The following is a 56,941-nucleotide window of genomic DNA, read 5'->3' on the forward strand; positions in this document are numbered from 1 at the left end:
ATCCTATGGCCTGTTGATCGACCAGATCGGCGAAGTGCTGCGGCTCGCCGAGGACGGCATGGAAGAAAACCCCGTCAATCTCGACCCCCGCATGGCCAAACTCGCCGGCGGTGTCCACCGTCTCGACGGCCAGCTCATGGTCGTCCTCGACGTCGATCGCGTCCTCGAGCTCAAGACCGAAGTGCAAATGGCTGCGTGAGCCCCAAAAACATCGAAGCCGGAGAACCAAAATGAAGACGTGTTTGGTGGTCGATGATTCCAGCGTCGTGCGCAAGATCGCACGCCGGATCCTAGAAGGCCTGGAATTCGAAGTCACGGAAGCCGAGGACGGCTCCAAGGCGCTTGAAGTCTGTCAGCGCAAGCTGCCCGACGCTGTGCTGCTGGACTGGAACATGCCGGTGATGGACGGCTTCGAGTTCATGGGCCACATGCGCCGACTGCCCGGCGGCGACCAGCCCAAGGTCGTGTTCTGCACCACCGAAAACAACGTGGCTCATATCGCTCAGGCGCTCAGCGGCGGCGCCAACGAGTACATCATGAAGCCCTTCGACAAAGACATCATCGCCGACAAATTCGCTGAAGTCGGCTTGATCCCGGTCGGACAAGCCATGGTCTGAGTTATCTGGCGGAGTGTTCCGGCCAGAGTGTTCCAGTACAGCTTCCGAGAGGCCTATCAGTGACCCCGACCGAGTATGAGTATCTGCGTAAGTTCCTGAGGGATCATTCCGGGCTCGATCTGTCCGCAGACAAGCAATATCTGATTGAAAGCCGGCTGTTGCCGCTGGCGCGCAAGGCCGGGATCTCCGGCATCGGCGAGCTCGTGCAGAAGCTGCAAGGCGCTGGCTCGGGCGCGCTCGTCACCAGCGTGGTCGAGGCGATGACCACCAACGAGACCTTCTTCTTTCGCGACAAGGTCCCGTTCGACCATTTCCGCGACACCATCATGCCGGAGATCATCAAGGCGCGCGCCGGCCGCCGCAGCGTGCGCATCTGGTGCGCCGCCGGCTCGACCGGGCAGGAGCCCTATTCGCTCGCGATGAGCCTGAAGGAGATGGGGGCGGCCCTGACCGGCTGGCGCCTCGAGATCATCGCGACCGACCTGTCGCAGGAGGTGCTCGAGAAGGCCAAGGCCGGCATCTACAGCCAGTTCGAAGTGCAGCGTGGCTTGCCGATCCAGATGCTGATGAAATATTTCAAGCAGACCGGCGAGACCTGGCAGATCAATCCCGAACTGCGGGCGATGATCCAGCACCGGCAGCTCAATCTGCTGCACGATTTCGCTCAGCTCGGCACCTTCGACGTCATCTTCTGCCGCAACGTGCTGATCTATTTCGACCAGGACACCAAGATCAACATCTTCAACCGCCTGGCTCGCCAGATCGAGGGAGACGGCTTCCTGGTGCTGGGCGCGGCCGAAACGGTGGTCGGACTGACCGATACGTTCAAGCCGATTCCGGAGAAGCGCGGTCTCTACAAGCCGAACGACCCCCGTGCCGCGGCCGCCAAGCCGGCTCTTGCCGGCGCCGCGCCGCGCGTAGCGGTCATGGCAGGACGATAGGCATGGCCGAGGATGGCAAGGGCGCGGAACGCGTGACGTTCAGTCGGGGCTATGATGTCTGCATCATGGCCATCGACGGCACTTGGCGCCGCGACTGCAAGCTCAACGCGATCTCCGACACCGACGCCGTCCTGACGGTGGAAGGCTCGATTCAGGGCCTGAACCTGAAAGAGTTCTTCCTGCTGCTGTCGTCCACCGGCCTTGCCTACCGCCGCTGCGAACTGGTGCGCGTCAACGGCGTCGAAATGGACATCCAATTCCTGCGTGGCAAGAACCGGAAGAAGCGGGCCGCCGGTGGCCGTGACGAAGCGGCGTGATCTTCACCTGGTCTCGTCGCCGTTTGCCGCGAGCTTGGTTCACATTTGCTGAAACAACCGACTGAATTTGCCGTCGCGGCTTTACGTGGCCTAAGCGCGAACCGTGTATCCATTGCCGGTCTCTATCTCAGGATACCGCAATGCCCAGAAGCTCTTTCTCACCTCTCCCGTCAAACCTGCCCGACGGCGCCGAGCGGCGTGCGCTTCAGCTTCTGGTGGTCGATGACGACGCCACGCAGCGCAGCCTGATCACGGTCGCGGCCAAGCAGGCCGGCCACGAAGTCAGCGTGGCGCCGTCCGTGGCCGAAGCGATCGAAAAGCTCCGCACCGCGCGCTTCGACTGCGTGACACTCGATCTCGTGCTGGAGGATGGCGACGGCATCGACGTGCTGGGCGAGATGGCGAAGGCGAAATTTGGCGGCGCCGTGATCGTCATCAGCGGCATGGACGGCAAGCGCCGCAGCGCCGCCCGCAGCTTCGCCCGTTCCGTCGGGATCGAGCTCCAGAGCCTGCCCAAGCCGCTGGATCTCGCCGCGTTGCGCATCAGCCTCGCCAACCTTGGCAAGACCGCGATGGGCCTGCCGGCGATCCACACCTGGGGTGGTGTCGCCACCGACGCGATCGTGGAGCGGCACCGCGCCTGAGCCGCGTGCCTGCCATGCAGTGAAATGCGGTCGTCGCGCCGCAGCAACCGCGATCTATACCGTGCTGCCGGTTTCCGACAGGCAGTTAACGGCATGGCCAAGGCCGGCCCGGCAGGCGTCGAGAGCGGCGATCGCCGTGGATACCGCGGTGTGACATCGTCGAGCACGAAGACGTCGGCGGAACCTTCCGGATCGCTCCCGTGTTCTTGATCCATGGCTGTGGCGGTCCGGCGCATGGTGGTCTCGATCTGCGAGATCAGCATGCGAAGGTCAGCCGCAATCAGCTCACGGCTCTCGACCTCGGGCATTGCCACGAGAGGCGGCATAGCGGCCAAATTAGCATGGATATTCTCCGTCCCCTGCAATTAGGCGCCTCGCCGCTACTTGTGCGTTAAGTCCATGTCCCGTACAAATACGGTGGGCCGAATCCGCGCCGAACGCCATAACGGTTGGGGCGGACGCGAGTCCTTCATGCCAACCGGATGTGTGGCACATGGCCGAACAAAGCTCTCGCGGTGAAATCTTCGTGGTCGACGACGACGCTGCCGTTCGCGACACCTTGTCGATGGTGTTGAAGGCGGCTGGCTATGAGGTGATCTGTTTTGCGGACGGCGCAGCATTGCTCTCCGTCGCGCGAAGCCGCACACCTGCAGCGGTCCTGCTCGACGTGCACATTCCCGGCAAGTCGGGCCTCGATATTCTCAATGAGCTGCACGGGGAAGACTATCCGGCACCGATCTTCATGATCTCCGGACAGGGCGATATCGCGATGGCGGTGGGAGCCATCAAGAGCGGCGCGCTCGACTTCATCGAGAAGCCGTTCCGCGGCAGCGAGATCGTCGGCCGGCTCGACGAGGCGATCGGTGCTTATGCACGCAGGCAGTCAGAGAACGCGGCGCCGAAGTTCGGCTCGCTGCATTTCCCCGGGCGCGAGCCGTTGACGCGCAGGGAGCGGGAGGTGCTCGAGCAGTTTGCCGCCGGCGCCTCCAACAAGGAGGCCGGCCGCACGCTCGGCATCAGCCCGCGCACCATCGAGGACCATCGCGCCAACATCATGAAGAAGCTCGGTGCGCGCAATGCCGCCGATCTGATCCGCATCGTGATGACCGCGGCCCAGCGCGCGTCGTAAATTCCGGAGGTGACATGTCGTAGCCCGGATGAGCGAAGCGACATCCGGGACTTGGCTCGGAGTGTTTCCGGGTATCGCTTCCCTCAGCCGGGCTACGGGCTCTCACCCAGCCCGACGCTATCAACTGCTCAACGCCTTGCGGATGGCCCGCGCCAGATCCGATTTGCGATAGGGCTTCGCCAGCAGCAGAACGCCCGAATCCAGCCGGCCGTGATGGATGATCGCGTTCTCGGTATACCCGGACGTGTAGAGCACCCTGAGATCGGGGCGCGTTCTCCGCAGTTCGTCGGCGAGCTGCCGTCCGTTCATCTTGCCGGGCATAATGACGTCGGTGAACAGGAGGTCGAACGGCTTTTTGGCGGCGACGATTGCGAGCGCCTCCGCGGCGTTCGCAGCCTGCAAGGTGACATAGCCGAGCGAATGCAGCTGCGCCAGCACGTAGTCACGCACCAGCCGGTCGTCCTCGACCACCAGGATCGTCTCGTGTCCGCCTTCGATGGTCGCCGGCGTCACGACCTCGCCGACCAACGTCGGCGTCTTGCCGGGCGGCAGATACATCTTGATCGTGGTGCCGTGGTCTTCCTCGCTGTAGATCTTGATGTGGCCCGCGGACTGCTTGATGAAGCCGTAGACCATCGAAAGCCCGAGTCCGGTGCCCTTGCCGGGTCCCTTCGAGGTGAAGAAGGGGTCGAACACCCTGGCCAGCATGTTGGCGGGAATTCCGCTGCCGGTGTCGCTCACGGCGATCATCACGTAGTGGCCCGGCGGGACGTCGTTGACGCTGGCATAGACCTCGTCGAGATAGGCCGCCCCCGTCTCCACGATCAGCTTGCCGCCGCCTGGCATGGCATCGCGGGCATTGAGCGCGAGGTTGAGGATTGCGGTGGTGAGCTGGCTGGGATCGACGATCGCGACGCAGTTCTCGTCCTCGAACACCGATTCGATATGGATCTGCTCGCCCAGCGTCGGCCGCAACAGTTTCGCGGTGTCGATGATCAACGCGTTGACGTCGATTTCGCGCGGCTGAAGCGGCTGCTTGCGCGCAAACGCCAGCAGGTGCTGCGTCAGCTCGGCGCCACGCCCGGCGGCCTCGTCGATCATCTTCGTGATCGCGGCGAGCTCCGGCTCCTTGGCCACCGCGTCGGCCAGGATCTCGATCGTGCCGGTGATGACGGTGAGGATGTTGTTGAAGTCGTGCGCCACGCCGCCGGTGAGTTGGCCGACCGCCTCCATCTTCTCGGCCTGGCGGATGCGCTCGTCGGCCGCGATCTTGTCGGTCAGGTCGCGGTAGAACGAATTGAAAAGAACGCCTTCGCGTCGCCGGAGCGCCGTGACACTGAGTTCGGCCCTGAATTCCTTGCCGTCGCGCCGCCGCACCAAAAGTTCGCGCCGTGGATTGGCCAGCGATTGTTGCTCGGATTCGAGAAAGAGCTTCAGTCTGGCCCTGACGCTTTCGCGCTCACTGGGGGCGACGAAAAGCTCAATCGCATTCTCGCCGATCGCCTCCTCACGCGTCCATCCGAAGAGCTTCTCGGCCTGCGAGTTCCAACTCAGGATGGCGCCGGTGTGGTCTGTCTGGGTGAAAGCATCGAGCGAGGTCTCGACGATGTTGCGCGCAAGCTGTTCGCTGTCCCGCAAGGACTCCTGTGCAAGCCTCGCCTCCGTCATGTCGCGCCCGACAAAGAAGTAGCGCTGGGCATGGTCGGACCAGCTGCCGAGCCAAGACAGCCAGACCTCGCGACCGTCCTTGTGGAAGCAGCGGGTGTCGGCGAGCTTCAGCCGCTCGCCGCGCCTGAGCGCGCGCATCTCGTCGCGCGACTGGTCGAGATGGCCGGGATGAATGAAATCGGCGCCGCTGCGGCCGATCATCTGCTCCGGCCGGTAGCCGATAATGGCCTCGCTGCTCGGACTGATCTGCGCGATGTGCCCGCGCGCGTCCATCACCATGATCAGATCCTGCGAGGTCTCGAAGATCTGACGCCGTTCCTCGAGCTGCTGCTGCAGCGCCCGCTCGGCCCGCCGCGCCTCGGTGAGGCTGCGCGCGGTGCCGGAGGCGCCCACGATCTCGCCTGACGGGCCCCTGATCGGCGACAGGCTGAGTGAGATTTCGACCGGCGTGCCTTCCTTGCGCAGGCGCACGGTCTCGAACCGTTCGATCGGTTCTCCTCCGGCGATCCGCCGCAAATAGTCCTTGCCTTGCTCGCGTCGGTCGGGTGGGACGATGATCGAGGTGGATTGCCCGATCGCCTCATTCGCCGAATAGCCGTAGAGACGCTCGGCGGCGGCATTCCAGCCGGTGATGATGGCGTCGAGCGATTGCATCACGATCGCGTCGTCGGAGGATTCGACGGCGGCGCTGAACAAGCGCTCGCGCGCTTCATGATGGCTTCGCGCGGCCTCGGTGCGGCGATGCTCCTCGATCTCGCGTTCGAGAGCGGCCGTCTTCGCTCTGGTTTCTTCGACCATTTGGGCGAATGCCCTCGCCAGCACGCCTGTCTCTCCGCTCGCATCGACGGGAATATCGGCGCGCCGCCCGCTGCCGATCGCCTCCACCGCCGCGGTCAAACGCCCGATCGGCCGCGTTAATGAGCGCGCCAGCAGCACCGCAAGCAAAGCTGCGGCAAGGACAGCAAGCAGGCCGACCAGCGAGGAGGTTTTTTGAATGGCCGCCGGAACGCGGCTGAACACGGATGCGGGGGCCGTCTCGATGATAGCCAACCACTCCTTGCCAGCCAGCAGCGCCGGTGCGATCGCCGCTCCACTCGGCCGGCCAGACCGGTCGCTCGTGAGCTGCGTGGATCCTTGCGGCTGGCCGGCCCGGGCTGCAAAGAAAGGAAAGTCCCGGCGCCAATCGTTGGCGTTGCCAAGCAATGCACCGAATTCCCGCGCGCGATCGGGGTGGACAAGATAGTCGCCACGCGAATTCACGACATAGATTTCTCCTCCTGCGCTCGCGGTTGAACGAACGCGGTCGAGCGCGGGACGCATGTCGATGTTGGCGATGATGATGCCGAACGGCTTGCTATCAGGCGTGAACAGCGGCGTCGCGACGCGCAACGTCGGAATGTGAGGATCCGTGGTTCCTCCCTGCCGGGTGGCGAGATCGATGGGCGAAACATAGATGTCGCCCGGCGCCAGTCGAATCGTCTCTTGGAAGTAGGTTCGTTCGCTCTTGCGTTCGAGTTCGCCGTTGGGAACAATCCGTGCTGCTCCGTTCTGGCCGGCGCGATCGACGCGGACCAGTTCGCGTTGATCGTCGTCAAGGCCGATGATTCGAAATTGCCCGTAGCTTGGTTTCGCGTCGATCTCGGCTGCGAACCGCGCTGCGATGCGCTCGCGCCAGGTTTGCTCCGAAACGCCGTCGACTGCGTCGATGCCTCCACCGACATGGGCGCGGATCAGGCCATTGATGGCAGCGGCGGAGCGATAACCGAGCAGATCGCCACGGGCGCCGGCAACGTAGGATTCAAGATGGGTGGCCAGCAGGCTCGACTGGGCTTCAATCCGTTCCAGGACACGCGGAATGACGGCCTGGGTGATGTTGCGATAGCCGAGCCAGCCGACTGCGGCCACGGTGACCGCCACCAGCAGGATCATCGCGATGGCGAGCCGCGTAGCGAGGGTCATGGGGAAATTTACACCGCTTCCTGAATTGCCGTGCCCGGGCTCGGTTGGAATAGAATGAAGGTTCTTGTCATCGGCGGCCGGTGCTGACATCCGGATTCCTCACCGATGCCGTCCGCGCCGCGTCCAGGCAGCCGGCGACCGCGGCGAGCAGCGCGTCGGCCCGGAACGGCTTCTGCAAGCTCGCCACCGCGCCGAGCTTGGTCGCCATCTTGAGGAAGTCCGGCTCCGCATGGGCGTCCGGCGTGAACGAACGGCCGGAAATGACGACGATCGGAATCGCTGGCTGCAGCGCCCGGATGTGGCGCATCGTCTCCAGGCCGTCCATGCCGGGCATGAAGATGTCGAGAAACAGCAGGTCGAACTGGCTGGCCTCGAACAGCGCAAGTCCCTTGCGGCCGTCTCCGGCGACGGTGATGTGATGACCAGCCCTCTCCAGGAGCAGCCGAATCGTCATCTGCACGGCCGCGTCGTCATCCACGATCAGGATGTTGGCCACGTCTGGTATCCTCCGGGCCGGATGGGATTTCCCAGCGACCGCAAATCAAACCATCAACTCTGAAATTGTTGCGCGGATTGCATTCGGCCTGCAAGCACTTCGCCATCGATCCGACGATTGCTCGCGAAAGGCGAATCGGTTGCGTCAACTTATGCACGGTGACGTGCACAACTGCTAGCGACGCGCCATAGGCTTAGTCGGTCAAATATTCCGGATAGTGGCTCCGGATCGTATCGAGTTCGCTCAGCGTGCCCGACAGGTGCTTGCGCAGATGCTGTTGCGCAGCATCGGCGTCGCCGGCCTCGACCGCGCGCGTGATCAGCTTGTGGTGGCGGACGATGTTCTGGGCCTTGCCCGGTGAGGGCAGATGCAGCCGGCGCAGCCGGTCGATATGTCCGCTGCGGCTGCGCACCAGCGTCCAGAGTTCCTGCTTGCCGGCCGCGGCATAAAGCTGCGCGTGAAAATCATTGTCGCCGGCGATGAAGCTCTCGAAGTCTCCGGCCTTGGCGAATTGCTGCTGGAGCGCGATCGTGTGGTCGAGGCGTATGACCAAAGCGTCGTCATGTTGCTCCGCGAGCAGCCGGACGATTTCGAGTTCCAGTGCCTGGCGCAGGAAATGGGCCTGCTCGGCCCGACCGACGTCGACTCGGCTGACGACGGTGGCGTGCTGCGGAAACACGTCGACCAGACCTTCTTCCTCCAGCCGCATCAAGGCGTCGCGGATCGGCGTCGAGCTGACGCCGAATTGTGCGGCGAGATCCGTGCGCGACAGCGGCGAGCCGGGCGGCAGTTCGAGCGCGAGAATGGCGTTGCGCAGGCGCTCGAACACTTGCGGTGCGGCCTGCCGGGCCCGGTCGAGCCGCGCGCCGGGGCGGACGGCCGCGCGGGATGCGGGTTGGGCTGTTTCCATGCGAAGGGCTCCGGCCGGCCTTGCCTTTGAGGCACTAATGCATTAGTGCATCAGTAAGATCGCTCGTCAATGGCGGCCGGAGGAAACGAACAACAATGATCAAGCAATTGCAGTGTGGCCTCACGGCCGTCGCCCTGATCGCCGCCACGGCGCTGACGGTTTCGTCCGCGTCAGCGCAGCAAAAATCCGAGATCTCGCTATCGCGCCAGCCCGGCATTTTCTACATGCCGAGCCACATCATGGAAAAGCAGAAGCTGATCGAGAAGCACGCAGCTCAGCTCGGGGTGGCCGGTGTCACCACCAAATGGGTCACCTTCTCCGGCGGCGGTGCGCAGACCGATGCGCTGCTCGCGGGCGGCGTCGATATTCTCAACACCGGCACCGGCAATCTCTTGTTGCTGTGGGATCGCACGCGCGGCGGTGTGAAGGGCATCGTCGCGACCTCGGCGCAGCCGATGACGCTGATCAGCCGCGACGCCAACATCAAGTCGATCAGGGATTTCGGCCCCAGCGACAAGATCGCCGTGCCGACGGTGAAAGTCTCGACCCAGGCGATCGTGCTCCAGATCGCCGCCGCCGAGGCTTTTGGTGCCGACCAATGGTCGAAGCTGGACGTCAACACGGTGCAGCTCGGCCACCCCGACGCCTATGCGGCACTGTCCAACGCCAAGCACGAGGTGCACACCCATTTCTCGATCCCGCCGTTCACCTTCCTCGAGCTGAAGAACGTGCCGGGCGCGCATGTCGTGCTGTCGTCGCCGGACGTAATGGGCGGCCCTCTCAGCCAGGCGCAGTTCTTCACCACCACGAAGTTCGCCGATGCCAACCCGAAAATCATCCAGGCCGTGCGTGATGCGACCAAGGAAGCGCAGGATCTGATCCGCAGCGACACCAGGCAGGCGGTCGAGATCTACAGGGAGATCACCGGTGACAAGACCTCGTTGGAAGAGCTGCTCGACCTCCTGAAGGAGCCCGGCATGATGGAGTGGAATCTCGAGCCGCAGGGCACGATGAAATTCGCCGCGCATCTGTTCAAGACCGGTACGCTAAAGACTCAACCCAAGGCCTGGACCGATTACTATCTCCCCGTCGCCCACGATCTGAAGGGCAACTGATGGCGCTGCTCGACGTCAGCTCCGTGACGCTGCGTTACAAGACCTCCAGCGCCGTCGTCACCGCCACGGAAAGGGTGAGCTTCACCGTCGACAGGTCCGATCGCTTCGTGCTGCTCGGGCCGTCCGGCTGCGGCAAATCGACCCTGCTCAAGGCCGTCGGCGGCTACATGGCGCCGAGCGAAGGTCGCATGACCATCAACGACCGCGAGATCCACGGTCCAGGCGCCGATCGCATGATGATCTTCCAGGAGTTCGACCAGCTGCTGCCCTGGAAGAGCGTGCTGGCCAACGTGATGTTTCCGCTCCTGACCGCGCGAAAATTGTCGCGCAAGGACGCCGAAGCGCGGGCGCGAGCCTATATCGAGAAGGTCGGCCTGACCCGTGTGGTCGATGCCTATCCGCACACGCTCTCCGGCGGCATGAAGCAGCGCGTCGCGATCGCGCGCGGCATGGCGATGGAGCCCGACATCCTGCTGATGGACGAGCCGTTCGCCGCGCTCGACGCGCTGACGCGCCGGACCTGCCAGGACGAGCTGCTCCAGCTCTGGAGTGAGACCAAATTCACCGTGCTGTTCGTGACCCACTCGATCGCGGAAGCGATCCGCATCGGCAACCGCATCCTGCTGCTGTCGCCGCATCCCGGCCGCGTCAAGGCCGAGGTGGTCGACGTCGACAAGGTTTCCAATGAGGACGGCAGTGCCGGCCGGCTCGAGAAGGAGATCCACGATCTCCTGTTCGCCTCCGAAGCAACGGCGCATTGAGGGAGCCTCTCATGGGCGAAGCCAGGATCCTGCTACGTGAGGCGCCGGTCGCCGGCAGCGCAGCCGAAGTCGAGCGCAAGCTGAGCGTGCCCGAGCTGTTGTGGAACGATGGTTTTGTCCGCAAGACCGTCATCATCCTGTTTCTCGCGGCGGTCTGGGAGGCCTACGGCCTCACGCTCGACAATCCCCTGCTGTTTCCGACGCTGCACGACACCGTCATCACGATGTTCGAGCGTGTGAAGGACGGCACCATCCCGATGCGCGCCTGGGCCTCGCTGAAGGTCCTTTTCATGGGCTATTCGGCCGGCATCGCGCTCGCCGCGATCTTCACCGTGCTCGCGATCTCGACCCGCATCGGCACCGATTTCCTCGAGACTGTCACGGCGATGTTCAATCCGCTGCCGGCGATCGCGCTGTTGCCGCTCGCCTTGATCTGGTTCGGTCTCGGCAACGGCAGTCTGGTGTTTGTGCTGATCCATTCGGTGCTGTGGCCCGTCGCACTCAACACCCATTCCGGCTTCAAGAGCGTGTCCAACACGCTGCGCATGGTCGGTCGCAATTACGGCCTGCGCGGGCTGCCTTACGTGGCGAAAATCCTCATCCCCGCGGCGTTCGGCTCGATCCTGACCGGCCTCAAGATCGGCTGGGCCTTTGCCTGGCGCACGCTGATCGCCGCCGAGCTGGTGTTCGGCGTGTCCTCGGGGCAGGGCGGGCTCGGCTGGTTCATCTTCGAAAACCGCAACCTGCTCGACATACCTGCGGTCTTCGCCGGCCTCTTGACGGTGATCATCATCGGGCTTTTTGTCGAGAACCTGATCTTCCGCGCCATCGAGCGGAACACCGTGCAGAAATGGGGCACCCAATCATGACCAAGAAGAAACTAACGCCCGACCAGCTCCGCAGCGCGCGCTGGTTCGCACCCGACGATCTCCGCTCATTCGGCCACCGCTCCCGCACCATGCAGATGGGCTACGCGCCGGAGGAGTGGAAGGACCGCCCGATGATCGCGATCCTCAACACCTGGTCGGACGCGCAGCCCTGCCACATGCACTTCAAGTCGCGCGTCGACGACGTCAAGCGCGGCATCCTGATGGCCGGCGGCCTGCCGCTGGAGCTGCCGGCGCTGTCGCTGTCGGAATCGCTGCTCAAGCCGACCACGATGCTCTATCGCAATCTGCTGGCGATGGACGCCGAGGAGTTGCTGCGCAGCCATCCCGTCGACGGCGTGGTGCTGATGGGCGGCTGCGACAAGACCACGCCGGCGCTGCTGCTGGGCGCCACTTCGATGAACATTCCGGCGATCTATCTGCCGGCAGGTCCGATGCTGCGCGGCAATTGGAAGGGCAAGACGCTCGGCTCGGGCTCGGACGGCTGGAAATACTGGGACGAGCGCCGCGCCGGCAAGATCTCCGACAAGGACTGGCTCGACATCGAAGCCGGCATTGCCCGCAGCTATGGCACCTGCATGACCATGGGCACGGCTTCCACCATGACGGCGATTGCCGAGGCGATCGGCATGACGCTGCCTGGCGCATCCTCGATTCCCGCCGCCGATGCCAACCATATCCGCATGGCCTCCGAATGCGGCCGCCGCATCGTCGAGATGGTCTGGGAAGATCTGACGCCGAAGACGATCCAGACCCGCAAGGCGTTCGAGAACGCGATCGCAGTGGCGATGGCGATGGGCTGTTCGACAAATGCGATCATCCATCTGATCGCGCAGGCTCGCCGCGCCGGTCTCGACATTGGCCTCGACGATTTCGAGATTGCGAGCCGCAAGGTGCCCGTCATCGCCAATGTGCGGCCGAGCGGGGATGCCTATCTGATGGAGGATTTCTTCTATGCCGGCGGCTTGCCGGCATTGATGGGCCAGATCAAGCCGCATCTGCATCTCGACTGCATCACCGTCACCGGCAAGACCGTGGGCGAGAACATCGATGGCGCCGAGGTTCACAATGACGACGTGATCCGTTCGATCGACAATCCCATCTACAAGGAAGGCGCGCTCGCCGTGCTCAAGGGCAATCTCGCGCCCGACGGCTGCGTCATCAAGCCGAGCGCCTGCGCGCCGCGCTTCCTCAAGCACACCGGGCCTGCGCTGGTGTTCGACGATTATCCGTCGATGAAAAAGGCGGTCGATGATCCCGATCTCGATGTCACCGAAGACCACATTCTCATCTTGCGCAATGCGGGGCCGCAGGGCGGACCGGGCATGCCGGAATGGGGCATGCTCCCGATCCCCACCAAGCTCGTGAAGCAGGGCGTGCGCGACATGGTGCGGATCTCCGATGCGCGCATGAGCGGCACCAGCTACGGCGCCTGCATTCTGCACGTAGCCCCGGAATCCTATGTCGGCGGACCGCTGGCGCTGGTGCGGAACGGCGACCGCATCACGCTCGATGTCGCTGCCCGCACCATCAATCTCGATGTGTCGGAGGCCGAGCTCGACAAGCGCCGCGCCGCCTGGAAGCAGCCCGAACGCCGCTTCGAGCGCGGCTATGGCTGGATGTTCACCAAGCACATCAAGCAGGCCAATGACGGCTGCGACTTCGACTTCCTCGAGACCGATTTCGGCGCGCCGATCGGCGAGCCCTCGATTTACTAGAGAGCGTGACATGACCAAACTTACCGAAGCCACCCGCAACAAGCTCAAATCCGTCTCCACCGCCACCGTCGCCACCGCGTTGTTCAAGCGCGGCCTGCGCATCCAGATGATCCAGGATGTGCACCCGCTCAGTGCCGACCAGCCGAGCATGGTCGGTGAAGCCTTCACGCTGCGCTATATGCCGGCCCGCGAGGATCTCAACACCATCGAGGTCTTCAAGGACCGTTCCCATCCGCAGCGCAAGGCGGTCGAGGATTGCCCGCCAGGCAGCGTGCTGGTGATGGACAGCCGCAAGGATGCACGGGCCGCTTCCGCCGGTGCGATCCTGGTCACGCGCTTGATGAAGCGCGGCGTCGCCGGCGTCGTCACCGACGGCGGTTTTCGCGACTCGGCCGAGATCGCCAAGCTGGGTATCCCCGCCTACCACCACCGTCCGAGCGCGCCGACCAATTTGACGCTGCATCACGCCATCGAGATCAACGTTCCCATTGGCTGCGGTGATGCGCCGGTGTTTCCCGGCGACGTCATTCTCGGCGACAGCGACGGCGTGATCGTGATCCCCGCGCATCTCGCTGAAGAGATCGCCAACGAGACCTTCGAGATGACCGCGTTCGAGGACTTCGTCACCGAGGAAGTCAACAAGGGCCGCGGCATTTTCGGTCTCTATCCGGCGACGGACCCGCAGACGCTGACCGACTTCGGCGCATGGCGGAAGGCGAACGGAAGGTAAGGGCCACGCGCCGGCACCAGATCTTTTCAAGAAACAGGCCGGCCGCAGCAAGCGCCGGCCTTAAATCAGCCGGGGAGGATTCCATGAATTTCACACGACGCAATCTCTTGGCTGGCGCTGGCGCGGCGGCGGCTTCCACGCTTTTCGCCCGCGCCGCCGGTGCCCAGTCGTTTCCGTTCACGCCGAACCAGCGCTATCCCGATCCCGCCATCCAGATCCTCGATCCCGGCTTTGGAAAATACCGACTCTATTCCTCGACGGTCGAGCAGGTCGCAACGGGCATGCGCTGGGCCGAAGGCCCCGCCTATTTTCCCGAGGGCGGCTATCTGCTGTTCTCGGACATTCCCAACAACCGGATCATGAAGTTCGACGAGAAGACCGGGCAGACCAGCGTGTTCCGCGCTAATGCGAACTACGCCAACGGCAATGCGCGCGACCGCCAGGGCCGCCTCGTCAGCTGCGAGCACTCCGTGACCCGCCGCATCACCCGCACCGAGAAGGACGGCAAGATCACCGTGCTGGCCGACAAGTTCGAGGGCAAGCGGCTGAATTCGCCGAACGACATCGTGGTGAAATCCGACGACAGCATCTGGTTCACCGATCCCCTGTTCGGCATCAACGGCGAGTGGGAGGGCAAGAAGGAGAAGGCCGAGCAGGCCACCACCAACGTCTACCGCATCGCCAAGGACGGCAAGATCAGCGCTGTGCTCACCGACCTCGTCAATCCAAACGGCCTCGCCTTCTCGCCGGACGAGAAGAAGCTCTACGTCGTCGAGTGGAAGGGGACCCCGAACCGCAGCATCTGGAGCTACAATGTCGGCGACGACGGTTCGCTCAGCGGCAAGACCAAGCTGATTGACGCCACCGACCAGGCCTCGCTGGACGGTTTTCGCGTCGACCGCGACGGCAATCTCTGGTGCGGCTGGGGCTCCAACGGTGCGCTGCAATCCGAGCCGGCCGACATCGCCGGGCGCAAGGTGTTTCAGCTCAAGGGCAAGTCGGAGGATCTCGATGGCGTGATGGTGTTCAACGCGGACGCCAAGCCGCTAGCCTTTATCAAGCTGCCCGAACGCTGCGCCAATCTCTGCTTCGGCGGACCGAAGAACAATCGCTTGTATATGGCCAGCAGCCACTCGGTGTATGCGCTGTATGTGGAAGCGCACGGGGCGGTATGACGGAAATTGTGGGACGGTAACTCGTCCCACAAACTCCGCTCTCGTCCTGACGAAAGCCAGGACCCTACACCCCGGCCTCCGCCATCCCCGCCGCCCACAGCGCGAACGCATAGACGATCGCGACTTCATCGAGCCGATTGAAGCGTCCCGAGGCGCCGCCATGGCCGGCGCCCATGTTGGTGCGGAGCAGGACCGGGCCGCCGCCGTTCATGGTCGCGCGCAGGCGCGCGATCCATTTGGCGGGCTCCCAATAGGTGACACGCGGATCGGTCAACCCGCCCATCGCCAGGATCGCCGGATAGTCTTTCGCCGCGACATTGTCGTAGGGCGAATAGGACAGGATGGTGCGGAAATCCTTTTCGCTCTCGATCGGGTTGCCCCATTCCGGCCATTCCGGCGGCGTCAGCGGCAGCGTGTCGTCGAGCATGGTGTTGAGCACGTCGACGAACGGCACTTCGGCGACGATGCCGGCGAACAATTCGCCGGCGCGGTTCGCCACCGCGCCCATCAGCATGCCGCCGGCCGAGCCGCCGTGGCCGATGATGCGCTTTGCGCTGGTGTACTTCGTATCGATCAGTGCGCGGGCGCTGGCAGAGAAGTCGTCGAACGAATTCGTCTTCTTCTCGCGCTTGCCGTCGAGGTACCAGCCCCAGCCCTTGTCGGCGCCGCCGCGGATATGGGCGATGGCATAGACGAAACCGCGGTCGACCAGCGACAGCCGGTTGGCGCTGAACGAGGCCGGCATCGCCATGCCGTAGGAGCCGTAGCCGTAGAGCAGCAGCGGCGCCGCGCCGTCGAGCGTGAGCCCGCGGCGATGGAGGATCGAGACCGGCACCTCGGCGCCGTCCTGCGCCTTCGCCATGATGCGCGTCGTGACGTAGTCGGCCGCATTGTGGCCGGACGGAATCTCCTGCCGCTTGCGCAGGGTGCGCGTGCGTTTGACCATGTCGTAATCGTAGACTTCCGACGGCGTCGTCATCGACGAATAGGCAAAGCGCAAATTCGTCGTCTCGAATTCGTAGGAGCCCATCGTATCCAGCGAATAGGCCGCCTCGTCGAACGCAATGGCGTGCTCCTCCTTGGTCGCGAGGTCGCGGATCACGATCGACGGCAACGCATTGGCGCGCTCCAGCCGCACCATGTGGCCGGCATAGAGATCGAGGTCGATGATGTAGATGCCCGGGCGATACGGGATCAGATCGCGCCAGCTCTTGCGCTCGGGTGATGCGAGCGGCGCGGTGACGATCTTGAAGTCGATGGCGTCGTCGGCGTTGGTGAGGATCAAGAGTTCGTCGCCCCGGTCGGCGAGCGAGTATTGCACGCCTTCCTCGCGAGCCGCGACGAGGCGCGGCGGTGCGTCGGGATGGGCGAGGTCGATCAGCCGCTGCTCGGAGGTCTCGTGGTCGCCGCCCGCGATCACGCAGAAGCGGCCGCTGGTGCTCTCTTGCAGATGGGTGAACCAGCCTGAATCCTGCTCTTCGTAGACCAGCGTGTCGTCGGCCTGCCGAGTGCCGAGCTTATGCCGCCACACCTGCATCGGCCGATGATTGTCGTCGAGCTTCACGTAGAAGAACGACGTCGCGTCCTTGCTCCAGACCACGCCGCCGTCGGTCTCCTCGACGACGTCGTCGAGGTCCTTGCCGGTCGCCCAGTCGCGCACGCGGATGGAGAAATATTCCGAGCCCTTGGTGTCGGCGCTCCAGGCCTGCAGCTTGTGATCGTTCGAGTGCCGGCTGCCGCCGAATTTGAAATAGGTGTGGTCCTTGGCGAGCGCATCGCCGTCGAGCACGATGTGGCCCTCGCCGCCATCGCGCGGCATGCGGCCGAACAGCTCGTGCTGGCCGCCTTCGCGGAACTTGCGGAAATAGGCGAAGGGACCATCCGGCGACGGCACGCTGGAATCGTCCTCCTTGATCCGCCCCCGCATCTCGCGCACCAGCGTCTTCTGGAGGGCTGCGGTATGGCCGAGCAGGCTCTCGGTGTAGCTATTTTCTGCGTCGAGATATTTGCGGATGTCGGGATCGAGCACCGCGGGGTCACGCAGCACCTCCTGCCATTTCTCGTCCTTCAGCCAGGCATAGTCGTCGGTCACGGTGATCCCGTGCCGCGTGAAGGAATGCGGCCGGCGCGGGGCGACGGGGGGCTGGGAAGGTGTTTTGGCCTGTGTCACTCGATCCTCACTCAGATGCGTGTTTCACCTTATATCGCCCCGATTCCTCGAATTGCCAGCGCCACTGCGGCAAGGACTGCGCCAGTCGCCGGGTTGTTGATCGGTCCCTTCTATGCTTTAGGCTTCCTAATCCCCGCCGCCGGTCCAGCCTGATGCTGTTCAATTCCTACCCGTTCATCCTGCTGTTCCTGCCGGCCGCGCTGGCTGGCTATTTCTGGCTCGGGCGGCGCAGCAATCTGGCCCCGGTGATCTGGCTGGCGGTGGCCTCGCTCACCTTCTACGCCATCGGCAATTGGCAGTTCGTGGCCCTGTTGTTGATATCGATCGCCTTCAACTATGGCATAGGCCACCTCCTCATCGTGGCGAAGCTTGCTCCGTCGCAACGAAAGGCGGCACTTGCTCTCGGCGTCGCCGGCGATCTCCTGGTGCTCGGCATCTTCAAATACGCCGGCTTCGTCGCCGAGAACATCAATGTACTGACCGGCACGCACTTCGCGGCCCATATCCTGCTGCCGGTCGGCATCTCCTTCTACACGTTCACCCAGATCGCGTTCCTGGTCGATGCCTGGCGCGGACAGGTCGCGGCCTACGCACTGCCGCATTACGCGCTGTTCGTGACCTACTTTCCGCATCTGATCGCGGGACCGATCCTTCACCACAAGGACATGATCCCGCAATTCGAACGGGAGGAAACCAAGCAGCCGCACGCGCATCTGATCCTGTGCGGAATCATCATCTTCGCAATCGGCCTGTTCAAGAAAACGTGCCTCGCCGACGGCATCCAGCCGCTGGTCGCGCTCGCCTTCGATGCGCGCGCGCCGAGTTTCGACCAGGCCTGGCTCGGTGCACTCGCCTACACGTTCCAGCTCTATTTCGACTTTTCCGGCTATTCCGACATGGCGATCGGAATATCGCTGATGTTCGGCATCTTCCTGCCGGTTAATTTCAACTCGCCCTACAAGGCCACCAGCATCGTTGGGTTCTGGCGGCGCTGGCACATGACGCTGTCGCACTTCCTGCGCGACTATCTCTACATCCCGCTCGGCGGCAACCGTCGCGGCCGCGTGCTGCGCTACGTCAACTTGCTGCTCACGATGTTGCTCGGCGGGCTCTGGCATGGCGCGGCCTGGACGTTTGTCATTTGGGGCGCGCTGCATGGCGCCTATCTCTGCGTCAATCACGCTTTCAATGCGCTGGTGCCGAATGTTCCAAAACTGCTCGCGCGCCCAGCTCGCGCCGCCGGAGCCGTGCTGACATTTCTCGCCGTCGTTGTCGCCTGGGTATTCTTCCGCGCCGAACGGGTCGATTGGGCCATGCGGATTCTGAATGCGATGGCCGATCCCTCGAATATCTCCTTCGGGCGCGAGGAGATTGCGGCGTCGGTGATGGTCGCAATTTATGCCACGCTGGTGTGGCTGGCACCGAATACGCAAGGAATCATGGGGTACGACCACGCCAATCGCAGGGTCGGCGAGGGCCTGATGGCCGGACGGATGCGGCCGCTGGTCCTCTATGGTGCGTCGCTGGTGCTTGCGTTCGGGATTTTGGGCATCCAGAGCCACAGCGAATTCATCTATTTCCGGTTCTGATGCAAGGCGCGTTCACACATCCAGGGCGTCTTCTCCTCGCGAGCATCGGGTGCGTGCTGGGCGCGGCTGCGCTCACCTATGTCATCGATCCGCTGCAACTGTTTCGCCCCTCGCGCCTCGTCGCACCGTTCTATTCCGACGACACGCGGGTGCAGAATGCCGGGCTGATCCGCAGCCAGTCGTTCGACACCGCCTTCATGGGCACCTCGCTCGCGATCCATTTCCGCCAGAGCGATATCGACCATGCGCTGGGCGTGCACTCGCTCAAGCTGGCGATGACCGGCTCCAATTCGCGCCAGCAGGGGTTTGTGCTCGAGCAGGCCATCGACCGCGGCGCAAAGCGCGTGATCTGGGCGATGGACGATTTCATCTTTGTCGATGCGGCCGACATCGAGACCGATCCTTATCTCTCTGCTGATCTCTATCGCGGGACGCCTAAAGGCATCGCGTCCTATCTGTTCAGCGCGGCGATGGCGAAGGAATCCCTGTTCGCATTGTTGCGGTCGGTTCCGCCGCTGCGAGAGCCGCTGACCCGGGCCGCGCCTTATCTGCCCGTCAAGTTTGCGCTTGAAAACGTCGACGATATCTATGCATTGCCGCGCGATATCGACATCGCGCGCGCCTACAATGCGAAAAGGACGCTCGCGGCCTTCACCTATATCACCGATCCCGTACGCAGCCGTTTTCTCGGCGAAGGCTATCGTTACGACGCGATGGTCCGGCATTTCGAGCGTGACGCCGTCGGCCTGATCGCGCGCCATCCGGACGTGACCTTCGACATCTACTTCCCGCCCTATTCGATCCTGCAATTCGTCGCGATGCGTGATGCTTCGCCTGCGACGCTGAAGATCGTCACCGACCTCACCGCCGTCATGGCGCAGCGCCTGACGCAGCTTCCCAATGTGCGCCTATACGATTTCCGGGCGATCAAGGACGTGACGCACGATTTCGACCATTACGGCGACGTTATCCACCATTCGCCGGTCGTCGATGCGAAGGTGCTGTCGTGGCTGGCGCGTAGGGAATATCGGGTCGATCCGGACGCGCCGCTTGCGTCGCTGGAGGCGTTGAAGGCGCAGGTCGAGGCGTATCGCTTGCCGCGGTGAAGCGTTGGCCTCTGCCAATATGAGGCCACAGCGTAGCCAAACAGTCCGCCGTCGTCCCGGCGAAGGCCGGGACCCATAACCCCAGGGAGGAGTTTGGCGAAGATTCGCAGTTAAAGCTCTTTCCGCGGTACGGACACCGTGCATCACGGATGGATCACGCGGTATGGGTCCCGGCCTTCGCCGGGACGACAGCGGAGTTTCCGGCTTGCGCCTACACCGCCACCTCTTCGCCGAGATACGCAACCGCTGCCTCAAGCCCGCCTTTGCCGTGCGGGATCTTCAGCGCGTTCAGCCCGACCTCGATCACCCCCAACGTGCCGAGCAGCATCGGGGCGTTGACGTGGCCCATATGGGCGATGCGGAAGGCTTGTCCCGAGAGATCGCCGATGCCGGTGCCGAGCACCACGCCGCACTTCTCCTTGCAATAGCGTTGCAGGATTGCCGGATCGTGGCCATTGCTCATGGTCACCGTGGTCACGGTGTTGGAGCGTTCGCTGGCTTCCGCGACGTTGAAGCCGAGCACCTGGCCTTCGGACCACGCGCCAACCGCGCGTCGTGCGGCCTCGCCGAGCAGGCTGTGGCGGCGGAAGGCGTTCTCCAGTCCCTCCTCGTGCAGCAGGTCGATCGCCTGGCGCAGCGCGAACAGCAGATGGACCGGCGCGGTGCCGGCATATTTGCGATAATGCTCGCTGCCCTCGCGCTCGCTCCAGCTCCAATAGGGCGTGCTCATGTTGGCGGTCTTCTGGACCTCGAGCGCACGCGCGTTGGCCGCGACGAAGCCGAGGCCGGGCGGCGTCATCAGGCCCTTCTGCGAGCCCGACATCGCAACGTCGATGCCCCATTTGTCCATTTCGAACGGCATGCAGCCGAGCGAGGCGACAGTGTCGACCATGTACAGCGCCGGATGGCCGCTCGCCTTGATCGCCTTGCCGATCGCCTCGATGTCGTTCTGCACGCCGGACGCCGTGTCGACCTGGACGACGACGACGGCCTTGATGGTGTGATCCTTGTCGCGGCGCAGGCGCTCCTCGACTTCGTGCGGCCGCACCGCGCGGCGCCAGTCGCCCTTGAGCACCTCGACCTCGGCACCCATCAGCGCGGCGGCATGGCCCCAGCCGATTGCAAACCGTCCGCTTTCGAGCACCAGCACCTTGTCGCCGCGCGACAGCACGTTGCTCAATGCTGCTTCCCAGGCGCCGTGACCGTTGGCGATGTAGATGTAGGACTTGCCCTTGGTCGCAAACAGTTTCGAGATGTCGCTGAGCAGGCTCTCGGTCAGATCGGTCATCTGTTTGGAGTAGATGTCGATCGCCGGACGATGCATCGCCCGCAGCACCTCGTCGGGCATATTGGTGGGCCCGGGGATGGCCAGAAATTCCCGGCCCGCGCGAACGGTCATTGCTGTTGGTCCTTGTTGCCTGAGAACAGGATGGTGGGTCGCTGATTCACACTTTTACGCGGCGCTGCGGTGCAAGAAAAGGCCGGAAAACGCAGGTCTGACGTGGGTTATCTCTTAGTCTCGCGGCAGCCCGCATCTTCGGCTTCCTCCACCGAGCAGAACCAGCGCGTGCCCTTGCTGATCTTCATCTTGATCTGCGCATACCAGCGACTGGTCGGCCGGTGATAGATGCATTCGCCGGCGGAGTTGACATTGCCCTTGATGGTGCAGTCCGGCGAGGGCGCGACCGGGCCCGAGGCCGAAGCGAGCAGGATCGCATGCGCGCCGTCGGGCGGCTTGGTGGCGCCGAGGATGGTGGTCTTCTTGTTGCGCTCGCGCCAGTCCCAGGGCGCGATGAAGGCGCCCTGCCACATACCGGCCTTGGCCTCCCGCGCGGCCTTCTCGTCCGCCTCATAGTCGTGCGACATGCGGGTGTAGGCCAGCGCCCAGCCTGCGCGCACCAGCCATTTCTGGATATCCTCGCCGCCGACATCGCAGCGCGCCACGGTGCGGCCGCGCCGGTCGATCGACCTCGCATGGCAGACCCAGTTCTTGCCGTCGGCGTATTTGGCGAGCTCGTCGCGGGCCGCGATGCCGCAGGTCCAGCGCTCGCCCTTGTTGTTGAGGCAGAGCTGGTCGACCGCGGGCGCGTCGATGCCGCCGAGCCTGATCCGCGTGTTGCCGATCATCACGGCGTCGCCGGCGCGAACCTTAGCGGTGCCGGTGATGTCGGCGGCCTCAGCCGGCGACGGCAAGCCAGGCAAGGAGAAGCCAAGCAATGACAGCGCAATCAGGAATTTTCGCAACATGCCGGCCCGCGTGTGATGAAAATTGCGATAGACCTCGCAATTGTGGTCGGCTTTTGTCCGCCCGGCCAGCATATGCCTGGCAGTTGGGCTTTCAACTTACTGTCATCGGGCGAAGTTTGTAGGGTGGGTTAGCCGAAGGCGTAACCCACCTCTTTCATCTCCACGGCGGCGGAAGTGGTGGGTTACGCTTCGCTAACCACCCTACGAAACCTATCCCCGCGCCATCGCCCGCTTGGCCACCGCCAGCCCCATCAGCACGAACGCCGACGTGACCTCAGGCCCGCCGACCAAAATCCGCGTCGGCGTCTTCATCTTATTCCATTCATAAGCGCGGAACGGGCCGCGGCGACCGCCTTCGCCGAGGCTCGCGACGATCACGTTCAGCGCCGGCGCAAAGGCGCGCGGGTCGGCGCCGAGATGGCCGAGCGCGATCAGGGCGAGCGCTGCGTCGAACACGTTCATCTCGGCGGCCATCAGCTCGCCCTTGACGTAGGAGAGCACGCGGTGGCGGATGAAATCGAAATCGCCGTCGGGATCGATGATCGCCTGCGCCGCCAGCGGCAGCGCCAGGAAGGCGGCGTAGCAGCGGCCGAAATAGGCGCTGTAGAGCTCCGGTAAATAATAGATGTGCGAGCGCGGATTGGCGAAGGCGCCGCTCGCCGCCAGCCGCTTCTGGAAGCCGATGATGCGATGAACGGTGGCAAGCCGCGCCGGCGTTTCCAATACTTTCCAGCGCGCGAGATTGCGGAAGCTGACCTCGAGAATGTCGAGATTGAGCGTCGGATCGAGATCATTGCCATAGGGCCGCTCGCCCTTGAGATTGTCGATCCAGGTCGCAACCCCGCCCTCATAGTCGATATTGTCGTTGATCGGCACGGTCACGCGCGGCTCGTTGACGCCCGCCTGTACCTGATAGCCCGCGTAGAAATCCAGCAGCGGCTGATCGAGGATCGGATCGGTGCAGCCGGCTTGCGTCGCCGCGGAGATCGAGCACGCCGTGGTGTCGCAATCCGGCACGTAGACGCCGAAACCGAGGTCCTGCTTGATCTGGGCGAAGTAGCGCGAGAAGCGCGGATGCGGCGCGGGCGCGAGCGCGGTGATGACGTTGAACCGCGCGCCGTCGATGCCCTCGACCTCTTCGCGGCTGATGTTGACGCAGAAATCGACCATGTCGGCGACCGCGCGCTCCGCCGACATCTTGTCGGCGGACGAGGCCAGACCGGTCTCGACGTAGCTCAACAGCGCCTCGATGAAGAACGCGTCGTAATAGGCCGAGCGGTGGCGGATCTGCACCGGCTCCCACATCGGTTCGGCAACCCCTCGCCAGGGCGGATTGACGACTGCGCGCGCCGGCGATCGCGCGATGAAGACGCGGGCGAGGTTGAACAGCAGCGAGGAGTTCTTGTAGCCACGCGCGTTGAGGCCCGTGAGCGCCATGGTCAGCTCGCGCCCGCGGAAATCGGGATCGCCGATCAGGTTGAACGCGGCGTAGGTCGGCAGAAAGCCATTTTTGCGGTACGAGCCCAGCAGATGCTGCGCGCAATCGCGGATCACGCTGTCGATCTGCGATGGTTGCGGCATGGCGCCGGTGAACATGGCCGGCGGCGGCTTGGGATGATCCAGCGCGATGCTGTCGACGAGATCGGCAACGGGCTGGCCGACCGCCGCCCAATCCGGCTCGGCCTCGTCGCGGGCGCGCACCAGCGCCTCGCGCAGCCGGGCCAGTTTGCTTTCGTCGCGCAGCTCGGGCAGTCCGGCCCGGCGGAGCAATACCCGCAATGCGGGATTGCCGAGCGCGGTCTTGTAGAACCTGGCCAGATGCGGATCGCCGCTGGCCGCAACAGACAGTACGGGATCGCAAACGTCGTAAAGCGAGGGGCCATCCTTCCGCGCCGTCAGCGCCCGGCAGGCGGCGCCGGCAAAATATTGAAAGCTCATGAAATAACCTGGTCGCGGGAATTGGCCGGGGGGCCGGCCGGCACGCTCCCAGCCGCGTGCCACCCCCTGCAAGTCGTTGAAAAAGCTACCCGGATTCGCAGGAAATACAAATGTGATGACAGTCACAGAAAAAGCCGGCACGGAGTCTGCATAATCAGGCTCCGGAAGGCTACGGGGACGCAAAAAAATCACATATTGGGCGATGAAAATTAACACACGTTTCCAGAGACTTAGGTCAAATTTTCGGCGATCTATTGCGGGGGAGGCGATATCCGGTTAAGGCTTTGTTTGGTGCGGCGCCGCAAATTGCGCGCAATTCGGGGGCACACCCCCGGCCAATCCCTCAAACCCAAAGACGCTATCGCGCTACTCAAACAGTGTGCGCGTGCTTGGCTGGTCTTTGGCACTGACAGGAATGACGCGAGATGAATGTAACGCAGCTCGACATTTCCCGACGAACGATCGCGGTGGCCGCAGCCCTCATCGGCACGGTCTCGCTCGTGATCGGCGCCCATGCTGCCCTCAACATGCGGGCGCTCGATGCCGCCAAGGCCGTTTCGACCGACCAGGTCACCGGCTCGATCGGCCAGGCCTCGCGTCTCGCCCTCGTCATCGGCAATGGGCACTACCCCGACGCCAACGCGCCGCTGACGCAGTCGATCAACGACGCCCGCGCGCTGTCCTCGTCGCTGCGCAAGAACGGTTTTGACGTCGACATGGTGGAAGACGCGACCAAGGACGACATGGTCCGCGCCGTCAATCGCCTGAAGTCCCGGATCAAGCGCGACACCGTCGTCATGCTGTTCTTCGGCGGCTACGGCGTGCAGGCCGGCCGCGAGAGCTACATGCTGCCGGTCGATGCCGTGATCTGGAAGGAAAGCGATGTCCGCCGTCACGGCGTCTCCATCGAGGGCGTGCTCGACATGATGAAGGAGCAGGGCGCCAAGGCCAAGCTCGTCGTGGTCGACGCCTCCCGCCGCAATCCCTATGAGCGCCGCTTCCGCTCCTACAGCCACGGCCTCGCGCCGATCAGCGCGACCGACAATGCGCTGATCCTCTCCTCGGCTTCGCCCGGCAAGGTCGTCGACGACGGCAAGGGCGAGCACAGCGTGCTGGTCAGCGAGTTCCTCAACAACCTCAATGCGCAGGGCAGCGCCGAGAGCGTCTTCAACAAGACCCGCCTTGCGATCTCCCGCGCCAGCGAAGGCGACCAGGTCCCGACCGTCTCCTCCTCGCTGCTCGAGGACGTCCATTTCGGCGAAGCCGGCGGCTAGTTTTCTTAGGTCTTGTAGGGTGGGCAAAGGCGCAACGCGCCGTGCCCACCATCTTTCCAACATTTCGATAGAAGACGCGGGCGATAGAAGACGTGGGCACGCTTCGCTTTGCCCACCCTACGATGTGCGTGTTTAACGTACATCTGCCTCTCCACCGTCATTGCGAGCGCAGCGAAGCAATCCAGAATCTTTCCGCGGAAAGATTCTGGATTGCTTCGTCGCTTTGCTCTTCGCAATGACGATCGCGGGGACTACTTCGCCGCTTCCGCGGCCATCACCGTGCGCACCGGATCGCCTTCGCGCAGCAGCGCGCCGGCGCGGGCGACGACGATATCGCCTTCGTTGAGGCCGTCGCGAATCTCGATATTGCCGCCCGACATCAGTCCGACCTCGACGCGCTTGGTCTCGACGCGGTTGCGGCGGATCACCTGCACGACGGTGCCGGCGGAGGAATACTGCACCGAGGTCAGCGGCACCGCGACGTTGCAGCTCTGGCCCGACTTGATCAGCGCGCGACCGCTCGCATTCAGCAACAGCCGCTTTTGCGCGGAGATGCCGATATAGACCATGCCCTGCTGGATGTTCGGCTCGACCGTCGGGCCGATGCGGCGGACCTTGCCGTCGATGTCGCCTGCGCCCGCGATGCGCACCGTCGCCACCTGGTTGACCGCGAGCTTGCGCATATCGCTCGTCGCGACGAGGGCGACGAGATCGTACTCGCTGCGCGCCACGATCGTGAACAGCGCCTCGCCCTTGGCGGAGGCGAGATTACCGATCTGCGCGGTCGACGTCGCGATCACGCCTGCGACGGGGGCGGTGACCTGAAGCGTGCCGCCCTCGGGCAGTGCGAGCCGCGCCAGCACCTGGCCTGCGGTGGTGGTGTCGCCGGCTTCCGCCAGCACCTCCGTCACCTTCAGGCCGGGCCGCTCCGGCCGCACCGAGCTTGCCTCGCGCGCGATGATGGTGCCGGTGCCCTCGACGATGTCGGAGAAACAGGATTTTGCGACCTTCAGCACCGTGACCGCCGGCCCCTTGGGCGCGTCGTCATCGGCGGCGGCAGCGGGCCGGGCCGACAGCAACAGCAGTCCGGTGAGCGCAACGAGATATCTGGAAACAGAACGCGCAGGCAATGAACGCATGGGTCATTCCGGTTGGGGCCTTGACGGCCTCATCGTTAGCAGAAGCGATCGCTGCGAGCCAATGGCACATCAGGGCCGGCCGGATGAGAATGCCGCCGCAGCACGGGCGGCGCGATGCCGCCCGTTGATTTAGTCTTCGGGACCGGCGCCAAGGTTCGCTGTCTTCCACCGTCCCGGCGGCCATCCTTCGAGACGCCCGCCTGCGGCGGGCCCTCAGGATGAGGTCATGTTTCGCGGCGGGATGTCAGGCCCTCATGGTGAGGAGAGCCCGCCAAAGCGGGCGTCTCGAACCATGCAGGCCGAACTCATCTCGCAGCGGAGCCCCCTCACGGCAGGCTCAAGAACTCCACCCAGTTCGGCTTCTTGCCGGTGGCGTAGGATTTCAGCTTGGCGAGTGCCCCGCTGCTCTGGTCGATGGCATAGACCGTCATGCTGTCGGAGAGCTCGCCCACTGCGGCAAGGTAGCGCCCGCCGGGATCGATGTGGAAGCCGCGCGGCTGCTTCTCGGTTGGCACGCTGCCGATCGTGGTCAGCTTGCCATTCGTCGCATCGACCTTGTAGGCGGTGAGCGTGCTGGTGGTGCGCTCGGAGGCGTAGAGGAAGCGGCCGTCGGGGGTGACGTGGATGTCGGCGGCCCAGGGCTTTCCGGTAAATCCTTCTGGCAGCGCACTGGTGCGCTGGATCTCGTCCCATGCGCCGCCCTTGGCCTCATAGGCGAACGCCGCGACGTCGCCGTTCAGCTCGTGGAGGAGATAGACGAACTTGCCGTTGGGGTGGAATACGAAATGCCGCGGCCCCGATTTCTCCGGTACCTTGTGAGCCGGCGGATCGCTCGGCGTGAGCGTGCCGGTCGTGGCGTCGAATGTGAAGGCCAGGATCTGGTCGGAGCCGAGATTGGTCGCGAACGCGAAGCGGTTGTCGGGCGAGGGCAGGAAGGCATGCGCGTTCAGCCCGGTCGGGATCACCTGCTTTGGCTCGCCTGCGACGCCGTTGGCGAGCAGCGGATTCAGCGCGACCTTGTTGCCGCCATAGGAGGCGCTGAACAGGAATTTGCCGCTACGGTCGATGGCGATATTGGCCATGCTGTCGGCGAGCGGGCCGTTGCCGAGATGGCTGAGCTGGCCCGTCTTGGGATCGATCGCAAAGCTCACCGCAACGAACGGTTGGGAGCGGACACCGGCGATCAGCACGCGATGATCGGGCGTGATCGCGAGCGGCGTCGAGGAGCCGGGCTTTTCGACGCCGGTGAAGGCGGCCGTCTGCACGGGCGTCATCTCGCCGTTCTCGGCCATCTTGAACACGCTGATGTCGTTGCTGTCGGCATTGCCGACATAGGCGAAGGTCTCGGCCATGCCAGCGCGGACTCCAGAAATGAGAGTGAGGAAAGCGAGCGTGGTGGCGATCGCGGCACGGGGTACGCCGGATCTGATGCGTCGGGTCGATCTCACCATGGGGGTCCTCCTGGATGCCGGTGCGGCATTTGTCGTTTTGCCGGCGAGGATAGCGGCAGCCGCCCCGCCGCACCAAACTCCAATTGGGATCGATCGATGCCGAAATGGTATCGGTGGGAGATCTACCGTATCGCCGCTGTGCGGGAGGGCAGATGGGGCCCGGGCGGGACGTGGGGCGGCCCGAGCACGGTCCACACGGTGACCGCGAGCAGCGCGCAGGTCAGGATCGTCCAGGCGACGAGTGGCTTCCGCATCAGGCCGTATCCGTCAGTCATATGAATGAGAATGCTCCCGGGGGCGGGCCTGGCTATCGTGCACTGCAAATCGCGGCGATCCTATGAACTCGTTCACAGCCGAACCGAACCAATGCCGCGCGAGCGCATTGAACCGGCATGCCCCGTGAAAACGATCTCGAAGGTAAGCCCGACATGGGCGGCAAGCATGGCGGTCAGGCCGGCCAGCCCAAGCTGCCGCCGCGCCCGCGTCAGGGCGAGCGCGACGAGGACGTCGTGGCAAAGCGCCACACCGCCCAAACCGATCCCAACTCCGCGCCGACCAAACCAAAATAGCACCTCGCCCGCGCCGCCCGCGCACTGGGAACGGCAGCCTCGCCTTGCCGTTACCCTGATCCCGCGGGCGGAGCAGATCGAAACGGAGGCTGGCACGTGTTTTGGATTTATTGGGACACCGCCTGGTCGCTCATCATCAGCGGCATCATGTTCGCGACCATCGTCGCGCATCCCGATGCCGAGTTCGTCGAGATCCACGCGGCCAAGCAGGTCAAGTGAGCCCGCGCCGGCCGGTTCAGCGGCGCATCATCGTATGCTGGGCCGAGCCGGGACATCAGAACTCAAAATCTCAAGTCATGCTGCCCGGCATGAAGCAGCGGATCTTGGCGCGGCCGTTGACGTAATACGGCCAGACCATGGTGCGGCCGGCGCGGTTCGGCTCGGTGATCACGGTGTCGTCGGGCACCTCGATCCAGTCGCCCAGGAGTCGCACGCGATAATGTCCGTTGCTCGTGTCCCAGTCGACATCGTCCAGCGCGGTGCCGTCGGCGTCGGCGCAGCAGGGACCGCCGCCCTTGCTGTGCAGGCTCTCGAACCAGCCCTTGAGGGGAGAGTTCGCGTAGCGACCGTCGTCGCGGGCCTGCACGGATGGGCCGACCATGGCAGTAACCGCTACGAGAGTGACCATCCTGAATGCCGCGATCGCCATATCGCCTCGCTCGATTCGCGCGCGCACGAGCGCAGACGAGGAGCCGCCTGCGCGGCACGTGACGCAATGCTGGCTGGCGCCGCCGACCGGTTCCAGCCGTCTCAGCGGGGCGATAACCGCGAGGGTCGATGTTTGATCCTATTTTCAAGGGCGCGGACCTATCGAGTCCGCGCCCTGCTTCGGCTCTAACCCGGCAAGCGGTCAGTAGTCCCAGAACACCGGCACCCAACGGAACGCGTCGCCGTCGGCAGCCACCCGACCCACGGACGGGAACGGCAGGTGCGTGGCCACCAGCATTTCGCCGGTCTCGGCAAGCTGTCGCAACAGACGAACGCGAACGCGCGCGGCCTCCTCGGGGTCGTGCTCGAAACCGTTGTGCCAGTCGGGTTGCTCGAACCCGACGGCAAACACGGCGTCGCCGGCGAATGTCAGCGCGTCGTCGCCGGCCGCCATGCGAACCACGCTGTGTCCGGGGGTGTGACCGCCGGTGCGACGGGCGACGACGCCAGGCGCAATCTCTTGCACGTCATCGAACAGCCGCAGCTGACTGCCGTACTCCTTCAGGAACCGCTTGGCGGTCGATCGCAGCGCGTCCGGGAACCCTTCCGGCATGGCAGTGCGGGAGAAATCAGGCGCTTCCCAGAACTTGACCTCTGCGGCCGCGACGTGAATCCGCAGGTCCTTGCGCAGCTGCTGCTTCACGCCGTCGACCAGCAGCCCGCCAATGTGGTCCATGTGCAGATGGGTGAGCACCAGATCGGTTACCGCCGAAAGATCGATGCCCGCGGCCGCCAGTCGCCTGATCAACTGCCCGGCGCGCGGCAAGTTCAGGTTCGGGTCCGAGCCCAGCCCGGCGTCGATGAGGATGGTCTTGCCGCCGCTGCGGACCATGACGGCGTTCAGCGCCCAGTCGAAAGCATCCTGCGGCAGGAACATGTCGTGCAGCCAGGTCGCCCGCACCGCCGGGTCGGCGTTGTGCGCGAGCATCGTGGTCGGCAGCGGCAGCACGCCGTCGCTCACCACCAGCACGTCGATCTCGCCGATCTTCAGCGCGTAGCGCGACGGAACGAGCTCTTCGGGTCCCGATGACACGGGATACGAGGTGTTGTGCAGATTCATGTTGGTCTCCTGTTCCAAAGATAGGGGCTTCCGGCTGGTGGTTGAGCAGGCAGCGCCGCCGGGGGAGTGCGCAGCCGTGATCGCTTGGTGCGCTAGAGGCTGGTCACCCGTTCCGGATCGGCCGACGCGAGCGCCAGGGCGCGCTCCGCCTTCGGCGGATAGATCCAGACGGTGTTGATCTCACGCTTGGTCTTCTTGGCGACGTCGCCGACCAGCTCGACCTTGCGCTCCCATCCGCGTGTGAACAGCGCGCCGGCTTCGCCGAGCTCCAGGCAGGTGACGTAGGCCTTCTGGTGGTAGGGCCTGGTCGGAACGCCAAGCAATTCGGCGGCGGCATTGTTGCCGGCAAAGGCGCCCATTCGCGTGGCGTGCTGGCACGACATCAGTGCGTAATTGCCCTCGTCGTCGCAGGCGGCGCGTGCTGCGTCGCCGGCCGCGAAGACACCCTGAACGCCTGGCACCTGCAAGCAGCGATCGACCAGCAACCGTCCGAAATTGTCGCGCTCGGCGGGAATCTGCCCGGTCAGCGGCGCTGCACGCATGCCCGCCGCCCAGATCACCGTCTCGGTTTCGATGTGCTCACCGCTGGACAAGGTGACGCCGGTCTCGTCGAGCGAGGCGACGCCGGCACCGAGCCGTGTCTCGACGCCAATCTTGCGCAAGGCTTCCTCGATGACGGGGCGGGCGCTTGCACCCATGTCGGGTGCGATCGCAGTGTTGCGATCGACGATGACGACGCGCGTCCTGGCATTGGGGCCCAGGATTTCGCGCAGCCGCGCCGGTATTTCGGTGGCCGCCTCGATCCCGGTGAAGCCGCCGCCGGCGACGACGACCGTGTCGCGTCCGTTTACGGCAGGCCGCTCCGCGAGGCCATGCAGATGCTTGTCGAGCGCAACGGCATCGTTGAGCGAATCGACGCTGAAGCCGTGCTCGGCGAGGCCCGGAATGTTCGGACGGAATAGCCGGCTGCCGGTGGTCACGACCAGGCGATCGTAAGACAAGGTCTTTCGCGCGCCCTTTGCGGGCGTGATCTGCACCGTTCGGGCCTCGGTGTTGATCGTCTCGGCGCTGCCCTGGATGTAGTCGACGTCGATCGCCTCGAGGACCTCGAGCAGCGGGGCCGTCAGGGTTTCCGGCTTCGGCTCGTAGAGCCGCGGACGGACCACCAGCGTCGGCTCCGGTGAGACGAGCGCGATCTGCAGATCTTGCGGCGAGACGCCCCGGATGTCGCGCAGTCGCGCTGCGGAAAGGGCGGCGTACATACCGGCGAAGCCGGCGCCGATGATGACGAGTCGCATGGATTTTCTCCTTGGTTGCTGTTCGAAAGACCGCGCGCGACCGCGCTGCTGCGTTGAGGGCAGCGTCCGGCGTCGGCGCGTGGGTGGGTTGGGTCGCTGGCTTAGGGCCCGATGCAGCGTGCCATCACCGATCTCGGCGGCTGGCCGTAGCCCAAGACGACGGGCTGAAGCTCACCTCGACTCCAGTCCTGATAGGGAAGCCCGGGGCCATTTCGGATGATGATGGAAACGGGCGGCTGTGCCGGGTGCATGTTGTAAGCCGGAATTTCCACTTCCTCGCCCGTCGCCGACGTGAAGCGAACGGCCAGCGAGAGTCCGTACAAGGTCGCGGTTGCGAGGCTCCGGCGGCGTGATGAGATCAACCGTCGACTGACGAAGTTTTTCCAGGTCATCTTTGGTCTCCCTCGATTGGTCTGGACATGGAGATGATGTAGCCGACCCGATTTGCCGTTGCCCCAGCGCGATTGCCGTCGCTGTCGAGAGATTGCTGCTAACGCACGCGCCTGCGCCAATCGCTCGGCGTCTCGCCCGTCAGCTTCTTGAATGCCGCGGCGAAGGCGGTCTGCGAGGAATAACCAAGCGCCGCGGCGACCGAGACGATCGATTCGTCGCTCTCCCGCAGCATGTTCATGGCCTGCTCGAGCCGGTGCTGGCGAAGCCAGGCATGCGGCGACAGCCCGGTGCTCTCCTTGAAGGACCGGCAGAAATGAAAGCGCGACAAACCTGCATCGGACGCCAGCGCATCGAGCGAGACGTCCGCTTCGCTGTCGGAGCGCAATCGTTCGATCGCACGGAGCAGGACCTTCGGCGCCAGTCCGCCCATGGTCGGCTGGAACGTGGTTGGCGACCCTGCATGCGCAGCCAAAAGGCGCGTGGCCAGAAGATCCGTGAGCTGATGCCGGAATAGCGTATCAAGGACGCCATGGCTCTCTAGCGAATCCGCCGCGCTCAGGAGCAGTCGGGACGTGATCGTGTCGGGATGCGCCGTTCGCTCAATCAATTCGGCGGGCCCGGCGGTCCCGGCCTCGCCGGCGATGCGCTGCAGCGTTGCGTCGGCAAGGTAAAGCTGCACCACGTCGACGGGCTTCGGAATGTCCCATCGGGAGCTCGACCCTTCCGGAACGATGTTCACGACCCCCGGACGAAACGTGCCGATCGCGATCGATCTTCCCGAGCGCCGCTCCATGCGCTGCATCACGCCTTTATGCGCCATGATCACGTGGTGGCGCATGGGCTCGACGACGTCGTGCAGCGGATCATGCTTCCAGTGCGCGATACCGGCACCGGAGGAGTCCAGCGCCATGCGAAACGGCTGGGTCCTGAGCACGCGCGCCATCTCCCCGTCGGCGGCGCGCCGCTCGGACGTCGAGCGGTCGTCAGGCTGTGCGTCGGGTGCGGGCGGCAAGCCCTTGTGCGAGGGATTGCGCATGAGTGCAGTGTTCCCGGTCATGGTGTGGCTCCTGCTGATCAGCTCGGGCTTTCGATCAGTCGTCCGTATTTGTACGGAACGGCGCGTGTTCTATGCGCCGCGGTTGCGGTGCGTATTTCCTGAACCCGCCATGCTTTGCCCGATCCTGCTCCAAGCCGGCCCGCGCTTTCGCGAACGCACGGTGAGCGGCCGGGGAGGAGAAGTGCTTGTGAGAAAAGGGCGCAGGCCGCCACACGGCCGCCACATCGATGTCGCGATCGGGCACGCTCGTGGCGTGGAACGGTTGGATTTCAAGACGGACAAGCCTTGCCCGGCTCGGCGACAAATCCTCCAAACGGAGGCGACGGCGATGACCGGGGCGCGCTAGGCCGCGGCCGCCTGTGCCGACAACAGCTGCTTCAGTTTCGCCGCCGGCACGGCCGGGCTGAACAGCCAGCCCTGCATCTGGCTGCATCCGAGCTGGAGCAGCACCGCGCGCTGCGCTTCCGTCTCGACGCCTTCGGCGGTCGTCGCCATGTGGCGGGCGGCGGCCATGTGCACCACTGCCTGCACGATCGGCGAGGAATCTTCAGACTGGCCGATGTCGCAGATGAAGCTGCGGTCGATCTTGATCTTGTCGAACGGGAAGCGATGCAAATAGCTCAGCGACGAATAGCCGGTGCCGAAATCGTCGAGCGCAATGCGCACGCCGAGCTCGCGCAGCTGCTGCAGGATCGTCAGCGCCTCCTGGTCGTCGCGGATCAGGACCGTCTCGGTGATCTCGAGCTCGAGCCGTCCGGGTGCGAGACCGGACTCGGCGAGCGCGGCTGCGACCTTCAGCGCCAGCGTCCGCGAGCGGAACTGCACCGGTGAAACATTGACCGCGATGTGGATGTCGCCGGGCCAGGAGGCGGCTTCGGTGCAGGCCTGCCTCAGCACCCATTCGCCGATCTCGCCGATCAATCCGGTTTCTTCCGCAACCGGGATGAAGTCGGCGGGCGAGACCATGCCGCGCTCCGGATGGTGCCAGCGCAGCAGCGCTTCGCAGCCGGTGACCACGTTGGCCGCAAGATCGACCAGCGGTTGGTAGTGCACCTCGAACTCGCCGCGGGCCAGCGCCTGGCGCAGATCGAACTCGAGCTGGCGGCGCAGCCGCGCCTTGGCGTCGTATGCGGGCGCGAAAACGCGGAAGGTGCGGCGGCCCTCGGATTTCGCCGCATACATCGCGAGATCCGCGCGCTTGAGCAAATCGTCGAGATTGTCGCCGTGGTCGGGCGCGATCGCGATGCCGATGCTGGCATCGGTTGGGATTTCCTGGCCATTGTAGTTTACGGGCGCGCGCAGCGCCTTCAGTATCTGCTCGGCCAGCGCCGTCAGCTCGGCCACGTCGCGGGTGCCGGCCTTGACGATCGCGAATTCGTCGCCACCCAACCGTGCCACCATGTCGTTGCCGCTGATGCAGGCGCGCAGGCGGTTCGCGACCTGGCGCAGCAGCTCGTCGCCGACCTCGTGTCCCAGCGAATCGTTGACGCCCTTGAACTCGTCGACGTCGATATAGAGGATCGCGAACGGCTTGCCCTGGGCAAGCTCCGCGACACGCCGCTCCAGATGGCCGCGCATCAGCACGCGGTTGGGCAGGTCGGTCAGCGCGTCGTAATGCGCCATATGCGCGATGCGCTCGTCGGCGCGAATGCGCTCGGTGACGTCGTCATGGGTCGCGAGCCAGCCGCCGGCGGCGCCGGGCTGGTTCTTGATCTCGATCAGGCGGCCATCGGAGGTCTCGACGATCGTGCTCTGCGTCTGCCCGGCATTGCCCAAAATGCCGTCGCAATAGGAATCGACGTCGCCGTGGAACGAACCCGTGTCGTGGCGGTGCTGGATCACCTGGCGGAAATACGCGCCGGGCTTCACCACGTCGGCCGATAGGCCATACAGCTCGATGTAGCGCCGGTTGCAGACGATCAGCCGCTCGTCCTGGTCAAACATCAGGAGACCCTGCGTCATCGTGTTCATCGCGGTGTCGAGCTGGTGCTTCTCCACGGCGAGCCGGCGGGTCATCTGGCGGAAGATGAAATAGAGCGTGAGCACGAGTAGGCCGATCGACAGCACGGCTACGGCCACGAAGAATTTGGTTTGCGTGTGCCATGTCGCCAGCGTCGCATCCAGCGACCTGGTCGCAACCACGACCAGCGGCTCGCCGGTCAGGAGGCGTGCGGCGACGATGCGATCCTTGCCGTCGATCGGACTTGCGAGCTGGGTCGTGACGAAGGTGCGCTCGAACACCGCCATCTGCTCGGACGTTCCATTGCGGAAATTCTGCCCGATCATCGCGTCCACATGCGGAACGCGCGCGAGCAACTGGCCGTTCTGGTGGTGCATCGCGATCGAGGATTCCTCGCCGAGCCCGCTCGAGGCGAAGAAGGATTCGAGTTGGTCCGGCGCGATCGCGCGCGACACCAGCCCAAGGAATTCGCCGTGAGGACCGGAGACGCGGCGCGCGAACACGATCGCCGGTCCGCTGCCCAACCGTCCGGGCACGACCTCGACCTCCTCCTGCGAAGCCGGGTCGTTCTTGAGGCGATTGAAATAGCCGCGGTCGGCGACCGAGACATCGGCGACCGGCCAGCGCCGCGACGAGTTGATCAGTACGCCCTTGGCGTCGAACAAATTGGCGCCGGCAACGTCCGACCAGCCGCTGGCTCTGGCGCGCAGCACTTCGTGCACGGCGAGCGTGCCCATCTCGCTGCGGAAGACGTCGGCGGATTCGATGCCGTGGCTTTCGAGCTCGGAGATGATGCTCTTCTGCAGCACCGCGAAGTCCTCGAACTCGCGGTCGAAATGGCGGGCGAGCAAGCGGACCGCGCTCTCAAGGCTGTCGCGGCCGCTTTCGATTGCATTCTGCCGGAAGCGGTCGACGGTAAGCGCGGTGCCGATCGCCATTGCGGCCATCAGCACGAAGCCGCCTGCGATCAGCCATGTCAGCGGCGCGCCGCGCCAACGGCGCAGCAACGCGCGCATGCGCGCGCTCCATCGGATCGATGTGCCCATGCAGCCCTCCCGTGGGATGCAAGATGCGGCAAAACCGACAAGACCGCGTTACCAGTAAGGGTTAGGAAAACATGAATCGGAGCGTAATCAGAGGGTTGGTTCCATCGCTGTCTGAAGGCGCGGTGGGCCATGGTTCCCTCAGCGTCGGATTTCCCATCGCAACGCTTCCGCATTGGTCCTGGCGAACATCGCCGGCACGTCGAAGGTCCCGGTCTTGAGATCATAGCGGCAGCGCCAGTCGGCCAACCCCTTCACGGCGACGTTCTTCGGGTGCTTGTCCATTTCACCCGACAGCGAGATGACGAGGTAACGGTTGTCCGGCCAGTGCACGCCGAGGCCGCGATAAGCCTCTTCGGTGCCTTTCACGAGATTGGCCGAAATGTGGTAGTCGAGCTTCATCTTCCCGGTGTCCGGGCGGCTGTGGAAATAGGCCCAGGCCAAGTCGCTGAACGGCGTCTTCGTCGCGCTGACGAAGGCGCCTTTCTCGACATGGTAGAGATAGAGGTCCTGCTCGCCGGAGCCGGTCTTCTGTATCCGCACCAGCCATTGCGAGTCGGGCGTGAAGCGGAATCCGGCGCCGTAACCCTGCTCGGGCTTGAGCTCCGTCATCTGTTCGCCACGCCTCGCCCAGGCCTGCCATTTGACGTCGAAATCCCCGCTGTCCTTCATGTACTGCTCGATCCCGGTGGCGCCGTCGGGCGAGGTGAAGGCGAGATCGGCATTGCCGGTGAGGATGTAATCCGGCGGCGGGCCGGAAGCGGCGAGCCCCGGAGTTGCGGCCAGCGTCGGGACAAGCGCGAGCCCTACCACCAGCCCAAGTACCGGCAATTGTGCGGGACGGCAAAATGCGTTCACGGTGAAAATTCCTCGAGAAAAATACCGCGATGCGGCCTCGATCATTTGACGCCGGCGGGGGTGCGCCGGTTCATCCCCGGCGCCGGCTCATCATCCTATCGACCGTCTTGCTGCCGTGGCCAAAACGGCGCAACTTGCCGGCTCGATTGATTTGCAAGGTTCTTCCTGATCAAGGTTCGTTTCCGATGGTGACCGCATCCAAGGCCTTCATTGCATTCTGTCTGCTCGCGGTGGGCGGCACCGTGCTGGTGATCGGCCCCACCGAGCTGCGTCGCCTGCTGCCGATAGGGGCGAAGACCGACATCGCCGCCAGGCCGGAACCCAAGGTCGAGCCCAAGGTCGAATCCAAGCCGGAACTCAAGCCGGAAGAGCCCAAGCTCGCCGCGGTCGCGCCGCCGGCACCAGCTGCATCTCCGGCGCCGGCCCCCGAGCCGAAGGCGGGTGCGCTGGCCGAGACGCAAAAGCAGGTCACGGCCGCGCTTGCCGATCTTGCACCGGTCAAGCCGCCTCCGGCGGTTGCCGATAGCGGCCCCCGTTTCGATGTCGCGCGCGTCGATGATCACGGCGAGGCGGCGGTGATCGCGGGCCAGGCGACGCCGGGCGCCAAGGTCGAGCTGCTGCGCGACGGCAAGCCGCTCGACACGGTGGTGGCGGATGCGTCGGGCCAATTCGTGATGACGCCGCCGCAGCTTCCCGCCGGTTCCTATGAGCTCACCCTGCGGGCGAAATCGCCTGACGGCACCGTCACGCAATCCGGCCGCAGCATGCCGGTGGTGATCGCCGAAGCCGCGCCGCCGCCCGCGCGCCCTGCACCGGCCGCGAGGCAAGAGACGAAGCAGGAAGCGAAGGCCGAGAAGTCCGACGACAAGTCGGATGTGGTGGCATCTTTATCGGACAGGCCTGCGGCCCGGCCGAGATTGATGGGCGCACCGAAACCAAAGGGCGGGTCGGGGGTCATGGCGCGGGCGCCCGCGGCAACGACCGTCGCATCGGCCTCGCCGGCGGAAAACGTCAGCGGTGCACCGGCGGAAACAGGCGGCAGCCGGGTGATCTCCCGCGGCGACAGCCTGTGGGCGCTCAGCCGGCTCGCTTACGGCGACGGCGCCCGCTTTGCGGTGATCTACAACGCCAACCGCGCCAAGATCCACAATCCCAATCTGATCTATCCCGGCCAGACTTTCGTACTGCCGCAGAAGGCGGAGTAACACCGCATCGGCTCTGCCGCTGCGCGTTGCGACGCTTTGCCCTGTACGCTTCCGGAACATTTGGTTCCCTCGCGCGTCGTTGTGATGCGACGCGATGCGCGCTTGGCGCCGGAGGAGGGCCAAGGTGGACAGGTCAGTGGTCATGTCGAGATCACGCTTGGCGCTCAGGCCAAGGCTGGGGCTGGCGCTATCAGGCGCAACCCTCGTGATTCTGGCGGTGCTGTTGCCAAGTCGCGCCGAGGCGCAGTTCGGCTTCCGCGGCGGCCCGCTCGGTGTAGCGCGCTTTGCCGTCGGCCACATGATCGGCATGTCTCGCTTGCGCCATGCCCGCATGGCGGTGCGGGGCAGCCGATACCGCTCCGCAGCGTTGAGGTCGCAAGATCCTCGCGGCGCAGAGCGCGGCCAGCCTGCGAATCCTTACGTCCTCCGTGCCGCAATGACGGCGCAAGCCGCGCTGTCGGGCTGGCACGGCGGCCGCCGTCCGCAAGGCTGGTGGCGCCACCCCGACGGCAGCTACGGCTGGGTCGGCCCGGTGTTCTGGCCGTTCGCGCATGACGACCTCACCACCGCGATCATCCTCGGCGATGCGACCAGCCTCTCGCTCTATGGCTATGGCGACATCTATGCCGCGATCTTCGCACCCTATGCGGCCACCGAGCTTGCCGCCTACACCGCGCCGCAAGGACGGCGCGGACGGCGAGTCCCGACCGCGGAGACTGTCTGCGATGCCAGCGACACCGGCGGCCTGCCGGTCGATCGCATTGCCGCTATCGTGCAGCCGAATGAATTGCAGCGCACTGCGCTCGACGAACTCGCCACCGCGTGGACATCCGCGCGCGACACCATCCGCGCCGCCTGTCCGACGCAGGTCCCCACGACGGCCATCGAGCGCCTCGGCCTGATGCGCGAGCGCCTCGAGGCCATGATCAAGGCAACGGACGCGGTCGCACCTTCGCTGGCAAAATTCGTCGATCTCCTCGACGACGACCAGAGAGCCAAGCTCGACGGCCTGGCCAAGGACCGCCGCGCCGCGCTTGCAGCGATGCAGCAAAAGAATCCCCAGGCGGCATCGGCCTGCCAGGCGGACAGCGATCCCCGCTACGACGAGAAGCTGCAGCGCCAATACGAGCAGTTCATTCAGCAGCAATGGCCCGCGGCCGAGATCGCCTCCACGCTCAAGCTCGACAACACTGCCCGCGCCCGCCTCGACGTGCTCCAGGACACCACGCTGCGCACCATGGAAACGCTGAGCGCCTGTCTGTCACAGGCCGCACCGACACCACAGGCCCGCCTCACCGCCGCGAAGGCGCGGCTGGAGACGATGCTGCAGGCGGTGAACGGCGTTAGTGACGCGCTCGACGATTTCGAGGCCGACTTAAGCGACGAGCAGAAGGCGGGGTTCGAGGCGATCGGGCCGAAGCGCGGCGTGTGATCACCCGCAGGCCCACTCGAACTTCATGTCCTTGAAGTCGAGCTGCGCGTTGCCGCTGCCGAAATTGTAGCCGCCGAAATATTCCTCGAACTCGATGTAGAACGGGCTCATCTCAGGCACCGCCTGGCAGGGCCGCATGGTGCCGCCGAGATGGTTGTGGGCGTGGTCCTTGCCCCAGTCGTGCGACCGGAAATTCTCGGTGGTCGGGACGCCGTCGATAAAGTAGTAGTAGGACTGATAGTCGCTCGGCGGATTGCGCGGGAGGTGCGGGTCCTGCGGGGCCTTGCCGGCATTGGGATCGGTCGCGCGCGGCATCAAGGCGATCGCGAGGTTCTCCGCCAGGTCACCCCGCGGAGGGCCGGCGAACATCTTCTGCGCGAAGGGCGGGGCGGATTCGAAGAAAGCGCTGGCGCCGCCGACATCGAGCCAGCGCGGCCGCTCCGCCGTCGCAAGCGGAAGCGGCGCGGGCGGCGTCGCGAACGGGCCCTCGTACTCATGCTTCGTCAGCAGCAGCGCGGCATATTCGTAATCAAGGATGTCGGTCATGCGCGAAAGCCGCGGATGCGCTGGTCGCGCCAGCACGGCCTCGCGAATCTCGGGATCGTCGGGTGCCCCGCCGTCATTGTGATCTGGTGCGGTAGCGAAGAACGACACCGCGACGATATCCTCGCCGTGTACGCGATAATCCTTCGGCAGCAGAAGTGTAAAACCATGCATCAGCGGAAACCCGGTGACTGGGTCGAGCGGCCATTGCTCGCTCGTGATGCCCGGCGGCAGGCCGTAGACCCAGCCATGATCACGCGCGCGATCGGCGGGCCGGTCCAGCATCTGCAAATCATACGCACGCGACGGCAAGGCAAGCGCCACAGGTCGGCTCCATCCGAACTTTCGCCTCGACGCGGAGGCGATCGTTAGTCGCGAGGACGAGAGATGTGGTTCGTGGGGATGATGCCATCCTGCCGGTGTTTTGCCCGACGAGTCAAACGGCTTCCGGCCAATTCCGTGCCCGCGTAACCCATTGATCTTGCAGGCCCCGGCTACTGTGCATGGGGTTGTTTTCGCAGTTTTTTGTTTGGGCTACCCGCGCCGCCTTGCTGCGGCGGCATCCACCACGTTCTCGACCTCCTCGCGCCACGACAGGATCTCCATCGCAAGCACCGGGTGGTTGAAGCCCTTGAGCACGAGATCGTCGAGTGCGCGGGCTTCGACCCAGGGCTCGACCATGCCGTAGACGCGGCGGCTGACGACGACCTGGCCGGCCTTGGCTTCGTCGCAGAGGCGGGAGGAGAGATTGGTGACGCTGCCGATCGCGGCATATTCGAGCCGCTGCTCGAAGCCGATCTGGCCGAGCGTGGCGTAACCCATGGCGACGCCGACGCCGAAGCCGAGCGAGTGGCCGCGGTTCTTCCACTTCTCGGTCAAATGGCCAATCACATCACGCATCTCGACCGCCATCTTCACCGCGCGCTTGGTATGGTCGGCAAATTGAATCGGCGCGTTGAACAGGATCATCACGCCATCGCCGGCAAAGCGGTCGAGCGTGCCTTCATAGCGGTGGATCAGCTCGCCGAGCGCGGCGTGATATTCGCGCAGCACGTTCATCGCCTCTTCCGGCTCGGTCGCCTCCGTGAACGAGGTGAAGCCGCGCAAATCGCAGAACACCACGGTGACCTCGCGGCGGTGGCTGTCGAGCAGTGCGTCGTGGCCGTCGGACGAGGCGATCAGCTGCGCGACTTGCGGCGCGAGGAAACGTTCGAGCCGCTTGATGCGGCCGATCTCGCCGAGTTGTTTCTCGACCCGCTCTTCCAGCGAGCGATTCCAGTTGCGCAGCTGCTCGGTCTGCTCCTGGAGCTTGGCGGCCTGCTGCTGCACGGTTTCGTGCGCCGCCGCGAGCTCGCGGCCCTTGTGGTCGACTTCGGTGAACAGCCGCGCATTGCGCATCGCCAGCACCGCCTGGTTGGCGAAGGTGCGCATCAGGCCGATGATGCTTGGGGCGAACTCGCCGCCGGCGCGGCGCAGCACCACCAGCGAGCCGAGCGTGCCCTGCTGATCCACCAGCGGCACCACCAGCACCGAATGGAAGCCGGCCGCGATCGCGACGTCGCGCAGCGGCTGCTCGGAGGCCTGGTCGAGATCTGAAATCGCGATCGGTTCGCCGCTCCCGGCCGCATCGCTCAGGATATCCTGGCCTTCGTCGATGGTGACATGGGCGCCGTCGGCGGATTTGTCGATGCCGTTGGCCTCGACCAGATTGAAGCGGCGCGCCTCGGCGTCATAGCCGTAGATCAGCACGGCGTCGGCATGGGTGATCTCGATCGCGCGCGCAGCGATCGTCGGCAGCACGGCGTTGAGATCGAGCGAGGCGGCGACCGCGCGGCCGACCTCTTCCAGCACCTTGAGCTCGTTGATCGACTGCGCGAGATCGCGGGTGCGCTCCTCGACCTTGGTCTCCAGATCCGAATAGGTTTCCTGGATCTGGCTGGCCATGCGGTTGAACTGGCCAGCGAGATCTTCCAGCTCGTCCGCGGTGTGCACCTCGATGCGATGGCTGAAATCACCCTCGCCGAGCTTGTGCGCGCCGTCGCGCAGCGCCGTGATCGGGATGATCATGCGGCGCGCCAGAAGCGTGCCGGCGAGGATCGCGACCAGCAGGCCCATGCCGATCAGCAGCCCAATGCGCACCAGCTGGTCGCGGATCGGCATCAAGGCCTGTGTGGTCGGCTGCTCGAACATCACGCTCCAGCCGAGCTTCGGCACGGTGCTCGCGGCGCTCATCACCGCATGGCCGTTGAAGTCGGTGCCCGAATTGTCGGGCTCGTGGCCCGGTGCGACCGCAGCCGCGACCTGCGGCAGCTTCGACAAATCCTTGCCGACGTCGGGCCCCTTCGACGACGTCGCCAGCACGCGGCCGCGCGGATCGACCACATAGGCGAAGGCAGCCTTGCCGACCTGGGCGTCGGAGAGGTACTCGGAGAGAAAGCTGAGATCGAGCTCGGCCACGGTGACGCCGGCGTTGAAACCGGAATGCGCCACCGAGATCGACATGAACGGCGTCCGGTCGGAGAACCAGGCCGGCGCGTAGCTGACGCCGCGGGCGACGGTGTCGGTGAAGCGCATGTCGCGGGAGAGGTCGGCGTTGCTGCCGGTCGTGGTCGACTGGCGCGAGACGCGCAGCACCTCGCGGCCGTCGCCGTTGAGCTGGAACAGCTGAGTGACGACCGCGACCTGGTGCAGTAGCTGGGCGTAGTCGGCGCGGCGCTTCTCGAGCGTGTCCTGGCTCGCCCGCGTCACCCAGCTGATCTGGCGCTCCAGCTCGGAGATCGACTGCTCGATCCGCCGCGCGGCAGCCTGCGCCTTGTCCTCGAGACCGTCGGTCAGCTGTGTCTTGGTGGCGCGGTAGGAGATCCAGCTCTCCATCGCGCCGTTGACGGCGAGCACGAACACGACGAGGCCGACGAGAGAGACGACGTATTTGGCGAACAGACCCTCGCGCAGAAACCGTGTCTTGTCGTTCGCTCCTGCCATCCCGATCCTCTCGCGCCGCCATCGGCGCCGGCGCTACGGGCCTGACGGACCCTGCGAGCCTTCTAGCACAATTTGGTCCAACGGACTGTGAAGGGACTGGTCGGGGCCGCCTGACCGGCCGGTGTGGTTACCCGCCTGGACGCTGGGCAGGCGGAAGCATGGTGAATTGTCGCAGTCTCATCCGTTTGGAGGAAGCCGCCGCCGGGCCAGCCGATGTAAGGGGATGGCTTGGCAAGGGAGGGCTGGGAGTCCAGCGCTTTGGTCCTGCAATCATCGATTAAAGAGCTGCCGCAGCACGTCGTTCATCGGCTGGCTGTCCTGCTGCGCCGCCGGCGGGTCCTCCAGGGCGGGGGAGGCTGGCGAAGCTTGCGGCATCAATGTGGATGGCGCTGCAGGCAGGCTGCGGCTGCGGCCGGCGGCAGTGCCGGTGCCGGTGGCAGTCCCAGTGCCGTTTCCCGCGCCACCGGAAAGTCCCTGCTGGATCAGATTGCCGATCGCCTCGCCCAAAGGGCCGCCGAGCGGGTTGTTCTGTCCGGGCTGCTGGGTTTGCGGATTGGCATTGCCGGTCGCATTGCCGCCACCCGGCGCGGTGGCTCCCCCGAGGCCAAGGCTTCCCAGAATATTGCCGAGCCCGGCCCCATCAGCGCCGAACAGCCCCTTGCCCATCTCGCGCAGCTTGGCATAGGCGGCGTCCGGATTGTCCAGCATGCCGGCCATGTCAGGATAGATCCGCGGCTGCGACCAGGTACCCTGGATCATCACGGGAATGCCGAAGCCGACCGGCTCGGCGGCGCGGCCCTGGCCTTCGGTCGTCATCACCAGCTTCGGCTCGACGCGAAAGCCCATCATCTTGGTGTCGAGTGCGATCGTGCCGGCACCGGTCACGCGGACCAGCGGTCCGGTCAAGCTGAGATCGGTGGTCACCGCCTGGCCCTTGTCGATCCGGAACGACGCCGAGAGCTGCGACAAATCCGTGCTCTGCTCCCGACCGTTGTCCTGGTTTGCCTGCCAGCCGGACAACGTGCCCGAGGTCAGCGAGCGGATCATCTGCGCGACGTTGATGCCGCGAATGGCCCCGTCCTGGAAATTGACGAAGGCCGTGCCTTGCATGTTCGCCATCAGTGCGCGCTGGCTGGTGCCGGCGCTGCGCAGCGCGAGCTTGGCCTGCAGCTTGCCGTCGATCCGGTCGAATTCGGCGAGGCCCTGGAGCAGCGGCAGCGCGCGCACGCCGGCGAGGTCGGAATGCATCGCAAAGCTCGGCGCGCCGCTGGTCGCATCCAGGATCAATTCGCCCGAGACCTGGCCGCCATAGGCGCCGAGATTGGCGGTGCCGGCCTTCAGCACGCCGCCGGCGAGTTTTGCATCAACCGCCAGCGGCGCGAGACGCGCATCGCCGATCACCGCCTCGTGCGCGGAGATCCTGATTTGCGCATCGACATAGTTGAGCCCGGACACGTCGATCGGCGCATCGCTCCAGGGTTGCCCGGACGCGCCTTCCGGCGATTTTGCCAGCGGAATCGCAAGCCGCTGGAAGTCGAGATCGACCTTGACCAGAGGCTTGCTCGCGATATCGACCGAGGCCCAGCCGTTGAACGCGCCATCGCCGAGCGTGCCATTCAGGCCGTTGATCATCACGACATCGCCGCTCAGCCGCATCTCGGCATGGCCCGCGAGCCGGGACTTCAGCACGTCCGGCATGTCGATGGCGAAATCCACCGGAATGGTCGGCCGGTCGGCCGGCGGCGCCGGCGTGGTCGCCTTGATGTCGAACTTGGTCGGATGCTCGCCGACCCGTGCGGTGCCGGTGATGCTGATCTTGCGGTCGCGGCCGACGATCGCATCGGCATTGACCGCGCTGATGCGGCTCTCGACGCGATCGCGCACCCGCGCGAATGCGATCTCGCCATCGGTGAACTTGATGCGGTCGATGGCGGCGCCGTCGGTATCGAGCGCGACCGGCTTCGATGTGCCGCCGGCATTCGGCAGTCGCTCGCGCAGCAGCGGCTGGTAGAGCACGGGATGGGTGACGACGAGCTCACTGATCTTCGGGCGGCCCGACCAGACGCTCGAGAGCGACATGTCGGCCTGCACGCTGTCGATGGTCAGGCGGGTGATGCCGCTGCGGTCCTTGGGGTCGGCAAGCGCGAGGTCGTTCAGCGTCACGTTCAGCGTCGGCCACAGGCTGATTCTGATGGTGCCGTCGATCGACAAGCGATAGCCGGTCGCGCTCTCGACCCGCGAGGCAATCGTCGACGTCAGGAAGCCCGAGGGGATCCCGACCACCAGCAGGAGTGCGATCACGATGACGATTGCGGCCACCGCCGCGCCGGCGAATTTCACGGCTCTCATGTCGACTTTCCAGCGGCGGACAACCGGCGTCGAATCCGGCAGATGACCGTCATTTGCACGCGTCCTTTACGCCTGAGTTTATCCCGGGACGGGAAGCGGCTCCAAGCACGTAAAAATAGTCTGGGGGTGCTGCAAAGTTATGTGACTTATGGCACACTTCCCCGGCGTGGTTTTACGCGATCCTGATGTTGATGGTTCCAAGCGATTTGCCAACGAAATTCACAAGGACATTGAAATGAGCAAGCAGGCCGAATTTGCGGTCATCCTCAAGATGAATGCGATGTTCGCCGATCTCGGCGTAGACGAGCTCCAGCGGCTGGCAAATCTCTGCCACACCCAGCATCTGGGGAACGGCGAGGTGCTATTCCAGAAGGGCGACGCGGGCGATGCGCTGTTCGGCGTGCGCCGTGGCCAGGTCCGTATCGAGACCGGCGCCTCCGACGGCAGCCGCCTGACGCTGAACTTCATGGGGCCGGGCGACCTGTTCGGCGAGGTTGCGGTGCTGGACGGCCAGAGCCGCACCGCGGACGCGACCGCGGGCGAAGCCAGCGAGCTGTTCGTGCTGCGGCGCGAAGACTTTCTCGCTTTCCTCGAACGCGAGCCGAAGGTCGGGATCAAGATCATCGCGCTGCTGTGCCAGCGCATCCGCTGGCAGAGCGAGCGCATGGAAGAGTCCATGCTCCAGCCGCTGCCGGTTCGCCTCGCGCGGCGCCTTTGCGCGCTCGCCGCCGATTTCGGCTCGGAGGTGCACATCTCGCAGGAGCAACTCGGCGTCTTCGTCGGCGCCGCCCGCGAGAGCGTCAACCGCCAGCTTCAGGCCTGGCGCAAGGAAGCGATCCTCGATCTCCAGCGCGGCCGCATCCTGCTGCGGAACATGACCAAGCTGACGGCGATCGCGCGGAACGAGTAGGGGGCCGTTAGGCTGGGTCGCTACAATCGGGGCGAAGGAGTTCGTCAGAAGAGTCCCAACTCGCAACCCACGCTTTAACGGCCTCGATCGGCACAGCACGACCGGTACGTCTGAATGCTTGGTAGCGAAGACGATCCTCCGCTATGTCGGGTTCGTGGATGGCGCTCGCTGAACTGCCTTGTGTACTTGACGCTTGTGCCATAGCTACTCCGCCGCGGGGTGCACGATGCTCTTCGGCGCTGGTGCCGCTCCCGCCGGCGCAGTTCCGTGGTGACTTGCGCCCTCCGCATCTTCGCTGTGCACGACCAGCCGCTTGGCGAAGCGCCAGATCAGCGCGCCGAGATCGTCCATCACCATGAACATCGCGGGCACGAACACCAGCGACAAGATGGTCGAGAAGATCAGGCCGCCGATCACCGCGAGCGCCATCGGCGAGCGGAACTCGCCGCCGGCGCCGACCGCGAGCGCGCTTGGCATCATGCCCGCGGCCATCGCGATCGTGGTCATCACGATCGGGCGAGCGCGTTTCATGCCCGCGTCGATCATGGCTTCTTCGCGCGGTGTGCCGGCGTGAATGGACTCGATGGCGAATTCCACCAGCATGATCGCGTTCTTGGTGACGATGCCCATCAGCATCAGGATGCCGATCCACACCGGCGTCGTGAGCTGCTTGCCGGTGATCAGCAGGGCCGCGATCGCGCCGCCGATCGAGAGCGGCAGCGAGAACAGGATGGTGATCGGCTGCAGGAAGGTGCCGAACAGCAGCACCAGCACGGCGTAGACCATCATCAGGCCCGCCGTGATCGCGGTGGCAAAGCCTTCGGACAGTTCGTTCAGGCTTTCGGCATCGCCGGAGGGCGAGACCTTCACGCCCTTCGGCCGGCTCTTCATGACCGGCAGGTCGTAGATCTTCTTGGTGGCGTCGCCGAGCGCGGCGGAGCCGACGAGATCGGCCGCGACGGTCGCCTGTCGCTCGCGATCGTAGCGGTTGATGCTGGTCGGACCCTGGTCGAGCTTGACGTCAGCGATGACGGAGAGCGGCACGCCGCCCTTCTCGCCGTGCTCGCCGAGCGGCACGCGCAACTGTTCGAGCGTCTTCAGATTGCCGCGCGCGGCATCCTCGAGCTGCACGCGGATCGGCACCAGACGGTCGCCGACGTCGAACTTGGCGAGCGCGGGGCCGACGTCGCCGATGGTGGCCACGCGGATGGTCTGCGACAGGCTTTCGGTCGACACGCCGAGCCGTGCGGCAAGATCGGCGCGCGGTTCGACGCGCAGCTCGGGCCGCTCCAGCGTGGTTTCCGAGATTACGTTGGAGATGGTGGGAATCCGCTTCATCTGCGTCGCGAGTTCGCTGGCGACGTTGTTGACGATGTTGGCGTCTGCGCCGGTCACGACCAGCGAGATGGCGCGCAGGCCGTTCTCGTCGAGGAACCAGAAGCGGATGTCTGGAATGTTCTCCAGCTCCTGGCTGATCGAGAATTCGAGCTCGCGCTGGGTGATGTCGCGGCTGTCCTTGGGCGTGTAGTTGATGATCAAGGCGGCGCGCCGGACCTCCTGGGTCCCCGGTGGAACGCGGCCGCCGTCGACGAAGATGCTCTTCACCTCGGGCCGCTTGCGCAGGCGCGCAACGATGTCTTCGGTGACTTTTTCGGTATAGGCGAGCTGCGTGCCCGGCGGCAGCTCGAGCGCAACCAGCGAGCGCGAGCTGTCCTGCGCCGGGAGGAAACCCTGCGGCAGCAGCGTGATGCTCCAGATCGAGGCGGCGAAGACGCCGAAGCCGGCCAGCACTGTGATGAAATAGTGCTTCACCGACCAGGCCACGAGCCTGTGATAGGACCGCAGCACGCGGCCGGGCGGCGGCTCTTGGTGATTGCCATGTTTGAGGAAGTAGGCGGCGAGCACCGGCGTGACGAAGCGCGCCGCGAGCAGCGAGAAGAACACCTGCACCGAGACGGTGATGCCGAACTGCTTGAAGAACTGTCCGGCGATGCCCGACATGAAGCTCGCGGGTGCGAATATCGCGATGATCGTCAGCGAGATCGCGATCACCGCGAGGCCGATCTCGTCGGCGGCTTCGAGGGCGGCACGATAGGGCGACTTGCCCATATTCATGTGCCTGACGATGTTCTCGATCTCGACGATGGCGTCGTCGACCAGAATACCCGTCGACAGCGTGATGGCGAGGAAGCTGACGAGGTTGAGCGAGAAGCCGAGCAGGTCCATCGCCCAGAACGCCGGGAAGATCGACAACGGCAGCGAGATCGCGGCGATGATGGTGGCGCGCAGGTCGCGCAGGAACAACAACACGATCACGACGGCGAGGATGGCGCCTTCGAACAGGGTCGAGATCGCCGCGTGGTAATTGCCATTGGTATATTCGACCGAGGTGTCGATCACCTTCAGGTCGACGTCGGGATAAGTAGCCTTGAGCGTGTCGATGCGCTTCTGTACCGCCTCGGCGACCTTCACGTCGCTGGCACCCTTTGAGCGCTTGATGCCGAGCGCGACGATCGGCTCGCCGTTGAAGCGGGCGAAGGTACGGCGGTCGGCGATGGTGTCGGTCACGGTGCCGAGATCGTCGAGCCGGACCTCGCCGCCGCCGAACAGCGGAATCATGGTGCCGGCAAGGTCGCTCAACGTCTTGGCGCCGGCGAGGGTGCGGATCGCCTGGTCGTTCTTGCCAATCTCGGCGCGGCCGCCGGCAACGTCGACATTGGTGCCGCGCAGGCTCTGGCTGACATTGACGGCCGTCAGCCCCATCGACTGCAGCCGGTCGGGATCGAGCGAGACCAGGATCTCGCGCTCGACACCGCCGATGCGCTCGACCTGGGCGACGCCGCGCACGCCCTGCAGCGCGCGCTTGACCACGTCGTCGACGAAATAGGAGAGCTGCTCCGGCGTCTTGCCGGGCGAGATCGCGGCGTAGGTGACGATCGGCAGGCCGATGACGTCGACGCGCTGGATCAGCGGCTCGGTGACGTTCTGCGGCAGATTGGAGCGCACGCGCGTCACCGCGTCCTTGACGTCGTTGAGCGCGCGGTCGGTGTTGGTTTCCAGCGCGAACTGGATGGTCGTCACCGACAGGCCGTCGGTGATCTGCGAGGTGATGTGCCTTACGCCTTCGACACCGGAGACGGCGTCTTCAACCGTCTTGGTGACCTGGGATTCGAGCTCGGCGGGTGCCGCGCCAAATTGCGATACCGCGACCGAGATCACGGGAATGTCGGCCGAGGGTAGCCGCGTCACCGCGAGCTTGGTGAAGGACACCCAGCCAAGGATCAGGAGGATGATGGAAAAAACGACCGATGGCAGCGGATTGCGAATCGACCATGCCGAGATATTGAGAGCCATCAGCGTACCCGCGTGCGATCGAGTTCATCGGCGAACATGGTCTTGATCTGGTCGCCGTCATGCAGCGAAGAGCCGGCGTCGGCGACGACAATCTCGCCGACGTTGAGGCCCTCCAGGATTTCCGTCGCGCTGTCCGACGACAGCCCGACCCGTACCTTGCGCGTCTCGACAATGTTGCCTTTGACGACCTGCACGGTGAGATGGTCGATCGCGGTCTTGGGAACCGCGACGCCGCAGCTTCGCTTGGCGTCGATCGAGGCGCGGGCGAACACGCCGACTTTCAGCGAGGGATTGTTGGTGACGCTGATGCGCACGCGGCCGAGCTGGGTGGCGCGATCGATTTCGGGCGCCACCAGCCTGACCCGCCCGATCAGATCGGGCGCGTCGTCGCGGCTGATGCGAACGGTCGCGCCGGAGCTGAGCTTGGCCATGTGCACCGCCGGGACCTGCGCGTCCAACTCGATCTCGTTGTTGACGGCGATTCGGAACATCGGGCCAGCCTGCGGCGAGGCCGGCGCGCCGACGATGGTGCGGACCTCGGTGACGAGGCCGGGCGCAGAGGCCTTCAGCGAAACCGGACCTTGCGGGCCGGGCCGCTGCGGCTGGCCCGGGATCTGGGGCGGTGCGGTCAGGCGCGCCAGCTCCTGATTGTCGGTGACGAGGGTGCCCTCGGTGACGAAGAGGTCGGTGACCCTGGATCCCTCCTGGTCGGCGACGACCACGGCTTCGCGGCGCGGCACGAAGAAGCCGGTCACCCGAACCAAGTCCGAGAAGCAGGCATTGGTCGACTTGGTTACGATGACCAGGGCCTCGCTCGGCGTTTCCTTGGGCTCGGCGCGATGCCGGTGCTCGAACAGATAATAGCCGACGCCGAGCGCGACGACGAAGACCACCGTTCCGGCCGGCTTGAGATATTGGGAGAGGTTCATTGCCGGATCGTCCTGGCCTGGCTCACGGCCATCCGCGCGCGGCCCATGGAGAGCGTTTTCCTGAAATGAAGCAGCGTCCCGCAAGGCTGCGGGACGCGCGCTGGTAGCAAGACTTTACACCACATCACGACTTGTCACTTCAAAGGATTACGTCGTGCTCACTTCGATGCGGTGGTCTTGTTTTCCATGTTGACGACCTGCACGCGACGATTGACCTCGGCCATCGGCTGGGCCGGGTCCTTCAGCTTGCTCTTGCCGTAGCCGACCGTGACGAGGTCGGTCGCGGAGATGCTGTACTTGTCGACCAAATAGCGCTTGATCGAATCCGCGCGGCGCTCCGACAGGTCCTGATTGTAGCTCTCGCCGCCGGCGGCGTCAGTGTGGCCGGCGACCACAAAGGTCGAGCCCTTCAGGTCGGGGCTGGTCAGCGCGCGGCCGAGCGCCTGGACCGAGGCAAGCGATTTGGCGCTGATATTGGCCGAGTTGTAGTCGAATGTGATTTCCAGATCGATGTTCGGCTTGTCCTTGGCCGCCGACGCGATTTCTTCACGCTCGACCGACGAAAGGGAGCGTGTCGAGCGGCCGCGCACGGACTGGATCAGCTTGGACTCAGTCGCACTCGGTGCGGGATCGGCCTGCGGAGCGATCGAGAGGCCGCGCGTCAGCGGCTTTTTCGGCGGCGGCGCCAGCGCGCGGACGATCTCGTCCTCGGTGACGTTCTTGCTGTTGCCGTCGTCGGCCGCGAAGGCAAGCGGGATCGTCAGCGACAGCGCGGCGCCGACGGTGATGATGGACAGGAGTGCGGTAAGTCCCTTTGCAGCCAATCTCATAGCCAGTCCCTCCTGCGCAGCCAGCTGGCGCGGTTCGAAAATCCTGCAGTAAGCCGCCCCGAAAAGGCGGGCGGCGACATCCGTTCAATTAGTCTTCGCCGGGCCGTCGCGGGTTCGAGGCACATCGGCCCCGCTTCAAAAAAATATCAACGCACTCCGTAGCTTGCGAATTCCTGAACAATGTTCGGGTCCATCGCCTTGGCATTGGCGATGTCGAGCGCACCTTCCTGCGCCGAGCCGTTGCGCTGCTTGGCGATCCCGCGTCCGAACAGCGAGGAGGTCAGGCGCGGATTGATCCTCAGGGCGGCCTCGAAATCGGCGATGGCGTTCTTCACCGCCCCCGATTTCAGATTGACGAGCCCCCGGCTGTCCAGCGCGTCGACGAAGTTCGGCCGCAGCCGCAGGGCCTCGTTGCAATCCTTCAGCGCCCCCTGGAGGTCGCCGACCACGGTGCGGGTCCAGCAGCGGTTGTTCAGAGCCTCGACGTCCTTCGGGTTGATCCGCAGCGTCTCGTCAAAATCCTTGATGGCCAGGCTGTAGGCGCCCTTGCTGGCATAGACCTGACCGCGCCGGTAAAGCGCGTTCACGTCATCCGGATTGGCCGCGATCTTGGCGGTCAGCCCCTTGATGGTGGGGTCCTCGGCCAGGACGGCCGCGCTCGGCCCGCTCTCCATGCTCGGAGCGGTCGCGGGATCGGCCGGAATCACAGGCGGAGGCGGCGGTGGTGCCGGTGGCAAGGCAGCCTCGACCTGCGGCTTCGGTGACGGAGCGGGCGCGGCCACTGTGTCGGCCGGTTTCGGCGGCGGAGGCGGTGAAGGTGCGGGCGGGGCCGGCTGCGGGTTGTTGGCGACGACCGGCGGCGGCGCGGGTGGCGGAGTCGTTGTTGGGCGCGACCCACCGGCCCCTGGAATGAACGAGAAATCCTCGGCCAGTGAAGAGGAGATCCACGGTACCTGCTCGCCCCGGGAGGCACGGGTGACGCCCATCTTGGTGCGGTTCAGCGTCTCCTCGGCCATCAGGTCGGGGACGCGGATTTCCTTGAGGAGTTCCTGGACGAACAGGCTGTGCTCGCCGCCGGCGTCCGAGACCACCGAGGCCAGCGCCGCCGAATACATCACCAGCGTGCCGTTCGGCGCGATGACGGGGGTCAGGCCGGCCGAGAAGCTGCGGAACCGGCGCTCGAACGGGTTGCGCCTGGAGGCGTCGACCAGCGCGATCTTGACGCCGGCGCCGCGGGTGTTGAGCTCGCCGAGCACGGTTTCGAGGCTGATGCCGTCGCGCCGCACGTCGGATTCGGTCCAGATCTGCGCATCGATCGGCAGCAAATAGCTCTGCCGCGCGGACTGGATGCCGAAGCCGCTGAAGAACACCAGTGCCACCGACCCCGGCTTGATCTTGCCGTAGAGCTTGTCAAAGGCACGGCGCATGCCGTCACCGGTCAGGTTCTCACCGGTCTCGACGGAAAAGCCGTCGCGCTTGAGCTCGTCGGCGACGTCGCGCGCGTCGTTGAGCGGTTCCTTCAGGGGAGCGTCGGCGTCCGGGTATTTGGCGTTGCCGATAACCAGCGCAAAGCGATCGCCGGCCGCAAGTGACGGAGCGGTCGGGATGAGCGACACGAGCAAGGACAGAACGAAAAGCAGGCGAATTTTCATAATTAGCGCGATCCAGCCAAAAAGGCGCCGTTTCCAGCTTGCGCCGCGGCGACCTTAACTTACGCAATGTGCATTATCAAACCGGGGAAGGGGGGCGTCAACCGCTTGCGGATTCGGCGCGATCGCGACAATTGACCGCGACGCATGGGCATGTTGCGGGGGGAATAAACGGGCGGTCACGATTGCACGCGATGCATTCTGGTTGTCATTGCGGCTGCACGTTAGGGCAGCCATGGCGACAACAATGTGATTGGTCTCACATTGCGGACGGGCCTCCTTCGCAACCTGCGGTGTTTGACCTTTGCGGTGGACGATGGCTTGGTGCGGTCGATCGCCCTGAAGGTGCATCCACAAAAGAGCAAGATCAAAACCATGGGAAACGCCTACGAAATCTACGCCCTGCGCTACGCGACGATGTCGCCGCGCACGCCCAACATGAACTTCCTCGCGCCCGACCCGCATGACAGCGCGGCGCAGGACCTCGACTATTTCGTCTGGCTGATTCGCGGCAACGGCCGCGACATCCTGGTCGATACCGGCTTCAATGCCGAGGAAGCGTCCGCGCGGGCCCGCAAGCTGACGCTCAATCCGGTCGACGCGCTGGAGCGCTTTGGTGTCGCGGCGTCGAGCATTCGCGATATCATCGTGACGCATCTGCATTACGACCACGCCGGCAATCTGGACCGCTTCCCGAACGCGCGCTTCCATATCCAGGAGCGCGAGATGGCCTACGCGACGGGGCGCTGCATGTGCAACGGACTGCTGCGACATCCGTTCTCGGTCGAGCACGTCACGCAGATGGTCCGCCATGTCTATGGCGAGCGCGTCAACTTCTATTCCGGCGACGGCGAGGTCGCGCTCGGCGTCACCGTCCACCGCGTCGGCGGCCATTCCGACGGCCTGCAGGTGGTGAGGGTCGAGACCACCCGCGGACCGGTGGTGCTGGCGTCCGATGCCGCGCATTACTACGCCAATCTCCAGCGCAGGAGCCCATTTCCGATCGTCTACAATGTCGGCGACATGGCGGCTGGATGGGAGACGATCGAGCGTCTCGCGGGCCATCCCGACCGGTTCATTCCCGGCCACGACCCGATCGTGACCGAGATCTATCCGCGCGCCAGCGACCAGGGCGATGTGTGGGCCCTGCATTTGCCGCCGTCGCGGTCGTTTGCAAAGTGATCAATACGCCTGCTTGGCGTCGGCCTCTTCGCTGGTCTGGATCAAATCGAGGCTCTGTTCGATCTTGCCGAGCAGCGTCGATAGCTGTTTTCGCTCCTGCGCGGAGAGGCAGGCGAGGATCTCGTCTTCCCGCCGCAGCAATTGCGGAAACAGCTCCTCGTAGAGCGTGCGGCCTTTCCTCGTCAGTCGCAGGCGGAATTCGCGGCGATCGGCTTCGTTCTCGACGCGCTCAATCAAACCCTGCTGCAGCAGCATGGTCACCGCGCGGCTGATGGTGGATTTGTGCGTGCGGGTGCATTGCGCGACGTACTGCGCGCTGCAGGCATCGTTGCGGAAGCCGAGCGTCGCGATCACGCGCCAGGCCGGGATGTCGAGGCCGTGGCGTTCCTGATATTCGACCGAAAGAGCGGCGCTGACCTCCGCCGCGAGCCGGTTGAGGCGGAACGGCACGAACCTGAACAGGTCGAGCCGTGTTTGTGGCCGCGCTGAGGCCGCATCGGCCTCACGTGTCTTCAGCGCGATGTCGCTGGATGTCCTCGCCAAGGAGAGCGCTCCGAATTCCGGTTGACGGCCGGCCGGCTCCGGTCCAAAATAGTTGCACGTGAGACTATCTAGCAGATCAGTCCTCTTCTGACCAGAGCCGAGGTTAGCGCATGGCGCAGGCCAATACGCATCAGGCCAAAACCCAGTTCGGCTATCGCCGCCACCCCGATCAGGATCGTCCCGGGCAGGGCGCGGCCGAGCATCCCGTGGTGATCGTCGGCGCGGGTCCGGTCGGGCTGTCGCTGGCGATCGACCTTGCCCAGCGCGGCCAGCACGTCGTCCTTCTGGATGATGCCGACCGCATTGGCGAGGGCTCTCGCGCGATCTGCTTCTCGAAACGGTCGCTGGAATATTGGGACCGGCTCGGCGTCGGCGACCGCATGGTCGACAAGGGCGTGGTCTGGAGCGTCGGCCGCATCTTCCACGGCGATCAGCAGCTCTACCAGTTCAATCTGCTGCCGGAGGACGGTCACAAGCGGCCGGCCTTCGTCAATCTCCAGCAATATTACGCAGAGTCCTATCTGGTCGACCGCATCAGCGAGCTGCCCGAGATCAATCTGCGCTGGCGCAACAAGGTGACGGCGCTGGAGCGCCGCAACGATTCCGTCGCGCTGACGATCGAGACGCCGGAGGGCGCCTATCGCCTGCACGCGCAATATGTCGTCGCCTGCGACGGCGCGCGCTCTTCGCTGCGGCAGATGGTGGGCGCCGACTTCGCGGGACAGGTGTTCGAGGACCAGTTCCTGATCGCCGACGTCAAGATGACCGCGGAATTCCCGACCGAGCGCTGGTTCTGGTTCGATCCGCCGTTTCATGCGGGGCGCTCGGCGCTGTTGCACCGACAGCCCGACGATGTCTGGCGCATCGACCTTCAGCTCAATCGCTATGCCGACCCCATCGTCGAGAAGAAGCCCGAGAACGTGCGGCCGCGGATTGCGCGCATGCTCGGCCACGACAAGTTCGAGTTCGAGTGGATCTCGCTCTACAAATTCCAGTGCCGGCGGATGGACCGCTTCGTCCATGGCCGCGTGATTTTTGCGGGCGATTCCGCGCACCAGGTCTCGCCGTTCGGCGCGCGCGGCGCCAATTCGGGACTCGAGGACGCCGAAAACCTCTCCTGGAAACTCGACCGCGTGCTGCGCGGCGCCTCACCCGCGAGCCTGCTCGAGAGTTATCATGTTGAGCGCAGTCTGGCGGCCGACGAGAACATCCGCGAATCCACCCGTTCGACCGACTTCATGGCGCCGAACTCGCATCAGGAAGCGCGGCTGCGCAAGGCAGTGCTGTCGCTGGCCAAGGAAACGGAGTTCGGCAAGCGCATGGTCAATGGCGGGCGGCTCTCGGTGCCGTGCAGCTATGACTCGCCGCTGTCATCGCCCGATGCGGATGCGTGGCGCGGTGGCCCGCTCCCGGGTTGTTCGATGCTCGATGCTCCCGTTACGCCGCGCGCGGGTGAGCAAGCCTATTTGACCGATGCGTTCCGCAAGGGTGGGACTGACTTCACCTTGCTGTCGTTCAGCAATGGCGCGGCGACTGAGGCGCCCGAAGGCGTGAAGGAGATCCGCATCGGCAGTGAGGACGGCCTTGTCGATCCTTCGGGCCTTGTTGCCAAGCGCTACGACGCGGAGCCCGGGGTCGCCTATCTGCTCAGGCCCGATGGCTATGTTGCGGCCCGCTTCCGGCGTCCAACGCGCGAAGCGATCGAGACCGCGCTGTCGCGGTCTCAAGGCTTGAATTGAGGATTCGCATGCCGCTCTCCACCAGCTCCAACTTCGCGCGACCCGACGACGCCTTTCGTGCCATCGTGGAGGCGCATCGTGGCTACACCGACGAGCAAAGCGCCGACTTCGACGCGGCGCTGGTGCTGATCCTCGCCAACCATATCGGCGATATCGACGTGCTGCGCGAGGCGATCGTCCTCGCGAAGCGCCGCATGATCGACGGCCAGCAGCAACAACAGCAACAACAATAACCCCGATACAAGGAACAACTGATGGCGAAGAACTTCGCATCCACCGGCGACCTCTCCGAGAAGAAGATCACCTTCTCCGAGATCGGCACCGATCTCTACGCCTTCACCGCGGAGGGCGATCCGAACACCGCGAT

The 56,941-nt window shown here is 64.8% G+C and carries 50 protein-coding genes and 1 pseudogene (1 of these 51 cut by a window edge); 25 read left to right on the forward strand and 26 right to left on the reverse strand.

Going from position 1 to position 56,941, the window contains the following annotated elements; all coding sequences use genetic code 11:
- From IVA75_RS20320 to IVA75_RS20340, 5 genes are all read left to right on the forward strand, one after another.
- On the forward strand, window positions 1–199 hold a 199-nt coding region (locus IVA75_RS20320), incomplete at its 5' end, for a chemotaxis protein CheW (RefSeq protein WP_247284739.1).
- 31 nt (window positions 200–230) lie between these two features.
- Window positions 231–617: a response regulator gene (locus tag IVA75_RS20325; protein ID WP_027568377.1), complete on the forward strand. Its 387-nt coding sequence runs from the start codon at window positions 231–233 to the stop codon at window positions 615–617.
- Window positions 618–676: 59 nt separating this feature from the next.
- Complete coding sequence (locus IVA75_RS20330; protein ID WP_247284740.1) at window positions 677–1,558, forward strand: protein-glutamate O-methyltransferase CheR; 882 nt, start codon at window positions 677–679, stop codon at window positions 1,556–1,558.
- A 2-nt stretch (window positions 1,559–1,560) separates the two neighbouring features.
- Window positions 1,561–1,875 (forward strand): hypothetical protein, encoded by a 315-nt coding sequence (locus IVA75_RS20335; protein WP_027568375.1) that lies wholly within the window; start codon window positions 1,561–1,563, stop codon window positions 1,873–1,875.
- Window positions 1,876–2,015: 140 nt separating this feature from the next.
- Complete coding sequence (locus tag IVA75_RS20340; protein ID WP_027568374.1) at window positions 2,016–2,519, forward strand: response regulator; 504 nt, start codon at window positions 2,016–2,018, stop codon at window positions 2,517–2,519.
- A 54-nt stretch (window positions 2,520–2,573) separates the two neighbouring features.
- On the opposite strand, the pseudogene IVA75_RS20345 reads toward IVA75_RS20340, so the two are convergent.
- Window positions 2,574–2,827 (reverse strand): annotated as a pseudogene (locus IVA75_RS20345) (hypothetical protein).
- Window positions 2,828–3,012: 185 nt separating this feature from the next.
- Here IVA75_RS20345 and IVA75_RS20350 point away from each other — a divergent pair.
- On the forward strand, window positions 3,013–3,648 hold the full coding sequence (locus IVA75_RS20350) for a response regulator (protein WP_007604420.1): 636 nt from the start codon (window positions 3,013–3,015) through the stop codon (window positions 3,646–3,648).
- A gap of 120 nt (window positions 3,649–3,768) precedes the next feature.
- Here IVA75_RS20350 and IVA75_RS20355 read toward each other — a convergent pair whose 3' ends face one another.
- From IVA75_RS20355 to IVA75_RS20365, 3 genes are all read right to left on the reverse strand, one after another.
- Window positions 3,769–7,365: a PAS domain S-box protein gene (locus IVA75_RS20355; RefSeq protein ID WP_247284741.1), complete on the reverse strand. Its 3,597-nt coding sequence runs from the start codon at window positions 7,363–7,365 to the stop codon at window positions 3,769–3,771.
- Window positions 7,343–7,771 carry a response regulator gene (locus IVA75_RS20360; protein WP_247284742.1) on the reverse strand — a complete coding sequence of 143 codons (429 nt, stop codon included), beginning with the start codon at window positions 7,769–7,771 and terminating at the stop codon, window positions 7,343–7,345. The genes IVA75_RS20355 and IVA75_RS20360 overlap by 23 nt, the downstream gene beginning before the upstream one ends.
- 193 nt (window positions 7,772–7,964) lie before the next feature.
- Window positions 7,965–8,681 (reverse strand): GntR family transcriptional regulator, encoded by a 717-nt coding sequence (locus IVA75_RS20365; RefSeq protein WP_247284743.1) that lies wholly within the window; start codon window positions 8,679–8,681, stop codon window positions 7,965–7,967.
- Window positions 8,682–8,776: 95 nt separating this feature from the next.
- On the opposite strand from IVA75_RS20365, the gene IVA75_RS20370 reads away from it, so the two are divergent.
- The 6 genes from IVA75_RS20370 (at window position 8,777) to IVA75_RS20395 (ending at window position 15,067) form a co-directional block, all read left to right on the forward strand.
- Window positions 8,777–9,796, forward strand: a complete 1,020-nt coding sequence (locus IVA75_RS20370) for an ABC transporter substrate-binding protein (protein WP_247284744.1) — start codon at window positions 8,777–8,779, stop codon at window positions 9,794–9,796.
- On the forward strand, window positions 9,796–10,557 hold the full coding sequence (locus IVA75_RS20375) for an ABC transporter ATP-binding protein (RefSeq protein WP_247284745.1): 762 nt from the start codon (window positions 9,796–9,798) through the stop codon (window positions 10,555–10,557). The genes IVA75_RS20370 and IVA75_RS20375 overlap by 1 nt, the downstream gene beginning before the upstream one ends.
- An 11-nt stretch (window positions 10,558–10,568) precedes the next feature.
- Window positions 10,569–11,426, forward strand: a complete 858-nt coding sequence (locus tag IVA75_RS20380) for an ABC transporter permease (protein WP_027568368.1) — start codon at window positions 10,569–10,571, stop codon at window positions 11,424–11,426.
- Window positions 11,423–13,162 carry an L-arabinonate dehydratase gene (araD, locus tag IVA75_RS20385; protein WP_247284746.1) on the forward strand — a complete coding sequence of 580 codons (1,740 nt, stop codon included), beginning with the start codon at window positions 11,423–11,425 and terminating at the stop codon, window positions 13,160–13,162. Before IVA75_RS20380 ends, araD begins: the two co-directional genes overlap by 4 nt.
- A gap of 10 nt (window positions 13,163–13,172) precedes the next feature.
- Window positions 13,173–13,892: a ribonuclease activity regulator RraA gene (locus IVA75_RS20390; RefSeq protein ID WP_247284747.1), complete on the forward strand. Its 720-nt coding sequence runs from the start codon at window positions 13,173–13,175 to the stop codon at window positions 13,890–13,892.
- Window positions 13,893–13,975: 83 nt separating this feature from the next.
- The gene (locus IVA75_RS20395) at window positions 13,976–15,067 is read left to right on the forward strand and encodes an SMP-30/gluconolactonase/LRE family protein (RefSeq protein WP_247284748.1); all 1,092 of its coding nucleotides are present in this window, start codon (window positions 13,976–13,978) and stop codon (window positions 15,065–15,067) included.
- Window positions 15,068–15,131: 64 nt separating this feature from the next.
- Here IVA75_RS20395 and IVA75_RS20400 read toward each other — a convergent pair whose 3' ends face one another.
- Window positions 15,132–17,237, reverse strand: a complete 2,106-nt coding sequence (locus tag IVA75_RS20400) for a S9 family peptidase (protein WP_247284749.1) — start codon at window positions 17,235–17,237, stop codon at window positions 15,132–15,134.
- A gap of 152 nt (window positions 17,238–17,389) precedes the next feature.
- Here IVA75_RS20400 and IVA75_RS20405 point away from each other — a divergent pair, with 152 nt between their 5' ends.
- On the forward strand, window positions 17,390–18,826 hold the full coding sequence (locus IVA75_RS20405; RefSeq protein WP_247284750.1) for an MBOAT family O-acyltransferase: 1,437 nt from the start codon (window positions 17,390–17,392) through the stop codon (window positions 18,824–18,826).
- Window positions 18,826–19,932, forward strand: coding sequence for a hypothetical protein (locus IVA75_RS20410; protein ID WP_247284751.1), 1,107 nt, complete (start codon window positions 18,826–18,828; stop codon window positions 19,930–19,932). The genes IVA75_RS20405 and IVA75_RS20410 overlap by 1 nt, the downstream gene beginning before the upstream one ends.
- A gap of 211 nt (window positions 19,933–20,143) precedes the next feature.
- On the opposite strand, the gene IVA75_RS20415 is transcribed toward IVA75_RS20410, so the two are convergent.
- The 3 genes from IVA75_RS20415 to IVA75_RS20425 form a co-directional block, all read right to left on the reverse strand.
- Window positions 20,144–21,331: an aminotransferase class V-fold PLP-dependent enzyme gene (locus IVA75_RS20415; protein WP_027568361.1), complete on the reverse strand. Its 1,188-nt coding sequence runs from the start codon at window positions 21,329–21,331 to the stop codon at window positions 20,144–20,146.
- Between the two features lie 107 nt (window positions 21,332–21,438).
- Window positions 21,439–22,179, reverse strand: coding sequence for a thermonuclease family protein (locus IVA75_RS20420; RefSeq protein ID WP_247284752.1), 741 nt, complete (start codon window positions 22,177–22,179; stop codon window positions 21,439–21,441).
- Window positions 22,180–22,389: 210 nt separating this feature from the next.
- Window positions 22,390–24,117, reverse strand: a complete 1,728-nt coding sequence (locus tag IVA75_RS20425) for a hypothetical protein (protein ID WP_247284753.1) — start codon at window positions 24,115–24,117, stop codon at window positions 22,390–22,392.
- Window positions 24,118–24,542: 425 nt separating this feature from the next.
- On the opposite strand from IVA75_RS20425, the gene IVA75_RS20430 reads away from it, so the two are divergent.
- Window positions 24,543–25,391, forward strand: coding sequence for a caspase family protein (locus IVA75_RS20430; protein WP_247284754.1), 849 nt, complete (start codon window positions 24,543–24,545; stop codon window positions 25,389–25,391).
- A 251-nt stretch (window positions 25,392–25,642) separates the two neighbouring features.
- Here the strand turns inward: IVA75_RS20430 and IVA75_RS20435 are convergent, their stop codons facing one another.
- From IVA75_RS20435 to IVA75_RS40175, 3 genes are all read right to left on the reverse strand, one after another.
- Window positions 25,643–26,530: an HlyD family efflux transporter periplasmic adaptor subunit gene (locus IVA75_RS20435; protein ID WP_247284755.1), complete on the reverse strand. Its 888-nt coding sequence runs from the start codon at window positions 26,528–26,530 to the stop codon at window positions 25,643–25,645.
- A gap of 326 nt (window positions 26,531–26,856) precedes the next feature.
- Window positions 26,857–27,981, reverse strand: coding sequence for a beta-propeller fold lactonase family protein (locus IVA75_RS20440; protein WP_247284756.1), 1,125 nt, complete (start codon window positions 27,979–27,981; stop codon window positions 26,857–26,859).
- Between the two features lie 122 nt (window positions 27,982–28,103).
- Window positions 28,104–28,235, reverse strand: coding sequence for a hypothetical protein (locus tag IVA75_RS40175; RefSeq protein WP_256379024.1), 132 nt, complete (start codon window positions 28,233–28,235; stop codon window positions 28,104–28,106).
- Between the two features lie 138 nt (window positions 28,236–28,373).
- Here IVA75_RS40175 and IVA75_RS20445 point away from each other — a divergent pair, with 138 nt between their 5' ends.
- Together IVA75_RS20445 and IVA75_RS40180 are read left to right on the forward strand one after the other, a co-directional pair.
- On the forward strand, window positions 28,374–28,550 hold the full coding sequence (locus IVA75_RS20445; RefSeq protein ID WP_247284757.1) for a hypothetical protein: 177 nt from the start codon (window positions 28,374–28,376) through the stop codon (window positions 28,548–28,550).
- Window positions 28,551–28,646: 96 nt separating this feature from the next.
- Window positions 28,647–28,769: a hypothetical protein gene (locus IVA75_RS40180; protein ID WP_256379023.1), complete on the forward strand. Its 123-nt coding sequence runs from the start codon at window positions 28,647–28,649 to the stop codon at window positions 28,767–28,769.
- A gap of 70 nt (window positions 28,770–28,839) precedes the next feature.
- Here IVA75_RS40180 and IVA75_RS20450 read toward each other — a convergent pair whose 3' ends face one another.
- The 5 genes from IVA75_RS20450 to IVA75_RS20470 all read right to left on the reverse strand — a co-directional run bounded on the left by IVA75_RS20450 (window position 28,840) and on the right by IVA75_RS20470 (window position 33,066).
- Entirely contained in the window at window positions 28,840–29,199 is a 360-nt protein-coding gene (locus tag IVA75_RS20450; protein ID WP_247284758.1) for a hypothetical protein, read from the reverse strand.
- Window positions 29,200–29,400: 201 nt separating this feature from the next.
- Entirely contained in the window at window positions 29,401–30,318 is a 918-nt protein-coding gene (locus IVA75_RS20455) for an MBL fold metallo-hydrolase (protein ID WP_247284759.1), read from the reverse strand.
- A gap of 92 nt (window positions 30,319–30,410) precedes the next feature.
- On the reverse strand, window positions 30,411–31,616 hold the full coding sequence (locus tag IVA75_RS20460) for an NAD(P)/FAD-dependent oxidoreductase (protein ID WP_247284760.1): 1,206 nt from the start codon (window positions 31,614–31,616) through the stop codon (window positions 30,411–30,413).
- Window positions 31,617–31,717: 101 nt separating this feature from the next.
- Window positions 31,718–32,008, reverse strand: a complete 291-nt coding sequence (locus IVA75_RS20465) for a hypothetical protein (RefSeq protein WP_247284761.1) — start codon at window positions 32,006–32,008, stop codon at window positions 31,718–31,720.
- Window positions 32,009–32,106: 98 nt separating this feature from the next.
- Complete coding sequence (locus IVA75_RS20470; RefSeq protein ID WP_247284762.1) at window positions 32,107–33,066, reverse strand: AraC family transcriptional regulator; 960 nt, start codon at window positions 33,064–33,066, stop codon at window positions 32,107–32,109.
- On the opposite strand from IVA75_RS20470, the gene IVA75_RS20475 reads away from it, so the two are divergent.
- A complete protein-coding gene (locus IVA75_RS20475) occupies window positions 33,044–33,412 on the forward strand; it encodes a hypothetical protein (RefSeq protein ID WP_247284763.1) in 369 nt (122 codons plus the stop codon). The genes IVA75_RS20470 and IVA75_RS20475 overlap by 23 nt on opposite strands.
- Here IVA75_RS20475 and IVA75_RS20480 read toward each other — a convergent pair.
- Both IVA75_RS20480 and IVA75_RS20485 read right to left on the reverse strand, forming a co-directional pair.
- The gene (locus IVA75_RS20480; protein WP_247284764.1) at window positions 33,409–36,072 is read right to left on the reverse strand and encodes an EAL domain-containing protein; all 2,664 of its coding nucleotides are present in this window, start codon (window positions 36,070–36,072) and stop codon (window positions 33,409–33,411) included. The two genes, IVA75_RS20475 and IVA75_RS20480, sit on opposite strands and share 4 nt — an antisense overlap.
- A 138-nt stretch (window positions 36,073–36,210) precedes the next feature.
- On the reverse strand, window positions 36,211–36,927 hold the full coding sequence (locus IVA75_RS20485; protein WP_247284765.1) for a hypothetical protein: 717 nt from the start codon (window positions 36,925–36,927) through the stop codon (window positions 36,211–36,213).
- A gap of 185 nt (window positions 36,928–37,112) precedes the next feature.
- On the opposite strand from IVA75_RS20485, the gene IVA75_RS20490 reads away from it, so the two are divergent.
- Together IVA75_RS20490 and IVA75_RS20495 are read left to right on the forward strand one after the other, a co-directional pair.
- Entirely contained in the window at window positions 37,113–38,132 is a 1,020-nt protein-coding gene (locus IVA75_RS20490) for a LysM peptidoglycan-binding domain-containing protein (protein WP_247284766.1), read from the forward strand.
- 142 nt (window positions 38,133–38,274) lie between these two features.
- Window positions 38,275–39,564: a Spy/CpxP family protein refolding chaperone gene (locus tag IVA75_RS20495; RefSeq protein WP_247284767.1), complete on the forward strand. Its 1,290-nt coding sequence runs from the start codon at window positions 38,275–38,277 to the stop codon at window positions 39,562–39,564.
- On the opposite strand, the gene IVA75_RS20500 is transcribed toward IVA75_RS20495, so the two are convergent.
- The 3 genes from IVA75_RS20500 to IVA75_RS20510 form a co-directional block, all read right to left on the reverse strand.
- Window positions 39,565–40,392 carry a hypothetical protein gene (locus IVA75_RS20500; protein WP_247284768.1) on the reverse strand — a complete coding sequence of 276 codons (828 nt, stop codon included), beginning with the start codon at window positions 40,390–40,392 and terminating at the stop codon, window positions 39,565–39,567.
- A gap of 249 nt (window positions 40,393–40,641) precedes the next feature.
- Window positions 40,642–43,089, reverse strand: a complete 2,448-nt coding sequence (locus tag IVA75_RS20505) for an adenylate/guanylate cyclase domain-containing protein (protein ID WP_247284769.1) — start codon at window positions 43,087–43,089, stop codon at window positions 40,642–40,644.
- A 270-nt stretch (window positions 43,090–43,359) separates the two neighbouring features.
- The gene (locus tag IVA75_RS20510; RefSeq protein WP_247284770.1) at window positions 43,360–45,438 is read right to left on the reverse strand and encodes an AsmA family protein; all 2,079 of its coding nucleotides are present in this window, start codon (window positions 45,436–45,438) and stop codon (window positions 43,360–43,362) included.
- 235 nt (window positions 45,439–45,673) lie between these two features.
- Here IVA75_RS20510 and IVA75_RS20515 point away from each other — a divergent pair, with 235 nt between their 5' ends.
- Window positions 45,674–46,348 (forward strand): Crp/Fnr family transcriptional regulator, encoded by a 675-nt coding sequence (locus IVA75_RS20515; protein WP_027568341.1) that lies wholly within the window; start codon window positions 45,674–45,676, stop codon window positions 46,346–46,348.
- Window positions 46,349–46,552: 204 nt separating this feature from the next.
- On the opposite strand, the gene IVA75_RS20520 is transcribed toward IVA75_RS20515, so the two are convergent.
- From IVA75_RS20520 to IVA75_RS20535, 4 genes are all read right to left on the reverse strand, one after another.
- Window positions 46,553–49,702: an efflux RND transporter permease subunit gene (locus tag IVA75_RS20520; RefSeq protein ID WP_247284771.1), complete on the reverse strand. Its 3,150-nt coding sequence runs from the start codon at window positions 49,700–49,702 to the stop codon at window positions 46,553–46,555.
- Window positions 49,702–50,631, reverse strand: a complete 930-nt coding sequence (locus IVA75_RS20525; protein ID WP_027515083.1) for an efflux RND transporter periplasmic adaptor subunit — start codon at window positions 50,629–50,631, stop codon at window positions 49,702–49,704. Before IVA75_RS20525 ends, IVA75_RS20520 begins: the two co-directional genes overlap by 1 nt.
- A gap of 158 nt (window positions 50,632–50,789) precedes the next feature.
- Window positions 50,790–51,461 (reverse strand): OmpA family protein, encoded by a 672-nt coding sequence (locus IVA75_RS20530; protein WP_247284772.1) that lies wholly within the window; start codon window positions 51,459–51,461, stop codon window positions 50,790–50,792.
- A 146-nt stretch (window positions 51,462–51,607) separates the two neighbouring features.
- Window positions 51,608–53,113, reverse strand: a complete 1,506-nt coding sequence (locus IVA75_RS20535; protein ID WP_247284773.1) for a caspase family protein — start codon at window positions 53,111–53,113, stop codon at window positions 51,608–51,610.
- Window positions 53,114–53,485: 372 nt separating this feature from the next.
- Here IVA75_RS20535 and IVA75_RS20540 point away from each other — a divergent pair, with 372 nt between their 5' ends.
- Entirely contained in the window at window positions 53,486–54,292 is an 807-nt protein-coding gene (locus IVA75_RS20540; RefSeq protein ID WP_247284807.1) for an N-acyl homoserine lactonase family protein, read from the forward strand.
- Here IVA75_RS20540 and IVA75_RS20545 read toward each other — a convergent pair whose 3' ends face one another.
- Window positions 54,293–54,835, reverse strand: a complete 543-nt coding sequence (locus IVA75_RS20545) for a MarR family transcriptional regulator (protein WP_247284774.1) — start codon at window positions 54,833–54,835, stop codon at window positions 54,293–54,295.
- 110 nt (window positions 54,836–54,945) lie between these two features.
- Between IVA75_RS20545 and IVA75_RS20550 the strand changes: the two genes are divergently transcribed.
- The 3 genes in view from IVA75_RS20550 to IVA75_RS20560 are tightly spaced (at most 21 nt apart) and all read left to right on the forward strand, a layout consistent with a single transcriptional unit that may run on beyond the window.
- On the forward strand, window positions 54,946–56,574 hold the full coding sequence (locus IVA75_RS20550; RefSeq protein ID WP_247284775.1) for an FAD-dependent oxidoreductase: 1,629 nt from the start codon (window positions 54,946–54,948) through the stop codon (window positions 56,572–56,574).
- A gap of 8 nt (window positions 56,575–56,582) precedes the next feature.
- Entirely contained in the window at window positions 56,583–56,807 is a 225-nt protein-coding gene (locus IVA75_RS20555; RefSeq protein WP_247284776.1) for a DUF2783 domain-containing protein, read from the forward strand.
- Window positions 56,808–56,828: 21 nt separating this feature from the next.
- Window positions 56,829–56,941 carry the 5' end (the start) of an MBL fold metallo-hydrolase gene (locus IVA75_RS20560; RefSeq protein WP_247284777.1) on the forward strand. 850 nt of this gene lie beyond the right edge of the window, so only the first 113 of its 963 coding nucleotides appear in the window; it begins with the start codon at window positions 56,829–56,831; its stop codon lies beyond the right edge, outside the window.

It is taken from the genome of Bradyrhizobium sp. 134 (assembly GCF_023074155.1).
Taxonomy (GTDB): domain Bacteria; phylum Pseudomonadota; class Alphaproteobacteria; order Rhizobiales; family Xanthobacteraceae; genus Bradyrhizobium.

Excerpts from the sequence above, each read along its gene's own strand:
- araD (WP_247284746.1), top strand. The coding sequence starts at position 11,423 with ATGACCAAGAAGAAACTAACGCCCGACCAGCTCCGCAGCGCGCGCTGG.
- IVA75_RS20440 (WP_247284756.1), bottom strand. The coding sequence starts at position 27,981 with ATGGTGAGATCGACCCGACGCATCAGATCCGGCGTACCCCGTGCCGCG.
- IVA75_RS20460 (WP_247284760.1), bottom strand. The coding sequence starts at position 31,616 with ATGCGACTCGTCATCATCGGCGCCGGCTTCGCCGGTATGTACGCCGCC.
- IVA75_RS20410 (WP_247284751.1), top strand. The coding sequence starts at position 18,826 with ATGCAAGGCGCGTTCACACATCCAGGGCGTCTTCTCCTCGCGAGCATC.
- IVA75_RS20445 (WP_247284757.1), top strand. The coding sequence starts at position 28,374 with ATGCCCCGTGAAAACGATCTCGAAGGTAAGCCCGACATGGGCGGCAAG.
- IVA75_RS20530 (WP_247284772.1), bottom strand. The coding sequence starts at position 51,461 with ATGAGATTGGCTGCAAAGGGACTTACCGCACTCCTGTCCATCATCACC.
- IVA75_RS20335 (WP_027568375.1), top strand. The coding sequence starts at position 1,561 with ATGGCCGAGGATGGCAAGGGCGCGGAACGCGTGACGTTCAGTCGGGGC.
- IVA75_RS20325 (WP_027568377.1), top strand. The coding sequence starts at position 231 with ATGAAGACGTGTTTGGTGGTCGATGATTCCAGCGTCGTGCGCAAGATC.
- IVA75_RS40175 (WP_256379024.1), bottom strand. The coding sequence starts at position 28,235 with ATGCGGAAGCCACTCGTCGCCTGGACGATCCTGACCTGCGCGCTGCTC.
- IVA75_RS20490 (WP_247284766.1), top strand. The coding sequence starts at position 37,113 with ATGGTGACCGCATCCAAGGCCTTCATTGCATTCTGTCTGCTCGCGGTG.
- IVA75_RS20430 (WP_247284754.1), top strand. The coding sequence starts at position 24,543 with ATGAATGTAACGCAGCTCGACATTTCCCGACGAACGATCGCGGTGGCC.
- IVA75_RS20425 (WP_247284753.1), bottom strand. The coding sequence starts at position 24,117 with ATGAGCTTTCAATATTTTGCCGGCGCCGCCTGCCGGGCGCTGACGGCG.
- IVA75_RS20515 (WP_027568341.1), top strand. The coding sequence starts at position 45,674 with ATGAGCAAGCAGGCCGAATTTGCGGTCATCCTCAAGATGAATGCGATG.
- IVA75_RS20535 (WP_247284773.1), bottom strand. The coding sequence starts at position 53,113 with ATGAAAATTCGCCTGCTTTTCGTTCTGTCCTTGCTCGTGTCGCTCATC.
- IVA75_RS20555 (WP_247284776.1), top strand. The coding sequence starts at position 56,583 with ATGCCGCTCTCCACCAGCTCCAACTTCGCGCGACCCGACGACGCCTTT.
- IVA75_RS20510 (WP_247284770.1), bottom strand. The coding sequence starts at position 45,438 with ATGAGAGCCGTGAAATTCGCCGGCGCGGCGGTGGCCGCAATCGTCATC.
- IVA75_RS20470 (WP_247284762.1), bottom strand. The coding sequence starts at position 33,066 with ATGACCGGGAACACTGCACTCATGCGCAATCCCTCGCACAAGGGCTTG.
- IVA75_RS20520 (WP_247284771.1), bottom strand. The coding sequence starts at position 49,702 with ATGGCTCTCAATATCTCGGCATGGTCGATTCGCAATCCGCTGCCATCG.
- IVA75_RS20450 (WP_247284758.1), bottom strand. The coding sequence starts at position 29,199 with ATGGCGATCGCGGCATTCAGGATGGTCACTCTCGTAGCGGTTACTGCC.
- IVA75_RS20540 (WP_247284807.1), top strand. The coding sequence starts at position 53,486 with ATGGGAAACGCCTACGAAATCTACGCCCTGCGCTACGCGACGATGTCG.
- IVA75_RS20435 (WP_247284755.1), bottom strand. The coding sequence starts at position 26,530 with ATGCGTTCATTGCCTGCGCGTTCTGTTTCCAGATATCTCGTTGCGCTC.
- IVA75_RS20370 (WP_247284744.1), top strand. The coding sequence starts at position 8,777 with ATGATCAAGCAATTGCAGTGTGGCCTCACGGCCGTCGCCCTGATCGCC.
- IVA75_RS20415 (WP_027568361.1), bottom strand. The coding sequence starts at position 21,331 with ATGACCGTTCGCGCGGGCCGGGAATTTCTGGCCATCCCCGGGCCCACC.
- IVA75_RS20340 (WP_027568374.1), top strand. The coding sequence starts at position 2,016 with ATGCCCAGAAGCTCTTTCTCACCTCTCCCGTCAAACCTGCCCGACGGC.
- IVA75_RS20405 (WP_247284750.1), top strand. The coding sequence starts at position 17,390 with ATGCTGTTCAATTCCTACCCGTTCATCCTGCTGTTCCTGCCGGCCGCG.
- IVA75_RS20420 (WP_247284752.1), bottom strand. The coding sequence starts at position 22,179 with ATGTTGCGAAAATTCCTGATTGCGCTGTCATTGCTTGGCTTCTCCTTG.
- IVA75_RS20550 (WP_247284775.1), top strand. The coding sequence starts at position 54,946 with ATGGCGCAGGCCAATACGCATCAGGCCAAAACCCAGTTCGGCTATCGC.
- IVA75_RS20355 (WP_247284741.1), bottom strand. The coding sequence starts at position 7,365 with ATGTCAGCACCGGCCGCCGATGACAAGAACCTTCATTCTATTCCAACC.
- IVA75_RS20500 (WP_247284768.1), bottom strand. The coding sequence starts at position 40,392 with ATGCTGGACCGGCCCGCCGATCGCGCGCGTGATCATGGCTGGGTCTAC.
- IVA75_RS20395 (WP_247284748.1), top strand. The coding sequence starts at position 13,976 with ATGAATTTCACACGACGCAATCTCTTGGCTGGCGCTGGCGCGGCGGCG.
- IVA75_RS20350 (WP_007604420.1), top strand. The coding sequence starts at position 3,013 with ATGGCCGAACAAAGCTCTCGCGGTGAAATCTTCGTGGTCGACGACGAC.
- IVA75_RS20375 (WP_247284745.1), top strand. The coding sequence starts at position 9,796 with ATGGCGCTGCTCGACGTCAGCTCCGTGACGCTGCGTTACAAGACCTCC.
- IVA75_RS20480 (WP_247284764.1), bottom strand. The coding sequence starts at position 36,072 with ATGGGCACATCGATCCGATGGAGCGCGCGCATGCGCGCGTTGCTGCGC.
- IVA75_RS20465 (WP_247284761.1), bottom strand. The coding sequence starts at position 32,008 with ATGACCTGGAAAAACTTCGTCAGTCGACGGTTGATCTCATCACGCCGC.
- IVA75_RS20390 (WP_247284747.1), top strand. The coding sequence starts at position 13,173 with ATGACCAAACTTACCGAAGCCACCCGCAACAAGCTCAAATCCGTCTCC.
- IVA75_RS20475 (WP_247284763.1), top strand. The coding sequence starts at position 33,044 with ATGAGTGCAGTGTTCCCGGTCATGGTGTGGCTCCTGCTGATCAGCTCG.
- IVA75_RS20365 (WP_247284743.1), bottom strand. The coding sequence starts at position 8,681 with ATGGAAACAGCCCAACCCGCATCCCGCGCGGCCGTCCGCCCCGGCGCG.
- IVA75_RS20505 (WP_247284769.1), bottom strand. The coding sequence starts at position 43,089 with ATGGCAGGAGCGAACGACAAGACACGGTTTCTGCGCGAGGGTCTGTTC.
- IVA75_RS20495 (WP_247284767.1), top strand. The coding sequence starts at position 38,275 with ATGTCGAGATCACGCTTGGCGCTCAGGCCAAGGCTGGGGCTGGCGCTA.
- IVA75_RS20380 (WP_027568368.1), top strand. The coding sequence starts at position 10,569 with ATGGGCGAAGCCAGGATCCTGCTACGTGAGGCGCCGGTCGCCGGCAGC.
- IVA75_RS20525 (WP_027515083.1), bottom strand. The coding sequence starts at position 50,631 with ATGAACCTCTCCCAATATCTCAAGCCGGCCGGAACGGTGGTCTTCGTC.
- IVA75_RS20455 (WP_247284759.1), bottom strand. The coding sequence starts at position 30,318 with ATGAATCTGCACAACACCTCGTATCCCGTGTCATCGGGACCCGAAGAG.